The organism is Neobacillus drentensis NBRC 102427, assembly GCF_001591445.1.
GTDB classification, from domain to species: domain Bacteria; phylum Bacillota; class Bacilli; order Bacillales; family Cytobacillaceae; genus Neobacillus; species Neobacillus drentensis.
Window position 1 is genome coordinate 1 of the sequence record NZ_BCUX01000037.1, and the last position, 47959, is coordinate 47959.

Here is a 47959-nt window from a genome sequence, read left to right on the forward strand (position 1 = left end):
GTCCATACGCCGCTGAGCAGGGCACTTGCGCTTTTCTTACTTTTCCCGCGTCATTTTAACTAGGGTATTGATATCGCTTGAAAGCTTGCTATAAGAAGGAGTTTTAGACTTAATATTTGCCTTTATTCCATCAATGAGCGGTAATGCTTTTGGGTTTGTAACAGTTAAGATTTGTACATGTCCATTAAAGGCTTTATCCATCAACTCTTTGGCTTTATCTAAATTATCGTCATTATTCAGCTTCTCTGGATCAACTCCGTCCAGATTTCCCTTTCCTGAGGAACCAGCAGTGTTTTTTAACACCTTATTTTGAAGCTCATCGTAACGAGTGGAGGTCACCTCTGGTTTTGCACGAGCCAAAATAATGGTGTCATCTAGTACAAATACCTTGATACCTGGAATCCCCTCACCTGATAACCTTGATTCTAAATGGGAGGAAATCCCGCCATCATGGAGGCTGGAACTGCCAATCAAGCTATAGACATTCGTTCCCACCCCGCTTGTTGTTTGACCATTTTTGTTTGTTGTTTCTTTCTTCGCTCGGTCCACACTAGGGATGACATTTACACTTTTCTCATGTCCATGGACATTTCCAGTTCCTTTTTTATTAACAGACGAATCATGATAGTCGAGATTTTCTGCAGCTCCAACCTCATTTCCTTTGATGCTCTGTTGGCCAGAACATGCTGACAGCACTAATAAGGCAGCCATCGGGAACCCCCAGATTTTCCACTTCCGTTTAAACATAAAGTAGCCTCCTTTTTTAAAATGTATTTTCCCCATAAATTTTATAATTATGAATGGATGATTTCGGAAAAAATGAGAAAAATAAATATTATGGGAAATAATGTCGAAAAACTGGAGGTACAAACATGGCTGAAGAAAACAAGGGAAATCCAGAATCATTATCTAGAAGGAAGTTTTTACGGAATACGGGTTTCACTGTTGGCGGACTGGCTGTTGGCGGGGTATTGGGCAGTCTCCTCCCACGTAAAAAGGAAGAAAAGGTAGCACCAGCTGTAAAGGCAGAAAACTTTAATCAGGCATTGATGTATTTTACACCTGAACAGTTTCAGCTGACCGAAGCAGCAACCGAACGAATTTTTCCAGAGGAAGAGTCTGGGCCAGGTGCAAAGGCCCTCGGGGTCGCTTTTTTTATTGACCATCAACTTGCTGGTGATTGGGGCTTTAATGCAAGGGAGTATATGCAGGCGCCATTTTTCAAAGGAGAAAAGGTTCAAGGCTACCAGGGCAGGCTAAGGCGCAGAGATATTTTTGATATTGGCCTGAGGGAGCTTCAAAATCACAGTATGACAGTCCATAAGAAAAAATTCACTGAGCTGAAAGAAGAAGAGCAGGATGCGATTCTTCGCGATTTTGAAGAAGATAAGGTGAACTTAACGACTATCTCTCCGAGTGGATTTTTTCAGATGCTTAGAAGCGCTACACTCGAAGGAGCCTATAGTGATCCACTATATGGAGGGAATAGAAATATGGACGGCTGGAAAATGCGAAACTATCCGGGTAGTCAAATGGCTTACACAGACATTATCGATAAAGATTTTAAGAAAATAAATCCGCAAAGTTTAAAAAATCATCTAAATCACTAGAAAAGGCAGGTGGAAACGATGGCAAGGAAATTACCGAAAGTGGATGTAGTGATTATTGGAGTCGGTTGGGCAGGAGGAATCATCGCCTCTGAACTGACCAAAAAGGGACTTAAGGTGGTCGGTTTGGAAAGAGGCAAGGAAAGAAAAACGGAAGATTACTTTATGGTTCATGATGAATTGCGGTATGCATTGCGCTATGGAATGATGCAAGATCTGTCAAAAGAAACGATTACTTTCCGCAGCACTGAAAAGTTCCGGGCTCTTCCAATGCGGCAATATGGTTCATTTTTAATTGGTGATGGATTAGGCGGGTCTGGCGTCCACTGGAATGGACAAACGTTCCGCTTCCTCCCTTATGATTTCCAAATTCGCAGCCAAACCGTTGAAAAGTATGGGAAAAACAAAATTCCCCCAGGTATGACCATTCAGGATTGGGGAATAACCTATGACGAACTGGAGCCATATTATGATACCTTTGAAAAGATGGCTGGTATTTCCGGGGAGGAAAACCCATTGGCAGGGAAACGTTCAAGCAAATACCCTACTCCGCCGTTGAAGAAGACAAAAGCGATGGAACTATTTACGGATGCTGCAAAAAGATTAAAGCTCCATCCCTATGTCCAACCGGCCGCAAATTTATCTGAATCCTATACAAACCCAGATGGGATTTCAAGGGCTGCCTGTCAATATTGTGGCTTTTGTGAGCGGTTTGGCTGTGAATATGGCGCCAAAGGAGACCCTGTGGTTACCGTCCTACCAGTTGCCCTGAAAACAGGCAACTTCGAAATAAGAACCCACTCCAATGTAAGAAGAATCTTAAAAACGGGGAATAAGGCAACAGGTGTGTTATACACTGATGTGACAACGGGCGAGGAGATTGAACAGCCTGCTGATATTGTCGTTCTAACTGGGTTTGTGTTTAATAATGTTCGACTTTTGTTATTATCAGGTCTTGGTACTCCCTATAATGCAAGTACAGGAACTGGTTCAGTTGGGAAAAACTATGCCTATCAGGTCCGAAAAGGAAATGCAGTCGGATTTTTTGACAAGAAAAAATTTAACTCCTTTGCTGGCGCAGGTGCCTTAGGGATGATTTTAGATGATTATAATGGCGATAACTTTGATCACTCAAATCTAAATTTCATCCACGGTGGAATGATTATCTTAGGACAAACAGGGCAAAGGCCCATCCAAAACAATGTCGCTCCAAAAGGAACACCTACATGGGGCAAGGAATTTAAGCAGGCATCGCTAAAATATGCCAATAGCTCCTTCACGGTTGGCGGAGAAGGTTCTTCGATGGCATTTCAGCATCATTATTTGGACTTAGACCCAACCTATAAAGATGCCTACGGCGACCCGCTAATTAGAATTACGTTTGACTTTGAGGATCAAGACCGTAATATGGCAAAGTTTTTAGCAAAACAATGTTCAGTTATTATGAAGGAAATGGGCGCAGACCATGTCGATTATATGCAGGAATTGGGACCATATGATGTTTCTACCTATCAATCCACGCACAATACAGGCGGTGTTATTATGGGCGATGATCCTAAGACTTCTGCTGTTAACAACTACTTACAAATGTGGGATGTAGATAACCTATTTGTTGTGGGAGCATCTGCCTTTCCCCAAAATGCTGGGTACAATCCAACCGGGACTGTTGGAGCATTGTCCTATCGGGCGGCAGAAGGTATCTTAAAGTACCATGATAAGGGCGGCCAGGTCGTATAAACAAACTGACAGGCTAGTTACGTTAACTTGAAGGAGTACTTATCATTGTACATTAGTATTTACTGCGATCTTATTAGTAGTTAATCTCACCTTTTATAAAAGGTGAGATTTGAATTCCTAGTGAAAAAGACCTAATCTGGTCTTTTTTTTTGTGCTGTTGGAATGATCAACAACTTTCGACAATCTGCGAAATAGGAAGATATTTTGGTGTTTTTGTTATTTGACTATTCCGTAAATTCCGAATAGACTTAATTGTGTGCGTTAATGAGACAAGGGGGGTATTTATTATTTGCTTTATTCTAGTAGAGTAATAAATTACTAGAAGGATAAAAAAAGGGGGAAATGTGGTTGAAAATCAGAAGAATATTACCGTTATTTTTGGTCTTTTTAATGGTATTTGCCAGCTTTGCACAAGCGGCTGCTCCTTCAGGGGCAAAAATTAGCAAAGCTAAAAAGGTAACTGTCACGAATACCTTGAATAAAGTCTCGAAATCAATAAAAGTCAAAAAAACAGAGAAGAATTATAAAAAGTCTGATAAAGTTCGTGTCATTGTTGAGGTGGATGGTGAACCAGCCATTACATATGCAACAAAGCAAGGAAAAAAATATAGTGAACTATCAAAATCAGTAAAATCACAACTGCAAAATAAAATCCAAAATGAACAGCAGGCTGTAAAGAGCCAGATTGCAAAAAAAGCAATTAAAATGCAATACAAACAAAATTTTACTACTACAGTTAATGGATTTAGTGGAATTGTCGAATATGGACAAATTGCTGCAATTAAAACTGTAGACGGGGTTGCGAATGTATCGATTGCAACAGAATATCAACGTCCTGAAATTGAGCCAAACATGAAATATAGTAAAGAAATTGTTGAAGCTCAAAAAGCATGGGAAGCTTATGGCAAAAAAGGTGAAGGAATGATTGTTGGTATTATTGATACCGGAATTGACCCTAGCCACAAAGATTTTGTATTAACCGATGGCACGAAAGCTGAATTAACAAAAGCGGAAGTAGATGCTGCAGTATCAGATAAAGGATTACCTGGTAAGTTCTACACTGAAAAGGTTCCTTACGGCTATAACTATTACGATGAAAATGCGCAAATTCTTGATTTAGGTCCTGATGCTTCGATGCACGGTATGCACGTAGCTGGTACTGTTGCAGCCAATGGGGACGAATCAAATGGTGGGATTAAAGGGGTTGCACCAGAAGCACAATTGCTTGCCCTGAAAATATTTGGTAATGACCCAGAAATGCCATCTACATGGGGCGACATCGAGATCAAAGCAATTGACGATGCAATCAAATTAGGCGCAGATGTTGTCAACATGAGCTTAGGATCAACAGCTGGTTTTGTTCTGCCAGATGCTCCAGAGCAACAAGCAGTTCAAAGAGCGGTTGATAATGGTGTGTTAATGTCTATCTCAGCTGGTAACTCTAACCATTTGGGTGACGGCTATGCAAATCCATTAGCTCAAAACCCTGATTACGGTGTTGTAGGTACACCTGGTAGCGCAAACAGTTCATTACAGGTAGCTTCTCTTGAAAACAACTTTTTGGATCTAGATGCAATTAACTATTCATTTAATGGAACGGAAGCTGGAAAGGCTGTTTTCTTATCAGCAAGCAGAGTAGATCCTTCAACACAATCGACAAAATCATTTGATATTCTTGATGCTGGAATTGGACAAGTATCTGATTTTGAAGGCAAAGATTTCAAAGGAAAATATGCGTTGATCAGACGTGGCACACTCGACTTTGTTGTAAAAACAAAAAATGCACAGGCTGCAGGTGCTGCTGGTGTAATTGTTTATAACAACGTAGATGGCTTTGTAAGTATGGCGACGTCCCCAGAAATTACCATTCCACAATTGTTCATGCTAAAGGCTGATGGGGACCTTCTAAAAGCAGAGCTAGTGAAAGGTACAGCAATAAAGATTGAATTTAAAGGTGACAAAAAGACAGCAACAAACCCTACAGCTGGCCAAATGTCTGGCTTCACTTCATGGGGTGCAACTTCGGGCTTAGATTTCAAACCAGAAATCACAGCTCCAGGTGGAAATATCTATTCTACGTTTAATAACAATCAATATGGTGTTATGAGTGGAACTTCTATGGCAGCACCACATGTTTCTGGTGGATCTGCACTGGTTCTTGAACGCGTGAAAGAAGATTTTGCTAATCTTTCAGGTGCAGAAAAAGTTGGTATGGCAAAAAATATCTTAATGAACACAAGTAAGGTTATTGACGATAAAGGCACATATAATGCGGCTTATACTCACAACCCTTACTCACCTCGTCGCCAAGGTGCGGGTGTAATGCAATTACATGCAGCACTAAGTACCCCAATCGTTGTGACGAATCCTGTAACAAATGAAGCAAAGGTTGCTTTAAAAGAAATTACAGGTAATAAAGCTACGTTTAAGCTAATAGCAGAAAACTTATCCGACCAAGCGGTTACTTATCAAGTAAATGGTAATGTTCAAACGGATTTAGTAATCAATGGAGTCGATACCCTAGAAGCACAAGGCATTTACAAAGCAGAAGGCAGCTTCGACCCTGATACAGGAGTTGGAGAGTTCCCAATTTCATTTAGTTCAAACGGACTTAGTGGAGACCAACTAACGATTCCTGCTAAAGGAAGTGCAACTGTTGATGTAACAGTTGACTTAGAAAACACCATTGATTGGTGGTACTATGAGCCATTAGATACCATTTTCGAAAATGGTTACTTCGTTGAAGGTTTCGTAACTTTAACAGATGTAAGCGATGTTAATCCAACGGTTTCCGTACCTTATGTTGGTTTTAAGGGTGACTGGAATAAAGCACCTATTATCGATTCAATGATTTATGACGGCAAAGATCTTGATTCCTACTATGCTTGGACAGGTATGGTTACAGCTGCAGGCACAGACGAAAAAGGTAATCAGAACTTTAACTACTTAGGTTTTAATCCAGCTGTTTCAGTTGTTGATCTGAAGGATTCAGCGTCCCAAGCACCTAAGTCTGCAAACATTGCGATTTCGCCAAATGGTGACGGTCAAAACGATAATGCGATTCCAATTCTTTCATTCTTACGAAACGCTAAAACAGTAGATTACAAGATTGTTGATAAAGACGGAAAGGTACTTCGTAAAATTAAATCAGATTTACTTGTTTCTAAAAACTTCAATGATGGTGGAAGAGGAGATCAATACCACTTAAATACTGCCAATGCTTGGGACGGAAAAGTGAAGAACAAGGTAGTAGCAGATGGCCAATACTATTATGAAGTTGATGCAACAATTGATTATGCTGGTGCAGAAGCACAGAAGATGACATTCCCTGTTCTAGTTGACACGGCTGCACCAACTCTAAAAGCGAATGTAAGTGGCGATAAATTAACCGTTGAATCAACCGATGTAAATGGTTCAGGTGTTGCTTATTACGATATTACTGTAAATGGAAAATCTGTATATGGTAAAGATGATCTTCCATTAGCAGGTGAAAAAACAGAATATACTTTCAAAGAAGCTCCAGCAGTGAATTCAACTGTAGAAGTCGTGGCCTATGACTTTGCTGGTAATGCTAGTAAAGTAGTATTAGAAGGTGCGAATGACAAAACGATTCCTTATATCCATGTTACTTCCATCGGAGCGACAGGAATCTACAAAACTCACGAACTTCCAGTTGAAGGGTATTTAACGGACGATTCAAACATTCGTGATTTTACAGTGGATGGAAAGCCAGTAGAATTAACATTTAACAAAGAAAAAGCACGTTACGAATTCAGTACAAAAGTAACTGTAGCAGCAGATGGCGTCCACAAAATTGAAATTAAAGGGACAGATGTTGCTGGAAATGAAATTTCCTACCTAGTTCGTGATCTCATCGTTGATACTACTGCACCACAAATCAATGTTGATGTTCCGACTAAAGTTAAAAAGGATGTAAGCTCAGTTGACCTAAAAGCAACGATTTCGGATAACTTTGATAAAATTCGCTACTTTGTTGATGGCAGCGAAGAATTCTTTAAAGATACCAATACAGATCATTTTGAGATGATTGGTGTTAGCAAAGATGTCACTACTAAACTTGATATTGAGCCTGGTAACAATACCTTTATGCTTGAACTTGTTGATATCGCAGGCAACAAGACAACCAAAGAAGTAAATATCTTCCGCGGCGAATCCAAATACAAAGTGAAGTTCTACAACGGCAACACGGTTGTGAACACCACTGACGTTGTCGAGGATTCGAAGGTTGCAGTTCCAACTTCTCCAACTAAGTCTGGTTATACTTTCTTTGGCTGGTATAAAGATGCTAGCTTCAAAACAAAATTTGACTTTAATGCGCGGATTGTGGCCGATACAAATGTCTATGCACGTTTTGTTAAGAACCCTTCAGCTCCAACATCAGTAAAAGCAGCTTCTGCGGGCTATAATAAAGTAACAGTGAGCTGGGACAAAGTAACTGGGGCAACTGGTTATGACATTTATCGTTCTGCTTCAAAAACTGGTATCTACAGTAAAGCAGTAACAGTCAGTGGCAGCAGTTATTCCAATAGCAGCTTAACTACTGGTCAAACCTATTACTATAAAGTCGTTGCTTATAGCACGGTTGAAGGTAAAAAACTATCAAGTCCTTATTCCAGTATTGTAAGTGCCAAGCCAGCACTTTCTACACCAACAGGCGTGAAGGCTGAAAAGGCAAGCAAGACTTCGATTAGGGTAACTTGGAGTAAGGTAAGCGGAGCGAGCGGTTATGAGTTGTATCGTGCCACTTCAAAAACTGGCGGCTACACGAAGGTAAAAACTACTTCTTCGACAAGCTATACCAATAGCAAATTAACAAAGGGTAAAACATATTACTATAAAGTAAGAACCTACCGTACAGTAAACGGTAAAAAGGTTTACAGTTCATATTCAAGTATTGTATCGAAAGGGTTAAGTAAGTAATCAGCGGCAAAATGAAACGCTCGGAAGTGTTTTAGTCCGAGCGTTTTTTCTTCGCTTGTTTTATTTATTTTTATTAAAGTTAATAATAGTGTTAATATTGATAAATGATTATGAAGGAGGAATTAGTGATGATCAAAAATGAAAATAACAATGCCTTACCGGAAAAAACTTGTTCGGTTGAACGCTTAATAACAATGGAATCTGATGTAAAGAAAGTCCTTGCCGGTGAAAAAACAGCAACACGCCGCAATGGCCGATATGCCGACCCAGGTGAAATCATGACTCTGGAAGGCCGTGAATTTGTTGTTGAGAATGTCTACTCCCAAGCTTTAGGTGAATTAACGGATGATGATGCACGCCGTGAGGGCTTCGAGTCAGTTGAGGAATACAAGCAATCCATTCTTGCCTATCATCCGGGCATGCCGTGGCTGCCACAAATGCGTGTCTGGGTTCATGAGTTTAGCCCGGTTCAAAAATAGGATAGAATTGACCGTGGTCCATTTTCAGAAATGGACCATTTTTTTATTGGCAATTGTCAACTAAACCTAAGGAAAAGACTCATCCAATTGCAGTTTAATTATTTGGTTAATCAAAGTAAAAAAATTTATAATGTTCTTAGAGAAAGATTTCCGACTGGCTGGGAGTGGTAGGATGACATTTTTATCAAAATACATAAAGAAATATTGGAAGTCTTTTTGCATCGCTGTTTTTTTCCTTACCATAGAGGCCGTTAGTGACCTGATGCAGCCAACGATTATGGCAAAAATTATCGACGAAGGGGTTGCAAACAAGGATATCCATTATGTGTTAAAAATGGGCGGTTTGATGCTGCTTATTACAGCATGCGGGGCGATAGCTGCTTCTACGAGAAGTGTGGTCGCCAGTATTGTTTCCCAAAGCTTTGGGACGGAGTTACGGTCTGACTTATTTAAAAAGATCCAAACGCTCTCCTTTAAAAATATCGATAAATTTGACCGTGCTTCGCTTGTGACCAGGCTGACGAATGATGTCACCCAAGTTCAAGTGTTTGTGAATGGCTTAATGCGGATATTCGTCAAAGCCCCGCTGTTGGCACTAGGCGGTTTAATTATGGCGATGCGCTTAAACCTGCAGCTCTCGGTTGTTCTGGCGGTTGTGGTCCCGATTGTTGCCCTGTTAATTATCTTTAACTTGCGACTGGGCTTTCCCCGTTTTTCTCGTGTCCAAAAAGCATTGGACCGCGTGAACAGTGTGATGCGGGAGTATTTATCAGGTGTCCGGGTGGTAAAGGCGTTTAATCGCTTTGATGCAGAGGTTGGCAAGTTTTCAATCGTGAATAATGATTATAAAAATCAATCCATTTCCGCCAACCGCTTAATGGCGACATTTAGCCCTTTAATTATGCTGACCGTCAACCTTGGGATTGTCGTTGTCCTATGGATCGGCGGCTATGGAGTGAATAGCGGTTCTATTCAGGTGGGTCATATCATTGCTTTTATCAACTATATGACACAAATTTTATTTTCACTGATGATGATCTCGATGGTCTTTAATATGTTTGTCAGGGCAAGGTCCTCGGCTGGGAGAATTGATGAAGTATTTTTACAAGAGGATTCCTTTTCTTCGGATGATAATCAGAATGTAAATTTCATCGAAAGAGGCAGAATTGACTTTGAAAAGGTCTCCTTTACTTATGAACAAGCAACAGGCGAGCCCATCTTAAAAAATATTAATCTCACAATTCTGCCAGGTGAAACCGTTGGAATTATTGGATCGACGGGATCGGGAAAAAGCACGCTAGTTGGACTAATCCCCCGCTTCTATGAAACGGTGAGCGGTACGATTAAAGTAGATGGAATCGATAGTAAACGGGTTAGTCCGAAAACATTACGAGAGAAAATTGCGATGGTACCGCAGAAGAATATTTTATTCACAGGAACGATCGAGGAAAATATCCGCTGGGGTAAGGAAGATGCCTCCGATGCGGAAGTGGTTTCTGCAGCGACAATTGCGGGGGCGCATGATTTTATCATGGCGTCACCGGAAGGTTATCAAACAAGAATTGGTCAGGGCGGCGTTAATTTTTCCGGCGGGCAAAAGCAACGGATTTCCATTGCCAGAGCCTTGGTGAAAAAACCAGAGATATTGATTTTAGATGATAGTACAAGTGCCGTTGACGTCGCCACCGAGGCGAGAATCAAAGAAGATTTGAAGACCTATGCCAAGGGTCTGACTTGTTTATTGATTGCACAGCGGATCACGTCGATTATCGATGCCGATAAAATCGTTGTCCTCGACCGCGGTGAACTGGTTGGAGTCGGAACCCATCAGGAGCTGTTGAAGGATTGCAGCATTTATCAGGAAATCTATCAATCACAAGTTGGCAAGGAGGTGGAGCAATAATGTCAAAGGGAAATGTACAGACGGAAAGTACTCCCCCTACTCCTCCCCCCATGAGACCAGGCGGCTTTGGCGGTGCGCATCGCCGCGGACCCGGGCCGGTGGTAAAGCCAAAGAATTTTAAAGGAACCTTAAAAAGGCTTTGGCAATACTTCGGTAAGGAACGAAAAATGCTCAGCTTCATTTTTATCTTTATTGTGTTGGACTCAAGTTTGATGCTCCTTGCCCCCTTCCTGATTGGGAAAGCAATTGATGCAATGCGCATGGATGGTGGAAAGGTCGACTTTGGCTTTCTAGAGATCATGATTGTCATTTTGGTGGCTGCTTATGTGATGGATAGTCTGCTTACTTTTTTACAAGGCTGGCTGATGGCGGGTGTATCCCAGCGAATCGTCAAAGGCTTACGGGATGCCCTTTTTAAAAAATTGCAAAAGCTCCCGGTCTCCTTTTTCGATTCACGGTCGCACGGTGAATTAATGAGCCGGTTATCTAACGATGTTGATAACGTTAGTAATACAATCTCGCAGTCGACGACACAATTAATGTCAGGGGTGGTCATCCTTTCCGGATCGTTAATCATGATGCTATGGTTAAGCCCTTTGTTGACACTTGCCAGCTTAATCACCGTACCGCTCGTCTTTATATTAACAAAGACCATCGCAAAGCGGACGAGTGCTCTTTTTAAAAATCAGCAAGTAGAGCTTGGAAAATTAAATGGACATATTGAGGAAACCATTTCTGGAATTGAAATTGTTAAGGCCTTTAATCATGAGGAAAAGGTCATCGAAGAGTTTGATGTGGTCAACACGAGACTGCGTGAGGTCGGCCTTAAGGCGCAAATCTGGTCTGGTTTTTTGATGCCAATCATGAACGTAATCAATAACTTAGGCTTTGCGGTCGTCGCGGTTGTGGGCGGAATCCTTGCAGTGAAAAGCATCATCACCGTAGGGGCCATCGCCAGTTTCATTACCTACTCCAGGCAATTTGTCAGACCGCTTAATGATCTGGCCAATATCTTCAACATTCTTCAGTCCGGTGTTGCCGGGGCAGAGCGTGTCTTTGAAATCATCGATGAAGAAGAGGAACCGCTTGACTCACCTCAGGCCATTTCCTTGGAAAGACCAAGCGGACATGTCGTTTTTGAAAATGTCAGTTTTGGTTATCGGCCCGATGTACCAATTTTAAAAAATGTCAGCTTTGAGGCAGATATCGGCAGCAGTACCGCTCTAGTTGGTCCCACCGGCGCGGGGAAAACAACGATTGTGAACTTGTTGACAAGATTCTACGACGTGACAGGCGGAAGAATTCTCTTGGACGGTCATGATATCCGAGAATATACAAGAGACAGTTTGCGAAGATGTTTTGGATTTGTTCTCCAGGATACGTATTTATTCTCCGGGACGATTAAGGAGAATATCAAGTATGGAAATGCGGAGGCGTCAGATGATGAGGTGGACCGTGCGGCGAGAATGGCCAATGCCGATACCTTTATCAAGCGGCTGCCAAACCAGTATGAGACGGTTCTGTCTGAAAATGGCGGCAATATAAGCCAAGGTCAGCGGCAGCTCCTGGCAATTGCGAGGGTCATCTTAGCTAAGCCCTCTCTCCTCATCTTGGATGAAGCGACAAGCAGCATTGACACGAGGACAGAGCTTCATATTCAAGGAGCCTTGCTCACGTTAATGGAGAATCGGACCAGCTTTATTATTGCCCACCGCCTCAATACCATCCGCGATGCGGACACCATCATGGTGATTGATCAAGGGGAAATTATCGAAAGTGGCAACCACGAGACATTAATGAGCCTGCAGGGCAAGTATTACAGTATGTTTTTTAACCAGTTCAAAAACGTCGAAACGGGTTTGGATTAGGGATAAAAAGAGAGACTGGAGATCCAGTCTCTCTTTTTATGAGCTTTTTTTCTAAAATATTAATGACAACTGTAAAGACAGTTGTTAGAATACTTATGGGTTAAAAGATTATTCTCGTACCTAAACGAAAGAAAATTAGGGAATAATGTAAGAAATTAGCGACAACATAGGGGGATTTACATGAAAAGCAAAAAGGAAATTTCAAGCCGGAAACTGCTTGGTATTGCCGGGATGGGCTGGATGTTTGATGCCTTGGATGTCGGCATGCTCTCCTTCATCATCGCCGCCTTAAAGGTAGAATGGGACCTGACTCCTGGGCAGATGGGCTGGATTGGGAGTATCAATTCGATTGGGATGGCAGTTGGTGCACTTATCTTTGGCTTAATGGCAGATAAAATAGGCCGTAAACATGTATTTATTATCACATTACTCTTATTTTCGATTGGGAGTGGTCTTTCCGCGATGACGACCACATTAACCGCCTTTTTAGTGCTGCGATTCTTCATTGGAGCAGGCCTTGGAGGGGAACTTCCTGTAGCCTCGACACTCGTATCAGAAAGTGTCCCTGCTGAAAAGCGCGGCAGGATTGTTGTTCTGCTGGAAAGCTTTTGGGCGGGCGGCTGGCTAGTGGCAGCTATTATTTCGTATTTCATTATTCCAAAATTCGGATGGCAAATAGCATTAATTATCAGTGCGGTTCCAGCTTTGTATGCCCTATACTTACGCTTGGGGCTTCCGGATTCACCTCGTTTTACGGCAGTTAAGGAAAAGGAGAAAATTTCCGCTTTCCAAAGCATAAAGAATCTATTTGCTAAGAACTATCGGCGTCAAACGACAATGCTTTGGATTTTATGGTTTTGTGTCGTTTTCTCTTATTATGGAATGTTTCTATGGCTGCCAAGTGTGATGATTATGAAAGGGTTCAGCTTAATTAAAAGCTTTGAATATGTACTCATCATGACGCTGGCACAGCTGCCGGGCTATTTTACAGCTGCCTGGTTTATTGAAAAATTCGGCCGTAAGTTCGTTTTAGTGGTCTATTTAACTGGTACGGCAATAAGCGCTTATTTCTTTGGTGCAGCAGAATCAACGGCTTTGTTGATGGTCTCGGGAATATTATTATCATTTTTTAATCTAGGTGCATGGGGCGGCCTTTACGCATATACCCCCGAACAATATCCAACGATTATTCGTGGGACAGGCTCTGGTATGGCAGCAGCGGTTGGAAGGGTTGGCGGCGTGTTAGGACCACTATTAGTTGGTAATCTTGTCGCCCGGCAAGTATCAATTTCAACCATCTTTATGATCTTCTGTATCGCTGTCTTAATTGGGGCAATGACCGTTTTTGTATTGGGAAAAGAAACGAAGAATACAGAATTAGTATAGTAATAACTCAAAGGAGATTCCCAATTTTGGAGTCTCTTTTTTTATATATTCAACATTGAATCATATTTAACCAAAATATTAGAAAAAAGGAATTTATTTTCCTAATGAAAATTAAATCCTTTTCAACTTTACTGGAATAAAGCCTTTTGGTGATTAAAATTCATATATTTGCTATATTGCAAATTATCTTAAAATAATTTACAATATCACTAGACGAGCCCCCTAAATATTTTGTATAATGTTTTCAGAATATTATCTTTTTTTAAAACAGTTAGACAAAGGTGTTTGGGAAAATTTTTTTAAAAAACAGGGGGTAAATCATGAGGAAAAAGAAATTAGCTGGTGTCTTTATGTCGTTTATGGTTGCAGCAGGGGTGTTGGCAGGATGTAATTCAAGTGCTAGTGGTGATGGGGAAAAAGGCGGCAAGATTAAAATTGGTGCAAACCTCGAACTATCTGGCGGAGTAGCTTCTTATGGTCAATCAGCAAAAGAGGGTATTGAATTAGCCATCGAAGAAATCAACAAAAAAGGGATTAATGGCAAAAAGTTAGAATTAGTGACGGTTGATAATAAGTCTGATGCAGCAGAGGCCACAAATGGTGCTCTAAAACTTGCCACTCAGGATAAAGTTGTTGCAATGATTGGTGCGGCAACAAGTACAAACACACTCGCACAAGTGCAGATTGCTCAAGATAATAAAATTCCATTAATCACACCAACGGCAACAAACGCGACGATTACAAATAAAGACGGAAAGGTAAATGACTTCGTCTTCCGGACATGCTTCATTGACCCGTTCCAAGGTACAGTTGCAGCAAATTTCGCTTCCAATGATTTAAAGGTTAAGAGTGCGGCTGTTCTAATTGATAGTTCAAGTGACTACTCTAAAGGCCTTGCAGCTTCGTTTAAAAAGAATTTCGTGGCCAATGGCGGCAAAATTGTTAAAGAAGAAGCATATGTGGCAAAGGATACAGATTTCCGTGCAACCTTAACTAATATAAAAGCAGCAAATCCGGAATATATATTCGTTCCTGGTTTCTATGAAGAAGTTGGTTTAATTGTCAAACAAGCTCGGGAGATTGGCTTAAATGTACCAATCATGGGTGGTGACGGTTGGGACTCTCCTAATCTAGTAAAAATTGCAGGTAAAGATACTCTAAATAACACATTTATTACCAACCACTATTCATCGGGTGACAGTGATAAGAAGGTTCAAGACTTTGTTGCAGCATTCAAGGCAAAATACAATGGTAAATCTCCAGATGCCTTTACAGCTCTAGGTTATGACACAGTGTACTTCCTGGCAGATGCGATTAAACGTGCTGGAAGCGGTGATTCTGAAAAAATCCGCAAGGCGCTTGAAGAAACAGATGGATTACAGCTTGTTTCCGGAAATGTGAAGCTTGATAAAAACCATGATCCAATCAAAGCCGCTGTTATCCTTGAGTACAAAAACGGTGAACAACAATTTAAGACAAAAATCAATCCTTAATGAAAAGCTTGTCATGGTGCTAGACAAATTTTTATAGTTTGCCAGAGGGATAGGGAGCGAGACGTCTCCCTATTCTACTTTATTAAAGAAATGCAAGTTTCCCAACATGCAAACATTGTTTAACTGTATTTAAAAAAAGATACGTGAAGTCGGTCCAAAGGAGTGTATGACAGATGGAAGTAATTCAGCAGCTTGTCAATGGAATATCCTTGGGTAGTATTTATGCACTAATCGCCCTAGGGTACACAATGGTATACGGTATAGTAAAATTGATTAACTTTGCTCATGGAGATATCTTCATGGTCGGTGCCTTTATAGGTTTTTATTCAATTACGATTCTTGATTTAGGGTTTTTCCCAGCTTTACTTATTTCAATGGTTGCTTGTGCCATCTTTGGTGTATTAATCGAGAGGATTGCCTACAAACCTCTTAGAAATGCGACTAGAATTGCCGCTCTAATTACGGCAATCGGAGTTTCACTATTTATCGAATATGGAACCATTTATGCGCGTGGTGCCCAACCGGAAGCTTATCCGGATGGAGTTGTTTCACTGAAGAGCTTAGAGCTTTTTGGAGTGAAAATTAGCGGTCAGTCCATTCTTATTTTAGGAACATCTTTATTCTTAATGATCTTATTACAATTTATCGTTCATAAAACAAAGATTGGTAAAGCGATGCGGGCTGTATCACACGATATGGATGCTGCTAAATTAATGGGGATCAATGTGAATAATACAATCTCAGCAACCTTTGCAATTGGCTCTGCCCTTGCAGGAGCAGCTGGTGTGATCTTTGGTGTCTACTACACAAAAATTGAGCCACTAATGGGAATTATTCCAGGGCTTAAAGCGTTTGTTGCCGCTGTTTTAGGCGGTATCGGAATTATCCCTGGTGCGATGGCCGGCGGTTTAGTATTAGGCGTAATCGAGTCACTTGTCAGTGCAGCAGGCTATTCTCTCTGGCGTGACGGTGTAGCATTTGTCGTCCTAATCTTAATCTTAATCTTCCGTCCAGCAGGTTTATTTGGTAAAAATATCAGGGAAAAGGTTTAAGGGGGGTCTTTTAGCGATGAATATATTGAAACAAGCAAAGTTTTTCTGGACCTCGATTGTTTTAGCCATTGTTTTTTCGGTTATTATGCAATTTTTAATCACTGGTGGCACATTGAACCAGTTTTATGTAAACACACTATTTTTTATCGGTATTAATATTATCTTAGCTACAAGTCTCCATTTGATTATCGGGATTACAGGACAATTTTCAATTGGACATGCAGGGTTCCTTGCAGTTGGCGCTTATGCCTCAGCGATTATGACCATGAAACTGGGCTTGCCATTTCCAGTTGCAATCCTAGTTGGCGGTTTGGCAGCAGCAGTGGCCGGGTTGATTATTGGGATTCCAACCCTAAGACTAAAAGGAGATTATCTTGCCATCGCTACACTTGGTTTTGGAGAGATTGTCAGAATTGTCTTTTTAAATATTGATTATGTCGGCGGTGCAAGCGGGATGACAGTCTCCCATTTAACAACGTGGCCATGGCTGGTTGCTTGTGTTGTGTTGACCGTTGTAGTCATTGCGAACTTTACTAACTCAACACATGGACGAGCTTGTATTTCAATCAGAGAGAATGAAATTGCCGCAGATGCGATGGGAATTAATACAACCTTTTATAAGGTTACAGCCTTCGCGATTGGTGCCTTTTTTGCAGGAATTGCCGGTGCCTTGTACGCGCATAACTTTTATATCATCCAACCTACAAACTTTGGCTTTTTAAAGTCATTTGATATTTTAATCTTTGTTGTACTAGGCGGGTTAGGGAGTATGTCAGGAGCCGTTATTGCTGCCATCCTGTTAACGATTATTTCAACTTACCTTTCCAGCTATCCGGAAGTACGGATGGTTATTTACAGCCTTGTCCTTATCACGATGATGCTTTTCCGTCCACAAGGGCTGCTCGGTACAAGAGAAATCACCTCATTCTTTAAAGCTGGTAAAACTGCTAAAGGAGGAGTACAGCATGACGACAAAAAAACAGTTGCTTAAAGTAGAAAATGCCGGGATCCGTTTTGGCGGACTAAAGGCTGTTTCAGATGTAAACCTGGAATTAAAACAAGGTGAACTTGTCGGTTTAATAGGACCGAATGGTGCAGGTAAAACGACATTCTTTAACTTATTAACAGGTGTTTATGTTCCGACCGAAGGAAGCATTTCGCTAGATGGCGAAAAACTAAACGGACAAGCACCTTATAAAATTACGAAAAAGGGTATTAGCCGGACGTTTCAAAATATTCGTTTGTTTAGTGAACTTTCTGTTCTCGATAATGTAAAGGTAGCCTACCATTCGCTAGCCAAGCATTCCATGTTGAGCTCCATCTTCCGCCTCCCCTCCCACTTTTCTGGTGAGAAGGAAATGGAGGAAAAGGCGATAGAATTCTTAAAGATCTTCAACTTGGAAAAGTCTATGCACGAAAAGGCAAAGAACTTACCATATGGTCAGCAGCGTCGTCTTGAAATTGCCAGGGCCTTGGCCGCTAATCCGAAATTATTGCTACTCGATGAACCGGCTGCCGGGATGAACCCGCAGGAAACAGAAGAACTAATGAATTTGATTGCGTTAATCCGCGAGCGATTCTCGTTAACGATCCTTTTAATTGAACATGACATGCTGCTGGTTATGGGTGTGTGTGAGCGAATTTATGTGCTTGACCATGGGCAATTAATTGCAGACGGCACTCCAGAACAAATCAGAAATAATCCAAAAGTCATCGAGGCTTATCTTGGAGAGGAGGTCTCCTAATGCTAAAGGTTAATGATATAAATGTATATTACGGAAATATCCAAGCATTAAAGGGAGTTTCCCTTGAGATCCATCAAGGGGAAATTGTCACACTGATTGGCGCTAATGGCGCGGGGAAAAGTACGCTCTTACAAACGATTTCTGGATTACTAAAGCCGAAAAATGGTGAAGTTGTCTTTGATAATGAACATGTGGCTGGCAAGGTTCCTCAATTAATTGTTAAAAGAGGTATTTCGCAAGTACCGGAAGGACGCCGTGTCTTTTCAAATATGTCCGTTGAGGAAAATCTTGAATTAGGAGCCTACCTTCGTAAAGATAAAAAAGGCATTCAAGAAGATTTTGAAAAGGTCTACCAGCTCTTCCCACGTCTCTTGGAGCGCCGTAAGCAGCTATCTGGTACTCTTTCAGGCGGAGAGCAGCAAATGCTTGCCATGGGCCGGGCATTAATGGCTAGGCCGCGTCTATTACTGTTAGACGAGCCATCCATGGGTCTTGCTCCACTGTTAGTAAAAACAATCTTCAAGATTATTGAAGAAATCAATAAAACAGGCACAACGATTCTATTAGTTGAGCAAAATGCGAATATGGCGCTTTCAATTGCCGACCGTGCCTATGTTATTGAAACGGGCAAAATTGTTGCCTCAGGTACAGCTGAAGAACTAAATCAAAGCGACCAAATAAGAAATGCCTATCTTGGCGGGCACTAATCCGCCTGAAAAAGGAGTTGAGGGGAATCCCCTCAACTCCTTTTATGATTAGATTTTCATTTTTCTCTGTTCAGGATCAAGCTGGAATTGCTGACGGCGCTGCGGTTGTAATAGATGTCTAATCTTGTTCGCATAATCTTCATAGAGCTGTTCGAGGCCGACTAATGTAAGTGAAAAGAAGTTAGCGTAATTTTTAGGTGCTTCCCACTTCAACTCGTTCTTTCCACAAATGCTATATTTATTTAACTCCTCAATCTCCTCACGAATTTTTGCTAATTCATCAGGCTGCTGCTCTTCAGGCAGGGAGAGAACATAATCAATTTTTTCAATATAATCAATTGATTTCTCGATTTTCCACTTAATTTCTAGATAGCCATCCTCATCAATCAGACCGTATTTTAATTTGAAATCATTTAGTAGTTGAGCTGATTCATAGGTTGAGTTAACAATGTCATCACGGGTCATATCTTTTGTTTCATAGCTAAGCATATGCTTCCATGAAGGCTGGCAAATTGCCTTGCGATGATCTTCGAGAGTAAGGCAGAACTTTTTATAGCCGTGCAGTTCGGGATTTTCAAACGCAGGGCTTGCAGGATCAAGGAATGGTGCAAGCGGTGCAACAAAATAGAAAATCCGTTTGTCTTTATTGCAGGCAAGATGAATCTTTTCACAGAAATTGATGTTTTCTAAGGCACTGTTATAGGTCTGTCCGGGAATCCCAACCATAAAGAATAAATCAATTTTTTTACAGCCATGCTTTAGGGCAAAATTAAGTGTATCGATGACTTTTGGGTTGGTACAATTAAATTTCCCGTTATAGCGTCTGATTTTTTCATCATGTGTTTCAAGCGTGAGTTCAATACTGTAATTTGGAACACTATCATTCATTTGTTTAAAGAACTCTTCGTCTGCATACTGGAATAATTCAAAAACAATCTCATTTTTAAGATGAAGTTCCTTCAGCCGGCTAAAAAATTCCTTCACGTAATCGCGTCCACCCTGGCGCAGGTCATGTAGAATAAAAATCGGTGCCCGGCTAAAGCGTGAAATGAATTTAATGTCCTCAATGAGTTTTTCAGGTGACCTTAATGCAAGCGAGCTCCGGTTGCAGTTTTGATCATAGGCATCCTTGGAACCGCCGCAGATGAGACAATTTTGTGAGCAGCCTCGCGCTGTCAGTAAGGCCGTATTCGGATATTGAAGCCAGCCGTTGTACGGCAGCGGATCAAGAAAATTCCGATATTTAAAAACAGAGCGGATCGCATAGCGATAGCCAGGTACGTCAAGATCATCTAAATCCTTTGGAACATAGGTAAGCGGATTATAGCCAATGTCGCTCCCCTTCTTCCAAGTTAAATTGGGAATGTCAGCATAGTGGGTATTCCCTTGTTCAATTTTATTCATCAAAAGAAGCATTAGCTTTTCGGTTGAATCGCCGCGCATGACAAAGTCAATGCATGGATATTCAATGAGCTCTTTATGATAATAGGTGGATGATAGTCCGCCGAAAATAACGGGTGTATCGGGATGTAGTTTTTTGACGATTTTTGCTAATTCAATACTGCCGTGTGCATGTGGGAGCCAATGAAGATCGATCCCGAACGCCTTGGTGTTAATTTTCCTTAACTTCGCTTCGACATCAAATTTGTCACTCATCAGCATCCGATTGGCGATATTAATAATTTTAACCCGAAGGCCGTACCTTTCTAGATATTCAGCAATACTGGTGATTCCAATCGGGTACATTTCAAACACAGGTGATGATGGAACCACATCACTAATGGGGCCGGCTAGCAGGGAGCTTTTTCTAAAATCATAAACACTTGGTGCATGTAACAGGACTAAATCGTATTTCATAGACTCCACCTCAAGTAGATTAGTTTGGGGGTATTAGCTTTTTTTCTTTTGTATAGTTAAATGTGATTGTTTGTGAGGAATTTCACATAAGCAATTTAGTAATAGTGAAAATGAAAATAATTCTCTATTTTGGGAATGTAAGTAAATTATTATTGTTAGGTTAAGTGTACTATAATAATGGTTTAATAGAGTGACAAACGGGTGACAGATTTTGGGTGATTTTGTGTAATTTCTGCTGTTCCAGTATGCTGATACTGGAACGTAACTTTCAATGTCAGGGAGGGAATTTGGAAAGTGGCACAGGTTAAAACGAACGCAATGCGGATTTTGGATGCAAAAAAAATTCACTATGAAATGCTTACATACGAGAATAAAGATGGGAAAATTGATGGAGTTTCTGTGGCGGAGAAAATCGGCAAGGACCCAAAGGAAGTCTATAAAACGCTGGTTGCACAGGGCGCAAGTAAGAATGTATTGGTCTTTGTGATTCCTGTTACTGAGGAATTGGATTTGAAAAAGGCAGCCAAAGCAGCAGGTGAAAAGAATATTGAAATGCTTCCGGTAAAGGATATTCAGAAATGGACGGGTTATATCCGCGGCGGCTGTTCGCCAATTGGCATGAAAAAGGATTATAAGACGTTTATTGATGAAAGCAGTAAGTTACTCGAATCCATTATTGTAAGCGGCGGAAAAATTGGAGTGCAAATGGTATTAGACCCTGTTCAATTAACGGAGGTCACAAAAGCTGACATTGTCCCGATTATTAAGTAAGTTTTTTTCCCTAGGCACTCACCTATGGGCGGCAATCGCATAAGATAGGGTGAAATTAATATTGCGATTTGTCACTTTAAAAGCGGAAGCGCCTGTTTAGCGAAGTCCACTAGACGCATGGCGCTGGAGCTGGATAGAAAAAGGGAGTGTTGATAGGTGGCAGGGAAAATTAAAAATTACTTTGCAGGCGGTAATACAGCGAGAGGCTTTCATAATTTATATGATACTAATCTGCAAGGACTTGACCGATTATTTATTTTAAAAGGCGGCCCGGGAACAGGGAAGTCTTCATTAATGAAAAAAATTGGTAATGAATGGCTGGAAAAAGGATATGATATAGAATTTTTACATTGTTCTTCCGATAACAATTCTATTGATGGTGTGTTGATTCCAGCGTTAAGGGTGGGCATCGTTGATGGAACCGCTCCGCATGTGATTGAACCTATTGCACCCGGGGCAATCGACGAATATATTAACCTTGGGGAAGCCTGGGATGCCCGTGCACTGGCGATTCATAAAAACACGATCCTCAAGTTATCCAACCAAATTATTAAAACCTTTCATAAAGCCTATGATACTTATAAAGAAGCGCTGGATATTCACGATGATTGGGAAAAGATTTATATTAACAGCATGGACTTTAAGAAAGCCGATCAATTAACCAACAAATTAATTGACAGCTTTTTTGGAAAAATGAAGCTCAGTAAAAAATCAGATATCCGCCACCGCTTTTTAGGGGCAGCCACACCAAAAGGAGCGGTCGATTTTGTCCCGAATCTAACGGAAGAGATTTCAAAACGCTACTTCATTAAAGGGCGCCCGGGCTCCGGGAAATCCACGATGCTGAAGAAGCTTGCGGCAGCGGCCGAAGTTAGAGGGGTCGATGCAGAAGTGTATCATTGCGGCTTTGACCCGAATAGTCTTGATATGGTTATTTTCAGGGAGCTGGGGATTGCTATCTTTGACAGTACCGCTCCGCATGAATATTTCCCGAGCAGAGATGGCGATGAAATCATTGATATGTACGAATTACTGATTGCTCCAGGAACCGATGAAATTTTTGAAGATATCATTAATAAAATCTCAACGAATTATAAAAATAAGATGGTTGAGGCCACCTCATATTTGGCGAAGGCAAAGGAACTGCATGATGAATTAGAGGAAATCTATATCGCCGCCATGGACTTTTCAGTCGTTGAACGGATCCAAAGTAAGATTGCTGAGGAGATTAGGGAACTTGCAGCGAGTAAAGTAGAATAACAAAACAAAACTTTTGCATATCATCAATCGCTGGGTATCGCTGGCGTGGATACCACTGGGAATATTACGGAATGGATTTAAACCGAATCCGTTCATTTAGTTGTCAATAATAAGAAAGAGCTGTCCTAAATGGGGCAGTTTTTTCATTTTAATGAAAAAAGTAGCTAATAAAGAATGCATTGGGGCAACATAAGATTATACTTTGAAAAAAAGGAGCGCGAATAATGGGAAAAGATACGAATTCAGCCAATGAAACGGTCGAAGCAAACATTAAGATTAACACTCAGCTTGAAGATGGGAAGGTCCATGCATCTACAGAGAGAAGTTCTGAAGCAGAAAGTGCAAACCTCCAAATGCAGGATCAATTTAGAGGTGAGAATGAACAGCCTTCTGAAAATGTTTCGGGTGCATTTATTTATAACCCAGCAATAAAATTTAATCCTGAAAATAAAGACTAAAAAATCGACTTTCAAATGAGAAAGTCGATTTTTTTATTAAGGGTTTGGATTAGTTTTACTACTCTGCCCCTTGTTGCGTTTATTGCCTTTACTGTTATCACCGCTGACAAACTCGGCGGCGAATTCAGACTCGGCATTCCCGGCCTGCGGGGAGTTTTGATTCTTGCTGCCTTTATTGTATTTCTTCGTCAATAGGGATCCCTCCTTGTCTACTAGTGGTTAGTTTGACACAGGAAAACTTGTTTATTCGGAAAAAATGAAGGATATATTGAAAAATAAGTGAATTACATTTGTATGAGTGGAGCAGAGCGTTTTTGAAAGGGTTGAATGGAATGTCATCTAATATTGATCTGTTAACACATTTGTTTGAAGAAAACCGTAATGAAGCAAATGCCGGACCGATGAAGAAATATATGAAAGACCACTTTCCTTTCTTGGGGATTAAGAAACCACAGCGAAGTGAACTGGAAAAGCAATTTTTTCAAGAAACAGCCTTTTTAAAAGAGTCATTTAACCATGAATTCATTCGAGAGCTTTGGGCGAAGAAAGAACGGGAATATCAATACACGGCCTTGGTTTATATGGAAAAATCACTGAAAAAGCTTGAGAAAGCGGATTTACCCTTTATGGAAGAGCTGATCACAACGAAGTCATGGTGGGATACGGTCGATGCGATTGCACCCAAGCCGGTTGGGACAATTGCTGAGAAGTTCCCTGATGTGGTGTCAGGCACCATCGATGGCTGGGCCATTAATGAAAATCTCTGGCTGCGCAGAGCGGCACTGCTTTTTCAATTAAAATATAAAGGGAAAACGAATGAAGAGCTGCTCTATCACTACATAAGGCAAAATGCGGACAGCAAGGAATTTTTTATCCAAAAAGCGATTGGCTGGGTGCTGCGCGAATATTCAAAGACTAATCCCACTTCCGTGAAGTCGTTTATCGAAGGAACACGGTTGGCACCATTAAGTGTTCGAGAGGGAAGTAAGTATTTAGCTTGAGCATCAGGGAGATAATGTTTTGGTAATCATGTTAGAATGGCAATAATGAAAATGGATTGAGGGTGGACAACATGATTAAATGTATCGCATCAGATATGGATGGAACATTATTGAATTCCAATCAATTAATCAGCGAGGAAAATAAGAAAGCAATCGTAAAGGCACAAGCGCAAGGAATTGAATTCGTTGTGGCAACCGGCAGGTCGTATCAGGAGGCAACTTATGTCTTAGCTCAGGCTGGCTTAACCTGCCCGGTTATTTGTGCGAATGGCGCGGAGGTTCGCTCTAAGGAAGGAGCAGTTCTTTCAGCAACACCCATCAGTAAACAAATGGCAAGAGAGGTAGCAGCGAGACTTGCGGAAAAGGATGTTTATTTCGAAGTTTACACCAATCAGGGGGCTTTCACGATCGATCCGGACAAGGCCGTGTCGATTCTCGTTGATATTGTTATGAGTGCTAACCCTGAAGTGAATCGTGAGGAGATTACTGAGGCAGCAGGGGCACGAATTCGTGAGGGGTTAATCCACTCGATTGAAGATTATGAACTGCTTTTTGCCGATGAAGACTATCAGATTTATAAATTACTGGCCTTCTCTTTTGATGCAGACAGGCTAGCGTCTGCAAACCGGTCACTATCTGAACTAGAAGGACTTGTCGTGTCAACGTCAGGCCATGATAACTTGGAAATTACCAATGAGCAGGCTCAAAAGGGGATTGCACTGGAATCCTTTGTGACGTTGAGAGGGATTGATTTAGCGGAAACAATGGCGATTGGTGATAATTATAATGATGTTTCGATGCTTGAAAAAGCCGGAAGAGCGGTTGCCATGGGGAACGCTGATCATTATATTAAATCTCTTTGCGATGTCATTACCGACACTAATGAAGAAAGCGGCGTAGCGAAGGCTATTCATGAGGTTCTTTAAGGAACTGTAGCAAGTATCGCGTGCTATGACAAGATTTGTGATTGAAAACTGTGATTCGCCAATAGAATCTTGAAATTCGCCAATAGAATTCAAAAATTCGCCAATAGAACCTCGAAATTCGCTGATAGAATCCAAAAATTCGCTGATAGATCCTCCTAATTCGCTCGTTGAAGGAAGATCATTACAATTAGTAAAAAATTTAAAGAGATTGGAGCTTCCAATCTCTTTTTGGTGTGCAAATCATAATATTAATTACAATAAGACTAAGATTTTGCCGGTGATTTTATGTTTTTGTCCTGTTTTCTTACAATATCTCAATCTTCAAGGAATTAACCTGGGAGACAAGGAGTTCTTCGTATTCTTTTTGGGCTTGGAAGTAGATTTCTTGTTCACCCGCTTTAGGGTTTTCTTTTTTAACTTTGTTGATTAAGTCCATTTGAACCTTCTGGGACATGACAATCATTTGATACTGCTGTTTTTCCGTGGCCCAGAACTTTTCTTCTCCGTATTCGTTAATCAGCTTTTTAGCGGGTTCATATTGGTTATATTGTTCACGTGCTTTGAGAAGGGCTGCATCCACTTCCGTCTCCGTTGCTTTATGGCCTTTTTCACTCGACAGTAACGCTATCGCACGGAGACGAATGATTTGCGTTAATAATTGATTTTTATCCTCGATGGTCTTTTCCTGTGACTCTAAATAGGCTAGTTCTTCCTCTAACTGCTTACCTGTGTATTTTTTCTTAGCGCCCTCACGGTTGATCTCAAGCTGTAACTTGTTAATCAGTTTATAGAAGCTGACATCCTCATTGGTAATCCAGTCACCATTAATCTTGGCGACACCTTCTGGCTTGGTAACATTCATCTCGATGATTTTCTCAGTCTTTTTCCCGTATTTTTCTAACGTAAACGCTGCCTCATATTTGCCGCCCATCGGCAGATTTACTTGTCCGGAGTAAGTGCCATTCTTTCCTTCCTCAAGATTCACATCGTAGCTGCCATGATCCATTTTGGTCATCGACAATTGGGCCGACACATCGAGTCCTTTAACAGCCTTTTTATTTTCCGTTACTTTTATTTCAAAAGGCATGGCTGTGTCCTTGACGAAATAAAGGTCTTTCGTCACAGTTACTTTATAGTCAGGGGCGGAAGCGCACCCCGTAAGTAAAGCGATCAGCAATAGTATGCCAAGCGTTATCCGTATCTTCATGAACTGATTCCTCCTAAATCATGAGTTTGTAAAAAGTCCTCTACAGTATACTTTTCCATTCTTCCATTGTCCAAATAGGCGACATGCGTACATATCTGTTTAATTTCATCGAGATGATGGGAGGATAGCAGAATGGTTTTATCATGCAGCGAACCAAGCACCTCCAAAATTTCTTTTCTGCCGAGCGGGTCGATACCGCTTGTTGGTTCATCCAAGATGAGCAGGCTTGAATCTTGATATAGGGTGATTGCTAAACCGAGACGCTGCAGCATCCCTTTCGAATATTGCTTGACTTGGACGGTGCGGTCATCCCACAAACTGACCGAGCGAAGAACCTGCTCGATCCGTTCCAAATTAGCAGCCTTGGATACCGCTTCTGCAAAAAATGTCATATTTTCAAGACCAGTCAGCATCGGATAAAGCATGAATTTTTCCGGCAGGTAGGCGATACTTCTTTTCCACTCCTCATTTTTCTTGTTTACAGCAATCCCGTTAATCAAGATTTCCCCTTGCTTTACAGGAAGTAATCCAAGAAGACTATTGATAAACGTTGATTTTCCGGCCCCATTACGGCCGACAAGGGCACATATCTCATTTGAGTTAATGTCTAGATTGATTGAATCTAAGACGTTTTTTTTCCCAAACGACTGGTTTAAGTTTGTCACTTTAATCATTCGTAGCCCTCCTTACGGTTGAAAACAATTGCTGTGAAAAATGAAATGACAAGCCAGAACAAGAGATTCCCAATTAAAAAGAATACTGGTTTCGTCCACATAAATGCTTGTAAGAGTCTCGACATATGGCCGAAGGAATATACCCCTGTGCCCGTTTCTAGGAACATGCGAACCGCCTGAAGCGGATTTAAAAAGTAGACTGAAGAGAATAGTTTCACATTTTCATGTGTGACATCAGGCAAGAACGACAGCAAGATAAAATCATGTAAGAAGAAAAAGTAGAACCAGACAAAAATCGTAAACCCTAAAATTTGCATCCTTGAGCGGCTAATACTGCCGATTGCCGCCCCCATTTGCAGAAAGACGAGACTCATGCAAACGATCGCTGCTATAAAGATGAAGTAGCCTTTGATATCGAGTTGGAAATTAAATTTTAGCAGTAATAAATAGATGAAAAACCAAGTAATCAGCGGGACAAGGACGACTGCATAAAGCCCAAGGCTTTTTTTTATCAAAAAGCTGCCAAAATGGTCTGTCTTCGTCAGCAGCATGATCAAGGTCTTCTGTTCCTTTTCCTGAAAAATTGAGAACGCTCCGATAAATAAACATAGAATCGGAATAAAATAGATAATCGTATCAAATAAATTGATTAAGAGCACATAAAAGCCTTTATCAAATGAAAGGACTGAGGAACGAAATAAAATCGCAATTGAAATCAGAACAATAATGCTTAAACTTAGCCAAAGTCCTTTTCCTCTTATATTTTCCTTCCATTCCTTCCAAATGTAATGCATAGTAGGTGTCTCCCTTTTATTAAAATACCCACAATTATTAAGCTGACAATAAGGAAAATTGCGTCCGTATGCGTTCCTTTTGATGAGGTTAGTGGGTGTGGGTCATGAAACATGACGGCTTCCTTTGTTAGTGCGGCGTTCATTTTTTCATAAATCTTCAGTGCTGGACTTTTTAGAAATAAATAGGATAATTCTTGATCTTCAATTAATTGATATAAAGAAGAATGATAGGTTATTGGAAAATCCCCAATCTGGTCTTGGTTTAAATCGGTGATCGGGAACGCGCTGCCCCAGTCATTCCCTTTGCCATTCTTGCTCCAGGAATTATTCTCACTATTGCCGCCAAGAGTTACAGCAGGAATCGTATTTTCATAAATTTGGTTTAAGGTGAAAGTCTGCTCATTGGAACTCGCCCACAGTTCTATCCCGATTTGGTTTTGAGCGATTATGTTGTGGCGAAATTCGTTTCTTGTCGCTTGATCAATATACATACCACGTTGGTTCATGTAAAAGGTATTATTGGCAATTAGATTGTCATTCGCTTGCAGCAGTAACAAGCCAAAGGATTGGTTGCCGTAGTTGACGATAAATTGATTATCCTCGAGCTTCAAATGGTTCGAGTTCATAATCGCGGCGCCGCCGGTATTCATCGTAAAGGTATTTTTCTTAAAAATATTTTCATCGGAATACATGTAATGCAGTCCATATCTTGTCTGGCTGATATTGTTTTCATAGCTGTGATTGTTGTTGGCATATTCGAAGAACATTCCGTCCCGGGTGCCTTCGATCGTGTTTTTTTCAAGCAGATTATTATTGGCATAATAAACGTGAATTCCATTTCCCTGCTCAGCAATTTTGCCTTTACCCATTCCCTTAATATCGTTGAAACGAATCTTATTTTTGTGAGCCTGGCTTAAATATATGCCGTGAAAGGAGTCACGGATGTAAATGTGTTCGACGATATTGTTGTTGGTATAAATTTTGATGGCTGCATATTCCTCAGCAGAGTTCCGGTTCATACTTCCGTGCGTTACCGTTAGATGACTCAACTTCACATGCGGGGCCTTGATAGAAATGACATTCCCGGTACCGTCACCTTTGATCACGGTCTTTTTTGAGCCAATAATCGTCAGCGGTTTGTTGATGACAATGTTGCCCTGATAGGTTTTATTTTCAAGCTGAAGGACCGCCCCCTCTTTCAGGCTGTCGATGGTTGTTTGTAAGTTTTCGGCTGCCAGCTTTTTCTCAGGACTCATCAGCAGAAATAGAGAAAAAATGAAAGATAAGAGCGTAAGTTTTTTCATTTACTTTCGATCCTTCCATAAAGGAATTAAGAGCAGGATAAACGCAGCGATGACCAAATAGGTTCCCAAGCCAAGCAGGCTGTCAGTTTGAAAGTTTGCCACTGTATTATGCCCTAGTATAGGCGGAACAAATGGATCCATCTTAATCGGTGCATGAGGATCTAAATTAGTGCCGAATTTTTTCAGTGCATGCATCAGGTCGAAGACACCAAGTCCGCCGCCAATTACAAATAGACCGATTAAACCGTATAGAACTGACTTTTTCCGTAAAAGGGCTGTTAATAAAGTTATTGAAGCTAATCCACCCACTAAATAAGGTAAATATGATAATTCAGGGAAGTTTTTTTCGCTAAAATTCGCCATCCCGATATAGTGATTTAAACCATTAACAATATCAATTTCACCTGCAAGCTTATTAGGATAAACAATGATATTTAAGCCTTCTGGATATTGCGGAGCCACAAAGACCATTTTCCACCATGGGAAAAAGAGTGAGATAACTATTAAAATACTTGCAGCAACTAGTATTAATGAAGAAACTATCGATAATTTTTTTGTTTGACTCTTCATGTTAAACATCGCCTTTATCATGATATCTTCTTAAAACGGAGAAGGGTATCAATTACTAGAATTGATACCCATCAACGTTTATTGCTTTGGTTTGACTAGGAAGTAGCCGTTCATTTCTTGGTGTAGTGCTGAACAGAAGTTTGTACAATAAAGTGGATAGGTTCCTGCTTTATTCGCAACAAATTCCATTGTGTTGGTTTGACCAGGCTGAACTTCCATGTTTAAGTTATAGCTGTTGATGGCAAATCCATGGGTAATATCCTCATCGAAATCAATATTCGTCAGATGAATGGTGACGTGATCACCTTCATTCACTTCAATCACGTCTGGACGTTTTGCTTTAGCATCAAAGATGAATTTCGAACGCATCGCGATTCCGTATACATCAACCTTGTTACCATTGCGGACGATTTTCGTATCGCTCTGCTTGTATACTGCTTCCTTGTTCTTTGGATCCTTCGGATAGACATTAATGGTTTTGATCTTATCCGCTTTAATCATTTGTGCATAGTGCGGTTCAGGATCTACTGGTGACGATTGAATTACCTTCATCTTCCCGCTGATATCAATTAATTGCATCGATTCAGGATGGGATGGGCCAACAGATAAGTAGCTGTCTTTAGCAATCTTGTTTAAAGCAATAATCCATTTTCCATCTGGTGCAACTGTATCGCCTTCGGCGGCAACAGAGTGTCCCGGAGAATATTGAACAGGTACACGGTCTAAGGTTTCACCTGTTTTTGGATTCCATTTCACGATTTCAGAAGAAATGAACATTGTTGTATAGGCCATGCCTTTGTCATCAAATTGAGTGTGAAGCGGTCCTAAAGCATTTTCAGGGTTAACTTCTCGTTCCATGACTGATTTGTAATTAAGGATTGGAATCCCGTTACGTTCTCCAGCGAAGTCTTTGTTTTTAACAGCTTCAAAGGCTTTTTCAAACGAGAACACAGTCATTGTTGGAGCAAGTTTGCCGGAAGCAATAAATTGCTTACCATCTGGTGTTACGTCGACACCATGTGGAGATTTAGCAACCGGAATTAAATAAATGCCACCCTTTTGTTTTTCAGGGTAAATCATTTTTTGACCGCCAACATTTTCGTACTTGCCTTCCTTAACCATCTTCGCAAGCTCTTTCCAGTTGAAAAGAACGATGTAGTCACGGTCAGCTTGTGATGCATTGATTTCCAAGTTTGTTGTAGCTTCCTCAGTATTGTAGGTTGTCATAACAGCCCAATCAGCTGAACTCTTTTTACCAGCATCAGAAAGGTCATAGGACCATGGTGGAAGAGCCACTTGATAGGCAATACCTAGCTTTTGATTCTTTTCATTGAAGGTTACAGCCGACATAACGCCGCGGTACTGATCGCTAAAGTTGTCGAGTGATTCATATTTTTGGCCAACCGGTACTGCAAACCGAGTCGGTAAGAACATGTACTCTGTGTTTTCTGTTACGAATGCTGCACAGTGTGGGCCGGCAGTGTTTGGAACCTGAATGATATCTTTTGTTGTAAATGTTTTTAGGTCGACAACAGCTGCACGGCTGTTCCCTACATCCGTAGCAAACATGTATTTACCATCATAGTCGCCCTTCGTTTCAGAGAAGGCGGGATGGTGAAGGTCTCCCCATGTATAGTCGCCCATCATTTTTTTGGAATGCTCATCGAAACCGTATCCTGTTGCAGAATCTTGAGAGAATACAGGAATCGTTCTAATTTTCCGCATCGACGGAACCCCGTAAATAAACATTTGACCAGAGTGACCGCCTGAGGCAAACAGGTAATAATCATCTTTTTGACCGAATGGAACATATACCTTTTCTGCATCACTCTTTGTGGTGGAAGCAGCTTCGGTATTCGTCTTTGCTGAGAAATCAGCAAATGAGATGGTTGCTGCAACAAACCCGGCTAAGAGACCCGATGCAATCGGAATCCATTTTTTCATTTAATTACACCACCTTTTTTATTTTTCAGAAGCTTGTTTAAGTAGGTCTAACACTTGTGTGCGTTCTTCATCAGTTAATGGATTTTTGCCGATAACGCCTGACATCACGGCGGAAGTAGGCGCTTTCAGGAATTCCTCGATCGGCTTGCCATGCTTTCCTTCTACGTTAACAAACGCTTGTGAAAGGTCTGGTCCAACGGCTCCACCCTTAATATTTAAGGCTTCAACACTGTGACAGCCAAGGCAGCCCTTCTTGTTTAGGATGTTGTCCTCACTAGCTGAAACGGTTGTAGCATCCTTTGCATCCGTACCTTCTTCATTGGCAGCAGCTGTTTCTGTCTTTTCTGTTGTTGCTGTTTGTGCTACTTGAGGCTGCTTACCAGAATCCCCCATGATTACATCAAACACTAAGTAGCCAAGTCCAAAGCCAAGTATTGCACAGACCACAAAACTAATAATGGCTTTATTCATGTTTTCCCCTCCCTTTTATATATAATGAACACCTTCATCCTAAACGCTGTAAAGGGAGAAAAGTGTGATATACTTCACTCCTTTTTGTGGAATTTTGAACGTTGTGTGAATATAATTGTTGCAATTGGCTTTATAAAATTGAACATTTTGTGAATTACGTCACTACTTTGTTAGCGGGAGTTGTTTACAATAGATGGTAAGTAGTCAGCAAAAGGAAACTTGTTAAAAGGGTGGTGAAAAGGTTGAATCAAGTCGATTGTTTAAAAGAACCGAATCTAGAAGTCTATCATGGCGCAAACGCAGTCCAAACAGATTTACTACGGAAAATTGTTATTTTTAAGGATTTATCGTCCAAGTCGTTATCTATTATTGAAAAAAGGATTCAAACATTGGACGTAAAGAAGGGCGAACGGATTATTAACGAGGCAGAGGCGGCCAAAGGGGTTTATTTCATTTATTCAGGAGCGGTCAAGCTGACGAAGCAGGATGAAAATGGCAATGAAATCATTGTTTGTGTGAAGCAAAAAGGGGATGTGTTCGCAGAGGCCTGTTTGTTTTCAAAGAAGACAGAATACTACCCAGCAACCGCAACCATGCTCCAGGACGGAAGGGTCCTCTTTTTAGATAAGTTGGAACTAGAGCGGGATTTATACAACTATCCGGAGTTGTCGATGCAAATGATTAGTTATATGAGTGACGCCTTACGGGAGATGACTTCACAATTACGGGACGTGGCCTTGCTTGATGTTTATGCAAAGACCGTGAAAACGTTAGAACGGCTCGGAAATAAATTTAATACGGGACTTAACCGATGGGATATTGAGATTCCTTTGACCATTCAAGAATTTGCAACCGTCGTCGGAGCGACAAGAGAAAGCGTAAGCCGTGTCTTTTCTAAATTAAAAAAGGATGGCATCATCGACATGAAATCACGGAAGATCATCATCCTTGATTGGTGCACGCTATGTACGCTGCTGCACCGGGAATATTAAAGATAAGAATGAAAAAATGGCGGAACGGGCATTATAGGCCCTCTATGGTTACCGTTCGGCTAGAAAAAATGGTGGAAAGGGCATCATAGGCCCTCTATGGTTACCGTTAAGCCAGAAAAAAGGGAGAAAAGGGCATCATAGGCCCTCTATGGCTACCGTTAAGCCAGAAAAAAGGGAGAAAAGGGCATCATACGGGGCTAAGGGTACGATAACAGAATTAGAACACTGAAAAAAGCCCTTCAATACGAAGGGCTTTTGAGTTTACTTATTAAATGTATATGTCCAAAACCGTTCGTTGTTAATCCACTTCATCACTTGCGGATCTTGCTCTTTCAACTTCTCCTCCATGCCAATAAACATCTGCTCTGTTTGCGACCGGTGAGCTTGGATGGCAGCAAGCTTTATTTCTGTAACGGGGCTAATATCATTGAGGATGTCCGGTTCCCCAATCTCGTCTACACAATTATTCGAGAAGGCAACGCAGTGTAAGGTTGGCCGCACGTCCGCAGGCATTTTCTCAACCGCCCGCACGACCGCCGCACCGGTGGCATCGTGGTCAGGGTGGACAGAATAGCCCGGATAAAACGTGATAATAAGCGAAGGGTTAACTTCCTCAATCACTTCTAACATTTTGTTGGCTAGCTTCTCTTCATCTTCAAATTCAATCGTTTTATCACGGTATCCCAGCATGCGCAGATCTTGAATGCCCAACACCCGAGCTGCTTCCTTCAATTCTTCTTTTCTAATTTTCGGGAGGTTCTCGCGATTAGTAAACGGGGGATTCCCCATGTTGCGTCCCATTTCACCTAAGGTTAAACAGGCATAGGTAACCGGGGTGCCGTTTTTCACATGGGTCGCAATCGTCCCAGACACACCAAATGCCTCATCATCAGGGTGAGGAAAAACGACCAAAACGCTTCGTTCTTTTTCCATAAATCATTCTCCTTCCGGCCTTGCCGTATTATTCAAAAGGGGTGCTGGAAATTTCCAAGGCAACCGCTAGTTTTCCGGCATTATCGTGACCGGCTAAGAGCAGGTGATTGTCTTCATCCATTTCGTAATGGGTAATTCCTTCTGCATAAATCCAGCCAAGGTTGATCTTCAAACCAACACGAAACGGGCCATTCCCTGTTATTTTTCCTAATTCATAACGGACGAGTGCATTGCGGATGAATGCTCCAGCGGAAAAAAATGATTGATCATTATGTGATGCATAGGCACCGTTCGTCGTTTCAAGGTGGATGTAAACATCCTTATTGGCAAAGCTGTTAATCGCAGCCTGTGCGGCTTTCATATCAATAGGTTCCAAAGTGCAACCTCCTTTCCCTCCATAATTAGAATGATTAGGTCTAATGTCTATTTTAATTAATAATGTAACTATCATACTAAAATTAGGTAAAAAATGCGAAATCCTTGCTTGACTGGTGCCTGACACCATGAAATGACAGCATGAAATTGACATCAAAAATAAGAAATAGCCGATCCAATGACCGGCTATTTTCTCTATTCTTTATTCCACACAATCCTCGCAGTACTCGGTTTTAGATAGGCCGCTGCGGTAGGCACCGTGCCAGGTTGGACCGACATATTCGTTTAGGCGGAAGCCTTGCTCAATGGCTGCTGTTATAAATTCTTTTGCGACATCGACTGCATCATAAACAGATTTCCCTTTTGCTAATTCAGCGGTTATCGCTGAGGAGTAGGTACAGCCTGCACCGTGCGTGTAGGTGGTCGCGAATTTTTCAGATTCGTAAAGCATAAAGTCCTTTCCATCATAGAGCAGGTCGACTGCCTTTTCTTCGGATTGAAGCTTGCCGCCGCCTTTAATCAACACGAATTTTGCCCCTTGCTCGTGGATTTTCACCGCGGCTTCCTTCATTTCCGCAACCGTGCGAGGCGTCTTCATACCTGCCAGCTGTCCTGCTTCAAACAGATTAGGTGTAACCACTAAAGCACGCGGCAACAGAAACTCACGCATGGCATCGGTTGTTTCCGGATTTAGGACTTCATCTTCCCCTTTACAAACCATAACCGGGTCAATGACGACACGCTCGAGTTTATTTTCATCGATTTTTCGTGCGGCTAACTCGATGATTTCAACCGTACCAAGCATGCCTGTTTTCATTGCATCAATACCAACCGAAAGGACGGTATCAAGTTGTGTTTCAAGGGTATCCACTGCGATTGGAAATACACTATGGTGCCAGCTGTTTTTCGGATCCATCGTAACAATGGATGTCAGTGCCGTCATCCCATAGACGCCAAGCTCCTGGAATGTTTTTAAATCTGCTTGAATTCCCGCCCCGCCGCTTGTATCAGAGCCAGCAATCGTCATTACTTTTTTAATCGTCATATGTCTTCCTCCTTCGTATCTAAAAACCTCTTACTTATTATAGAACATTTTTATAAATTTAACAGAAATCTAGGAGGACACGACTTGGAAATTGGTTTTGGAAGCAATAGTTGACAATAAAATGACAAATGCTTCTTTTCTACTATTAACATGCATTTATAGTGATAAATGTTACTTTCCAATCAAAAAGCTGGCAGTAAGATATTTACAAAAGGAAGTGTAATGAGGAAACATTGGTGCTGAAATCGCTTTCGAACGCGAGGTTAATCACATAGCAAACGTGACAAACTAACCAGTTCATAAAATTGTCGAAAGAACGACACAAACATGAAATAGAATCGACAAAGTCCTGTCATCTATATGCAGAGATTTGTAATCGATTTAAAAAGAATCAGAAATTCTTTTTTAAAAGGATAAACGCCTTTCGCAAAGTGACAAATGTCGCTGAGTTCACTAGGTTAAAATTCTTACAATGATTAAATGTTGAAGTTTCCTAAAGAGGAGGGAAAACAATGCACAGTAAAGGTTGTCCCGATGAATATCCTATTTCCTTACTTATTAACGGCTACGAAATTGCCGTTTTTCAACTGACAAAGTACAACTTAGACGATTGGACCTATGGATATTTATTTTCTGAAGGATTTATTCAGTCCTCAAATGATATTGAGTCGATTGTAATCAATGAAGAACTAAGCACCATCAACGTTTCGCTCCGCTCAGAATTTGACGAGGAGCAATTTTTTTCAAAAAAGAAGCATTACACCGCAGGCTGTGGCCGTGGCGTAACTTTTTTTTCGATGACAGATGTGAAGGAGTTTGAAAGAGTAACATCTGAAAAAAACTATCAATTAAGTTATCTATTAAAAAAGAGAAGCGAGTTCGCCCAGAATTCAGAACTTTATCTTGAAACTGGCGGTATGCATGGTGCCTGTATTGTTGATGAGTACGGCGCAATGACCATCCGTGAAGATATTGGCAGACACAATGCTGTAGATAAAATAATTGGTTACGCTATCAAAAATCACCTGCAGCCCGATCGGTTAATTTTACTAACAACCGGCAGGGTTTCATATGAAATGCTCTCTAAAGCAGCGAAATTTGGATTTCCTGTGATAGGTTCACGTACAGCGGCTACCAAGCAGGCAGTACAGCTGGCGAAATACTTAAATATTGAAGTGATTGGCTATTTGAGAGGGAAAATGGCAACGATTTATACTTCAGCTGGCAGAGTCGAAAACGATGTAAACGGGGAGTCCAGTTTCCAGAGAATCATTGAAGGGGGGAATTAGCAACACCATTCAATGGCCAGTAAGAAAGATGCAATAGAAAGAGGAATATAGGGATATTCTAAATTAGTTTATGGGAAGGAGAATGAGATGATGGTTGAATTGAACCTGAATCGTCGGCAATTTTTAAAGCTGTCAGGTGCTACCGCTGCTACCTTAGCAGTTGTTGAGCTTGGTTTTAATGAGAAAAAGGCCTATGCGAACGCAAAGAATTTTAAAATTGCCAAAGCTACTGTAACACCAACCGTTTGCTGCTTTTGCGGTGTAGGATGTGGGATCCTCGTACATACCAAAAACAACACTGTGGTTTATACGGAAGGGGATCCCGATAACCCGATTAACGAAGGTAAGCTATGCAGTAAAGGAACGACATTAAGACAGCTTTACACATCAGAAAAACGTATGACCAAACCGCTTTACCGTGCCCCAGGCAGCACTGAATGGGAGGAAAAAGAGTGGGAATGGATGCTTGACACGATTGCCAAGCGTACAAAAGAAACAAGAGATGCTTCATTTGTTGTAAAAGAAAACGGACTAACCGTAAACAAGACTGAAAAAATTGCCAGCCTTGGCGGCGCGGCACTTGATAACGAAGAAACCTATTTAGTGTCAAAATTAATGAGAGGGCTTGGTGTCACCTACTTAGAGCACCAGGCACGAATATGACATAGTTCGACGGTTGCCGGTCTGGCACCTTCATTTGGTCGTGGCGCAATGACAAACCATTGGAACGACTTACAACATACGGATTGTGCACTTATTATGGGCGCAAATCCTGCGGAAAACCATCCAATCAGCTTTAGATGGTTGACAAAAGCGAAAGAAAACGGCGGAAAAATTATCAGTGTTGACCCAAGGTATACACGTACCTCTGCGGTATCTGATATTTATGCTCCACTGCGTTCTGGAACAGATATTGCCTTCATGGGCGGTATGATTAAATATGCAATCGACAACAATCTTTTCCATAAAGATTATGTTGTTAACTATACAAATGCTTCCTTTATTGTGGCAGACGGCTTTGATTTTAATGATGGTCTGTTCTCAGGATATGATGAAGCAACACGTACGTATGATAATACCAAATGGACAATTGCAACAAATGAAGATGGAACCCCGAAAAAAGATCCATCGTTACAAAATCCAAAATCTGTCTTCCAATTAATGAAGAAGCACTATTCTCGTTATGATGTGGATACAGTATCAGGAGTGACTGGGACACCTAAAAAGGATTTATTAAAGGTGTATGAAGCTTTCTGTGCAACAAGTAAAGTGGGCAAAGCAGGAACGATTCTTTACGCAATGGGTACAACCCAGCATACAGTTGGTTCCCAAAATGTTCGTGCGTTCGCAATCATTCAGATGCTGTTAGGTAACATTGGTTTACCAGGCGGCGGGATCAATGCGATGCGCGGTGAATCAAACGTTCAAGGTTCGACAGACTTCGGCTTATTATGGGATAACCTCACAGGATACCTTGGGGCTCCTAAAGCAACCGTACCTGAGCATGCAACACTAGCAACCTATTTGGCAAAAGAAACACCTCCAACAGGTTTCTGGAGCAACAAACCAAAATTCGTTGTCAGCTTATTGAAGGCTTGGTACGGCAAAAATGCAACAAAGGATAACGAGTTCGGTTATCACTTCTTACCAAAAGGCAACAAAAACTACTCGCATATTAACTTATTTAAAGCAATGTATAACAATGAACTAGACGGTGCTTTCCTTTGGGGAACAAACCCAGTGGTCGGTGGACCAAATGCTGGTAAGGAGAAAGAGGCACTTGGAAATCTGAAATGGATGGTCGCTGTTGACCTTTGGGAAACAGAAACAGCCGCCTTCTGGAAAAAAGAAGCGGGCAGTGACCCATCGAAGATTAATACAGAGGTATTCCTGCTTCCGGCATCGGCTTCTTTTGAAAAAGAAGGAAGTATTTCCAACAGCTCGCGCTGGATGCAATATCGTTGGAAAGCGATTGACTCACGGGGAGAGGCACGACCAGACCTTGATATTATCCATGAATTGGCGCTAAAACTGAAAAAGCTATACGCTAATAGTCCAAAATCTGCGGATCAACCTTTCTTAGCACTTGATTGGAACTATGGCACCGGTGAAGTACCAGATATTGATGCAATTGCAAAAGAAATTAACGGATATGACTTAAAAACTGGGAAACTCTTACCAGGCATCGCTGCCCTATTAGATGATGGAACCACTTCCAGCGGAAACTGGATTTATTCCGGCTTCTATCCTGAAGAAGGAAAAAATCTATCGAAGCGCCGTGATAATAAAGATACAGGTAATGCCAACTTCCTTAACTGGTCGTTTGCTTGGCCGGCAAACCGTCGTATCCTTTACAACCGTGCTTCTGCTGATCCAAGCGGTAAGCCATGGAGCAAGGAAAAGGCCGTTATTTGGTGGGACGGGGCGGCGAAGTCATGGGTAGGTAATGATGTTCCAGACTTTAAAGCAATTCTTTCACCAAGTGAACCAGGCGGTACGGGTGCCTTCATGATGAATAAAGATGGCGTAGGATTATTGTTTGCCCCTACGATGAAGGATGGTCCATTCCCTGAACACTATGAACCGTTTGAAAGCCCAGCGAAAAATACGCTCTCATCGGTCGAATTGAATCCGGCAGTTGTCATTAATGATGGCGACTTTAATAAAAAAGGCTACAAGGTCGATTATCCGATTGTCGCAACCACTTACCGAGTTAGTGAGCACTGGCAATCCGGTTCGATGACCCGTAACCAAGAGTGGCTTTCTGAGATTGCCAGATATATGTTTGTAGAATTAAGTGAAGAACTAGCAAAAGAAAAAGGCATTAACAATAAAGACAAAATCATTGTTGAATCGGCACGTGGCAAAATCAAAGCCTATGCCATGGTAACAAAACGCTATAAACCATTTACAGTTAATGGTAAAAAGGTGCATCAAGTAGGGATGCCTTGGAACTTTGGATTTAAAGGATATGCAACAGGAGATATTGCCAACCGCCTGACTCCACATATTGGGGATGCCAACACAATGATTCCGGAATATAAAGCATTCCTTTGCGATATAAGGAGGGCTGACTAATGGCTGAATTTGTAAAATATGTTGACGTGACCAAGTGTGACGGCTGTAAGGCATGTATGGTTGCATGTAAAAACTGGAATGACCTGCCTGCTGAAGTAACAGAATTCCAAGGAAGTGTTCAGTCACACCCTAAGACTAGTGCTGATACCTGGAATGTGCTTCAGTATATTGAACATGAAAATGGCAAAGGCGATTTAGAATATCTTTTCCGCCACACTTCTTGTATGCATTGTAAAGAAGCTGCCTGTGAAAAGGTTTGCCCGGAAAATGCAATCAGTTATTCTAAATTCGGCACCGTTGTCATTGATCATGATAAGTGCGTAGGCTGCGGCTATTGCGTGGAAAACTGTCCATTCGAAGTCATTTCCCTAAAGACGTACAAAGATAAAAATGGCAAAGAATACAAAAAGTCACAAAAGTGCACGATGTGTACAGATCGTCTCGAAGAAGGCTTACAGCCTGCCTGCGTAACTACCTGTCACACCGATGCGATGCAGTTTGGTAAAAAAGATGAAATGCTGTCAAAAGCACAAGCACGTCTAGCTCAAATCAAAGACCGTTTCCCGAATGCCAATATTTATAATCCACAAGGCGTCGGCGGTACGCACACGATTTATGTGCTTGCAGAAAAACCGAGCGTTTATGGACTTCCAGAATCACCTAAGGTTCCAACATCTGCGGTTGTTTGGAAAGACTATGCACAGCCAATCGGAAAAGCGATGATCGGGGCAACTACGATGGCGGTTGTCGGTGCGTTTATCACTAACAGTATTATTAGTAAGAGAAGTAAAGATAATCATGACGAAGATGGAGGTGGCAGCCATGAGTAATTACCAGAAGCATCCTAAGGCAAATGAGCAAATTAGACGTTTTCCTAAGGCGTTTGTTTGGGCACATGCGATCAATGGTTTGGCATTCTTTGCCCTCTATATCACGGCTCTGCCAATGTATACCGAATTCTTTGACTGGCTTTATCCCGTCTTGGGCGGACCGGCAAATGCACGTCTTTTACACAGAATTTTTGCAGTAGTGTTTATTGCACCTACTTTCATCTTGCTGATTTTTAGTCCAAAGTTCTTTTTCCAGTGGATGAAAGAATTGGTCACATGGAAAAAGCGGGACCTGCAATTCTTCACTGAATTTGTTAAAGAATTATTTGGTTTTAACTTCAAGCATATTCGCCAAACCTTCTTTAATGCAGGGGAAAAAATTAACTCAGTGATCCAGATTTTCTGTGCGATTTTGGTTATTGCATCAGGATTCACGATGTGGTTTCCTGACTTCTTCCCAAGAGCACTTGTCCAATGGGGATATGTTCTGCATAACATCGGTTTCGGACTAGGAATTGCCGTTATCGTTGGGCACGTCTATCTATCTGTTGTTCATAAGCATTCCAGACCAGGATACTCTGGTGTGGTTACAGGAAAAGTACCTGCCTGGTGGGCTAAAGGGCACTATCCTGACTGGTATGATGAAGAAGTCAAAAAAGGTAACTTCCCTAATCTGGATGATCCTAAGCATAAGAAAAACAAAGGCGCTTAGAACACTGGTTCAAGCGAAGTAACGACCGTGGAAAATGTAATTTTATAAAAAAGGAATGGCTGTCGCTCTAAAGGCAGCCATTTCTTTACTACATGAAAGAGGTGCAGCAACATATGATAAAGTCAGTTGTTTCAAAAGAATATCAGGAACTTCAAAAAGAAATAGTTTTACTTCAAGATAAATGGAAGCAACAGATCAATCCCGAAACGATTAGACCAAACCTTGACAAAGCTGCTATGGAAGCTGGTGTGCCTGCTGCTGCATTATCGGCTATTGACTTTGAAATTTCCCTATATTTACAGTGGATAGAGGAAATAAATGCTATGCTAGTCATAAATAAACCTGAGCTGGAACCAAAGCTTGCAAGCATCATCAGCCTGCTAACCGAAGAGGTAGCCATCCGATGGATCGAAGAGGCTTTTTCATCCAACCATGTTTACTTTGTTAAGTTTGCAGAAGAAAACGGACTAGAAGAATGGATTCCACAATTCTTGGCTGAAACCGCACTCCGTCCTTATTTACAATTAACTGCAGAAAAAGTCCAAGACGAGATCACTCAAGCGATCCCGGGCGCAGGCTGCCCCGTTTGTGGAGAACCTGTTCGCTTAGCTTCATTGAATGAAGATGGAAGAAAGGTAATCCATTGCCCGCGCTGCCTTGCACATTGGAATGCTAAGCGCCTGGAATGTGCACACTGTGGCAATGAGGACCATAAAACCATCAACTTTATTACCATTGAAGGCGATGCTGTTTCGCAAATTCAAGTTTGCGAAGAGTGTAACGGCTATATTAAAATTATTGATACCAGACAATATATTGAAAAACCGTCTGCAGCCTTACTGGATTTAAACTCGATTCATTTGGATTTTGTTGCACAGGAAAATGGCTATAACGCGGTAGGTGTGAAAAAAGATACACATTAAGAAGGTGCTGAAAACATGAAGGCTGCGGCTATTATTTTATCAGGCGGGAAATCAAGCAGGATGGGCACCAATAAAGCCCTTTTAAAAATAAATGAGAAAACCAACATCGAGAGAATTGTCGATACGCTAAAGTTGTCCTTTAATGATATAATTCTTGTAACCAATCATCCTGAACAGTATACATTTTTAGGAGTGAAGATGGTCTCGGATGTTTATCCCGGTCAAGGACCGCTTGCAGGGGTCCATGCCGGCCTGAATTCTTCAAATCATGATAAAAATTTTATTGTCGCATGTGATATGCCATTTGTTTCAGTCGAACTTGCCGAGGTGCTTGTCCAAAAATGCGATGATTACGATGCCGTCATTCCCGTCATTCATGGAGTTCAGCACCCTTTATTTGCCGTCTTTGATAAGAAAGCGACGGATAAGGTCGTAAATAGTATTGAAGCGGGACGTCTTCGTATGAAACATCTGCTCGATCATTTAAATGTCCGTTATATAACGGAAAAGGACCTGCAGGGATACAGTAGTTTGGACTTAGAACGAGTCTTTTTTAATATGAATCGCCCAAACGAGTATGAAGACGCCAAAAGGTGGGCTGAAGCGGATGATTTACTAAGGGGGAAGTAAGGAATCATGCAATTTTTCAAAGTGAAAACAGTTGAAGAAACATTTGCCTTAATCGAGGAAAATATCCCGGCCATCAAGCAATCCGAAGTACGGGTGCTCGAAGAAGCGCTTCATTATATCTTAGCTGAACCAGTGATTGCAAAGGAAAATGTGCCGAGCTTTGATCGTTCAACTGTCGATGGTTATGCGGTTCGTGCCAAGGATACGTATGGTTCTTCTGAATCGATGCCAGGCTTCCTGACGGTTACAGGGGAAGTGAAAATGGGGGAGGTTCCAACGGCAAAAGCGGGCCCAGGTAAAGCGGTCTATGTGCCGACTGGCGGGATGCTTCCATCTGGAAGTGACAGCGTTATCATGATTGAGCACTGTGAAGAAGTCGATACACTGTTAAATACGTACAAGCAGATAGCCCCCGGGGAAAATGTGATTCGCGCCGGCGAAGATATTAGAGAAGGCGAAACGCTGCTTACAGCTGGCACAAAACTTCGTCCACAGGAGTTAGGGGCACTCGCTTCTTTAGGAGTGGCAACAGTAACGGTATTCCGCAAATTAAAAGTCGGTTACCTCTCATCAGGGGACGAAATCGTCCCATATCAAACTGAAACCTTAGCAGAAGGGCAAATTCGTGACATCAACTATTTAACCATTTCAGGATTAGCGAGCGAATGGAATGTCGATGTGCTTTATGGCGGCATTGTCCGCGATGATTTTGAAGAGTTTAAACAAAAGGCCCGTGAACTCTATCAACAGGTAGATTGTTTAATCCTTTCCGGCGGAAGCTCGGTCGGCGCAAAGGATTATACCACGGATGTCATCCAGTCTTTAGGTGACCCGGGTGTTTTTGTCCATGGTATTTCAATTAAGCCCGGGAAACCTACGATTCTAGCAATGGCGGGTGGGAAGCCCGTGATTGGACTGCCAGGTCATCCGGCCAGTGCGATGATTATCTTTAAACTGTTTGGCGAGCAAATTTTACGCAAGCTAAAGGGTGAGCGGATGGAACGGAAACTGGAGCGGGTGTTTGCAAGAATTACAAAAAATATCCCTTCCTCGCCTGGACGCTCTGATTATATCCGTGTCCGCTTGTTCGAAAAGGCGGGCGAATGGTGGGCGGAACCGATTATTGGCAAATCCGGCTTGATTACAACCTTAGTCAAGAGCGATGGAATTGTCGAGATCAGTTCAGAAAAAGAGGGAATTTCACAGGGAGATTACGTACCTGTGATTTCATCACGATAAAGGGGACCTAGCAATGAATTATAAAAACTTTAAGCGAAAAATTTATTTAGAAGATAAACCCCGAGCACAAGCTAGAGAAGAAATTCTCGCGGCTCATTCGCTGACCCCTGAAAAGGAAGAAATCGCAACAAGTACCTCCTTGGGCCGTGTAACAGCTGAACCTATCTTTGCACGGGTGTCCATGCCGCATTACCACGCGAGCGCGATGGATGGAATTGCCGTCGTTGCTGAAAGTACCTATCAAGCCCATGAGCAAAATCCACTTCGTTTGAAAAGAGGCGAAGAATTTAGTTATGTGGATACCGGGAATGCGATTCCTTCTCCTTTTAACGCCGTTATTATGATTGAGCATGTCGATGTTATTGATGAGGATACAATTGAAATTATCGAACCCGCAACCCCTTGGCAGCATATTCGTCCCATCGGCGAAGACGTTGTTCAAGAGGAAATGCTGTTTCCGCAAGGACATATCTTACGGCCGGCTGATCTCGGAGTGCTGTTAGCCGGACAGCAAACGGTTATTCCTGTTACCAAAAAGCCTGTGGTGACGATTATTCCCACAGGCAATGAGCTTGTGGATGCAGATGCAGCAGAACTTGCACCCGGAAAAATTATTGAATTTAATGGCTCCGTGTTTGCCGGCTTTATACAGGATTGGGGCGGAGAACCGGTGCTTCACCCGATTGTAAAAGATGAACCTGAAAAAATTAAAGAAGTCCTTTTAGAAGCAGCTGAGACCTCTGATATCATTGTTATCAATGCCGGCTCATCCGCAGGCTCGAAGGATTACACGGTCCACATTATCGGCGAAATCGGCGAGGTCTTTACCCATGGGGTCGCCGCACGGCCTGGAAAACCAGTTATTTTAGGAAAAATAAATGGCAAAATTGTGGTCGGTGTTCCAGGTTATCCGGTTTCGGCTTATTTGGCACTTGAATGGTTTGTCAGACCGCTGATCTGTAAGTATCTGCAAATCCCTGAACCAAAAAGGCAGACCGTAACCGTTAAGCTCGGGCGACGGATTGTCTCGTCGATGGGAGCTGAGGACTTTGTCCGTATGAACATCGGCTATGTCAATGGACAATTCGTTGCGAACCCGCTGACAAGAGCGGCAGGCGTGACAATGTCGTATGTCAGAGCAGACGGGATGCTAATCGTCCCAACCAACATTATTGGCTATGAACAAGGCGATCTCGCCGAAGTTGAATTGCTGCGCCCGCTTGAGGAAATTAAAAACGCGATCGTGTTTTGCGGGAGCCACGATTTGACGATTGATCTGTTGTCGTCCCGATTAAAGCGGGTACGAACAGACATGAAAATTGTCTCCTCCCATGTCGGCAGTATGGCCGGTATCATGGCAATTCGAAAAGGAGAGGCCCATGTAGCCGGGATTCATTTGCTTGATCCAAGTACAAAGGAATACAATCTTTCTTATATAAATAAATTTTTAGCGGGTCAAGACGTTATTCTTTATCCATTTTTAAAAAGAAAGCAAGGCTGGATCCTGCCAAAAGGCAATCCGCTTGGCATTGAAACAGCGGCTGATATAGCACGAGTCCACGCGAATTATGTCAACCGTCAAAAAGGCGCAGGAACCCGGATACTGTTTGATCTTTTATTGGAAGAAGGGTGCCTGACACCAGATGATATTACCGGTTATGACCGGGAAATGTTTTCACATTTAGCGGTAGCTGCGGAGGTAAACGGGGATGCGCACGGAGCGGGACTGGGGATATATCCTGCGGCGAAAGCAATGGACTTAGACTTTGTCCCTGTCGCGGATGAGGAATATGATTTGCTGATGACGAGAAGCTTTTATGAAAGTGAAAGCGGCAGACTGCTCATTAGCTTGATTCAATCGGCTGATTTCATAGCGCAGGTTGAAAAAATTGGCGGTTATCAAGTGATCGAAAATGCAAAGCCAAAGTGCTTGCTTAAAGAGGTGTAATCAAAATGATGTATCAAATCTCAAAAGAACCCATCGATATTCAAGCAGTCATTGATAAGGTTGTCCAGCGTGAAGCGGGTGCAATTACAACGTTTATTGGAACCGTCCGTGAATTAACGAAGGGGAAGAAAACGTTATTCTTAATCTATGAAGCGTATGAAGCGATGGCTGTGAAAAAGTTGGAGCAGATTGGCCAGGAAATTGAACAGCGCTGGGAAGGCTCATGCGTCGCCATCACCCATCGGGTTGGCCGCTTAGACATTACCGATGTAGCGGTAGTCATTGCCGTCTCAACGCCGCACCGTGCCGATGCCTACGATGCCAACCGTTATGCGATTGAACGGATTAAGGAAATCGTCCCAATCTGGAAGAAGGAACATTGGGAGGAGGGCGAAGCGTGGATGGGCAATCAGCTTGAAACGGTTGCCTATCCAAGCGGCAAGCCGGAGGAGAGTGACTTAAATGAATAAGATCCTATTTTTTGCTCATTTACGTGATGCGGTCGGAGAAGAATTTCTTTCGGTTGATGCCAGTGGAAAAACAGTGGCGGAATTAAAGGCGGAGTTATCTGCTAAATATAATCTGCCGAAAATGGATACGGTGATGACAGCAGTCAATGAAGAATTTGCCGCGAACGATGAAGTCATTCGTGATGGGGATGAAATTGCTTTTATTCCGCCAGTAAGCGGAGGATGATCTCATGAATGAGCGGTATTCACGGCAGGTCCTTTTTCCGGGGATCGGCAAAGAAGGACAAGTGAAAATTAGCAGCAAGCATGTGCTGATTATCGGTGCGGGGGCTTTAGGGTCAGGAAGTGCGGAAGTATTGACCCGGGCTGGCGTTGGCAGAATTACAATCATTGACCGCGATTATGTCGAGGCCAGCAACCTGCAGCGCCAGCAGCTCTATACAGAGGAAGATGTAGCAGAAAAGCTTCCGAAAGCGGCTGCGGCCGAAAAACGCTTGCTCGCGATCAATTCCGATGTTGAAGTGGTTTCGATCATCGGTGATGCTACTCCTCAGTTGCTGGAAGAACTGGTGGTGGGCGTCGATGTGATGATCGACGCAACAGATAACTTCGAAACGCGGATGGCGATGAATGATGTCTCCCAAAAATACAATGTTCCTTGGATTTATGGGGCCTGTGTTGGCAGCTTTGGGATGACGTTTTCGATCATTCCGGGGAAGACTCCATGTTTAAATTGTCTGCTGCGTTCCATTCCTCTTCAGGGGATGACCTGTGATACGGGTGGAATTATTTCCCCGGCTGTCCAAATGGTAATTGCCCATCAGACGGCGGAAGCATTAAAGATGCTAGTCGAGGATTGGGCCGCAGTGCGGACTTCCTTTGTCAGCTTTGATTTATGGAGAAACCAGTACACAAGCTTAAAGATGTCGAAGGCCAAGTTTGCCGGCTGTTTGTCATGCGGCAAGGAACGGACCTATCCCTATCTCGATCATGAAAATATGACAAAGACGACTGTGCTGTGCGGCCGCGATACGGTCCAAATCCGTCCCTCGTCAGTTGGTGAGATCTCATTGGAACGCCTCGCCGGTCAGCTTAGTTCGCTTGGTTATGTGGTCAAGGGCAATCCATATTTGCTGTCGGTCGAGATGGGCGAGGAACGGATGGTTATCTTTCAAGACGGGCGCGCCCTTATTCACGGAACCAAGGATTTGACCCATGCGAAGTCGATTTACCAGCGGATCTTAGGATAAATGCGGGTCGCTAGAAGCTGTATTTAGACAAAAAAGTAACCCGTACCTATTTTGGTACGGGTTTATTTTGGGATTACAAGGATTTTTGGA

Annotated in this window: 42 protein-coding genes and 1 pseudogene; 30 read left to right on the forward strand and 13 right to left on the reverse strand. The window is 42.0% G+C overall.

Going from position 1 to position 47959, the window contains the following annotated elements; translation table 11 throughout:
- Positions 1–36: 36 nt before the first annotated feature.
- Positions 37–747: a hypothetical protein gene (locus tag BDR01S_RS17145; protein WP_066248922.1), complete on the reverse strand. Its 711-nt coding sequence runs from the start codon at positions 745–747 to the stop codon at positions 37–39.
- 125 nt (positions 748–872) lie between these two features.
- Between BDR01S_RS17145 and BDR01S_RS17150 the strand changes: the two genes are divergently transcribed.
- The 12 genes from BDR01S_RS17150 to BDR01S_RS17205 all read left to right on the forward strand — a co-directional run bounded on the left by BDR01S_RS17150 (position 873) and on the right by BDR01S_RS17205 (position 18918).
- A complete protein-coding gene (locus tag BDR01S_RS17150; protein WP_066248919.1) occupies positions 873–1610 on the forward strand; it encodes a gluconate 2-dehydrogenase subunit 3 family protein in 738 nt (245 codons plus the stop codon).
- Positions 1611–1628: 18 nt separating this feature from the next.
- On the forward strand, positions 1629–3344 hold the full coding sequence (locus tag BDR01S_RS17155) for a GMC family oxidoreductase (protein WP_066248917.1): 1716 nt from the start codon (positions 1629–1631) through the stop codon (positions 3342–3344).
- Positions 3345–3692: 348 nt separating this feature from the next.
- On the forward strand, positions 3693–8285 hold the full coding sequence (locus BDR01S_RS17160) for a S8 family serine peptidase (protein ID WP_066248914.1): 4593 nt from the start codon (positions 3693–3695) through the stop codon (positions 8283–8285).
- Between the two features lie 128 nt (positions 8286–8413).
- The gene (locus tag BDR01S_RS17165) at positions 8414–8764 is read left to right on the forward strand and encodes an ASCH domain-containing protein (RefSeq protein WP_066248911.1); all 351 of its coding nucleotides are present in this window, start codon (positions 8414–8416) and stop codon (positions 8762–8764) included.
- A gap of 172 nt (positions 8765–8936) precedes the next feature.
- Positions 8937–10667 (forward strand): ABC transporter ATP-binding protein, encoded by a 1731-nt coding sequence (locus tag BDR01S_RS17170; protein WP_066248909.1) that lies wholly within the window; start codon positions 8937–8939, stop codon positions 10665–10667.
- On the forward strand, positions 10667–12535 hold the full coding sequence (locus BDR01S_RS17175) for an ABC transporter ATP-binding protein (RefSeq protein WP_066248905.1): 1869 nt from the start codon (positions 10667–10669) through the stop codon (positions 12533–12535). The genes BDR01S_RS17170 and BDR01S_RS17175 overlap by 1 nt, the downstream gene beginning before the upstream one ends.
- Positions 12536–12715: 180 nt before the next feature.
- Complete coding sequence (locus BDR01S_RS17180; protein ID WP_066248902.1) at positions 12716–13921, forward strand: MFS transporter; 1206 nt, start codon at positions 12716–12718, stop codon at positions 13919–13921.
- 320 nt (positions 13922–14241) lie between these two features.
- Complete coding sequence (locus tag BDR01S_RS17185; protein WP_066248900.1) at positions 14242–15414, forward strand: ABC transporter substrate-binding protein; 1173 nt, start codon at positions 14242–14244, stop codon at positions 15412–15414.
- 173 nt (positions 15415–15587) lie between these two features.
- Positions 15588–16466: a branched-chain amino acid ABC transporter permease gene (locus BDR01S_RS17190; RefSeq protein WP_066248898.1), complete on the forward strand. Its 879-nt coding sequence runs from the start codon at positions 15588–15590 to the stop codon at positions 16464–16466.
- A gap of 16 nt (positions 16467–16482) precedes the next feature.
- Positions 16483–17457 (forward strand): branched-chain amino acid ABC transporter permease, encoded by a 975-nt coding sequence (locus BDR01S_RS17195; RefSeq protein ID WP_066248895.1) that lies wholly within the window; start codon positions 16483–16485, stop codon positions 17455–17457.
- A complete protein-coding gene (locus BDR01S_RS17200; protein ID WP_066248893.1) occupies positions 17432–18211 on the forward strand; it encodes an ABC transporter ATP-binding protein in 780 nt (259 codons plus the stop codon). The genes BDR01S_RS17195 and BDR01S_RS17200 overlap by 26 nt, the downstream gene beginning before the upstream one ends.
- Positions 18211–18918, forward strand: a complete 708-nt coding sequence (locus tag BDR01S_RS17205) for an ABC transporter ATP-binding protein (protein WP_066248890.1) — start codon at positions 18211–18213, stop codon at positions 18916–18918. Before BDR01S_RS17200 ends, BDR01S_RS17205 begins: the two co-directional genes overlap by 1 nt.
- Positions 18919–18966: 48 nt before the next feature.
- On the opposite strand, the gene BDR01S_RS17210 is transcribed toward BDR01S_RS17205, so the two are convergent.
- Complete coding sequence (locus BDR01S_RS17210) at positions 18967–20775, reverse strand: TIGR04190 family B12-binding domain/radical SAM domain protein (protein WP_066248886.1); 1809 nt, start codon at positions 20773–20775, stop codon at positions 18967–18969.
- 294 nt (positions 20776–21069) lie between these two features.
- Between BDR01S_RS17210 and ybaK the strand changes: the two genes are divergently transcribed.
- The 3 genes from ybaK to BDR01S_RS17225 all read left to right on the forward strand — a co-directional run bounded on the left by ybaK (position 21070) and on the right by BDR01S_RS17225 (position 23264).
- A complete protein-coding gene (gene ybaK / locus BDR01S_RS17215; protein ID WP_066248882.1) occupies positions 21070–21546 on the forward strand; it encodes a Cys-tRNA(Pro) deacylase in 477 nt (158 codons plus the stop codon).
- Between the two features lie 156 nt (positions 21547–21702).
- The gene (locus BDR01S_RS17220; RefSeq protein WP_066248880.1) at positions 21703–22806 is read left to right on the forward strand and encodes a PRK06851 family protein; all 1104 of its coding nucleotides are present in this window, start codon (positions 21703–21705) and stop codon (positions 22804–22806) included.
- 224 nt (positions 22807–23030) lie between these two features.
- Positions 23031–23264 carry a hypothetical protein gene (locus BDR01S_RS17225; RefSeq protein WP_066248877.1) on the forward strand — a complete coding sequence of 78 codons (234 nt, stop codon included), beginning with the start codon at positions 23031–23033 and terminating at the stop codon, positions 23262–23264.
- Between the two features lie 36 nt (positions 23265–23300).
- Here BDR01S_RS17225 and BDR01S_RS25850 read toward each other — a convergent pair whose 3' ends face one another.
- Positions 23301–23456, reverse strand: coding sequence for a hypothetical protein (locus BDR01S_RS25850; RefSeq protein ID WP_169801457.1), 156 nt, complete (start codon positions 23454–23456; stop codon positions 23301–23303).
- A gap of 140 nt (positions 23457–23596) precedes the next feature.
- On the opposite strand from BDR01S_RS25850, the gene BDR01S_RS17230 reads away from it, so the two are divergent.
- Positions 23597–24265 (forward strand): DNA alkylation repair protein, encoded by a 669-nt coding sequence (locus tag BDR01S_RS17230; RefSeq protein ID WP_066259526.1) that lies wholly within the window; start codon positions 23597–23599, stop codon positions 24263–24265.
- 71 nt (positions 24266–24336) lie between these two features.
- On the forward strand, positions 24337–25191 hold the full coding sequence (locus BDR01S_RS17235) for a Cof-type HAD-IIB family hydrolase (protein WP_066248875.1): 855 nt from the start codon (positions 24337–24339) through the stop codon (positions 25189–25191).
- Positions 25192–25495: 304 nt separating this feature from the next.
- Here BDR01S_RS17235 and BDR01S_RS17240 read toward each other — a convergent pair whose 3' ends face one another.
- From BDR01S_RS17240 to BDR01S_RS17270, 7 genes are all read right to left on the reverse strand, one after another.
- Entirely contained in the window at positions 25496–26398 is a 903-nt protein-coding gene (locus BDR01S_RS17240; RefSeq protein ID WP_066248872.1) for a FixH family protein, read from the reverse strand.
- The gene (locus BDR01S_RS17245) at positions 26395–27072 is read right to left on the reverse strand and encodes an ABC transporter ATP-binding protein (RefSeq protein WP_066248869.1); all 678 of its coding nucleotides are present in this window, start codon (positions 27070–27072) and stop codon (positions 26395–26397) included. Before BDR01S_RS17245 ends, BDR01S_RS17240 begins: the two co-directional genes overlap by 4 nt.
- Positions 27069–27866: an ABC transporter permease gene (locus BDR01S_RS17250; protein ID WP_066248867.1), complete on the reverse strand. Its 798-nt coding sequence runs from the start codon at positions 27864–27866 to the stop codon at positions 27069–27071. Before BDR01S_RS17250 ends, BDR01S_RS17245 begins: the two co-directional genes overlap by 4 nt.
- On the reverse strand, positions 27830–29170 hold the full coding sequence (gene nosD, locus BDR01S_RS17255; protein WP_066248863.1) for a nitrous oxide reductase family maturation protein NosD: 1341 nt from the start codon (positions 29168–29170) through the stop codon (positions 27830–27832). The genes BDR01S_RS17250 and nosD overlap by 37 nt, the downstream gene beginning before the upstream one ends.
- Positions 29171–29740, reverse strand: a complete 570-nt coding sequence (locus BDR01S_RS25445; RefSeq protein ID WP_066248860.1) for a hypothetical protein — start codon at positions 29738–29740, stop codon at positions 29171–29173.
- 78 nt (positions 29741–29818) lie between these two features.
- Positions 29819–31684: a Sec-dependent nitrous-oxide reductase gene (nosZ, locus tag BDR01S_RS17265; protein ID WP_066248858.1), complete on the reverse strand. Its 1866-nt coding sequence runs from the start codon at positions 31682–31684 to the stop codon at positions 29819–29821.
- A gap of 18 nt (positions 31685–31702) precedes the next feature.
- A complete protein-coding gene (locus BDR01S_RS17270) occupies positions 31703–32155 on the reverse strand; it encodes a cytochrome C (protein WP_066248855.1) in 453 nt (150 codons plus the stop codon).
- Between the two features lie 242 nt (positions 32156–32397).
- On the opposite strand from BDR01S_RS17270, the gene BDR01S_RS17275 reads away from it, so the two are divergent.
- Entirely contained in the window at positions 32398–33147 is a 750-nt protein-coding gene (locus BDR01S_RS17275; RefSeq protein WP_235846597.1) for a Crp/Fnr family transcriptional regulator, read from the forward strand.
- A 261-nt stretch (positions 33148–33408) separates the two neighbouring features.
- Here the strand turns inward: BDR01S_RS17275 and bshB2 are convergent, their stop codons facing one another.
- The 3 genes from bshB2 to pdxK all read right to left on the reverse strand — a co-directional run bounded on the left by bshB2 (position 33409) and on the right by pdxK (position 35500).
- Positions 33409–34080, reverse strand: a complete 672-nt coding sequence (gene bshB2, locus BDR01S_RS17280) for a bacillithiol biosynthesis deacetylase BshB2 (protein ID WP_066248853.1) — start codon at positions 34078–34080, stop codon at positions 33409–33411.
- A gap of 28 nt (positions 34081–34108) precedes the next feature.
- Positions 34109–34456, reverse strand: a complete 348-nt coding sequence (locus BDR01S_RS17285; protein WP_066248850.1) for a YojF family protein — start codon at positions 34454–34456, stop codon at positions 34109–34111.
- 201 nt (positions 34457–34657) lie between these two features.
- Positions 34658–35500, reverse strand: coding sequence for a pyridoxine/pyridoxal/pyridoxamine kinase (pdxK, locus tag BDR01S_RS17290; RefSeq protein WP_066248848.1), 843 nt, complete (start codon positions 35498–35500; stop codon positions 34658–34660).
- Positions 35501–36012: 512 nt separating this feature from the next.
- On the opposite strand from pdxK, the gene fdhD reads away from it, so the two are divergent.
- The 12 genes and pseudogenes from fdhD (at position 36013) to BDR01S_RS17350 (ending at position 47869) form a co-directional block, all read left to right on the forward strand.
- On the forward strand, positions 36013–36789 hold the full coding sequence (gene fdhD, locus BDR01S_RS17295) for a formate dehydrogenase accessory sulfurtransferase FdhD (protein ID WP_066248846.1): 777 nt from the start codon (positions 36013–36015) through the stop codon (positions 36787–36789).
- A gap of 90 nt (positions 36790–36879) precedes the next feature.
- Positions 36880–37452: a twin-arginine translocation signal domain-containing protein gene (locus BDR01S_RS26810; protein WP_066248841.1), complete on the forward strand. Its 573-nt coding sequence runs from the start codon at positions 36880–36882 to the stop codon at positions 37450–37452.
- A gap of 12 nt (positions 37453–37464) precedes the next feature.
- A pseudogene (fdnG, locus tag BDR01S_RS17305) lies at positions 37465–39867 on the forward strand (formate dehydrogenase-N subunit alpha); the annotation flags it as partial.
- Positions 39867–40697, forward strand: a complete 831-nt coding sequence (locus BDR01S_RS17310; RefSeq protein WP_066248829.1) for a 4Fe-4S dicluster domain-containing protein — start codon at positions 39867–39869, stop codon at positions 40695–40697. The pseudogene fdnG and the gene BDR01S_RS17310, both read left to right, overlap by 1 nt.
- Complete coding sequence (locus BDR01S_RS17315) at positions 40690–41409, forward strand: formate dehydrogenase subunit gamma (RefSeq protein ID WP_066248827.1); 720 nt, start codon at positions 40690–40692, stop codon at positions 41407–41409. Before BDR01S_RS17310 ends, BDR01S_RS17315 begins: the two co-directional genes overlap by 8 nt.
- A 92-nt stretch (positions 41410–41501) precedes the next feature.
- Positions 41502–42332 (forward strand): formate dehydrogenase accessory protein FdhE, encoded by an 831-nt coding sequence (locus BDR01S_RS17320; RefSeq protein WP_235846598.1) that lies wholly within the window; start codon positions 41502–41504, stop codon positions 42330–42332.
- Positions 42333–42347: 15 nt separating this feature from the next.
- The gene (gene mobA, locus BDR01S_RS17325; protein WP_066248821.1) at positions 42348–42962 is read left to right on the forward strand and encodes a molybdenum cofactor guanylyltransferase; all 615 of its coding nucleotides are present in this window, start codon (positions 42348–42350) and stop codon (positions 42960–42962) included.
- 6 nt (positions 42963–42968) lie between these two features.
- Positions 42969–44201, forward strand: a complete 1233-nt coding sequence (locus tag BDR01S_RS17330) for a molybdopterin molybdotransferase MoeA (RefSeq protein ID WP_066248817.1) — start codon at positions 42969–42971, stop codon at positions 44199–44201.
- 13 nt (positions 44202–44214) lie between these two features.
- Complete coding sequence (locus BDR01S_RS17335; RefSeq protein ID WP_066248815.1) at positions 44215–46149, forward strand: molybdopterin biosynthesis protein; 1935 nt, start codon at positions 44215–44217, stop codon at positions 46147–46149.
- A gap of 5 nt (positions 46150–46154) precedes the next feature.
- Complete coding sequence (locus BDR01S_RS17340; protein ID WP_066248812.1) at positions 46155–46619, forward strand: molybdenum cofactor biosynthesis protein MoaE; 465 nt, start codon at positions 46155–46157, stop codon at positions 46617–46619.
- Positions 46612–46845 (forward strand): molybdopterin converting factor subunit 1, encoded by a 234-nt coding sequence (moaD, locus tag BDR01S_RS17345; protein WP_066248809.1) that lies wholly within the window; start codon positions 46612–46614, stop codon positions 46843–46845. Before BDR01S_RS17340 ends, moaD begins: the two co-directional genes overlap by 8 nt.
- Before the next feature lie 4 nt (positions 46846–46849).
- Positions 46850–47869, forward strand: a complete 1020-nt coding sequence (locus BDR01S_RS17350) for a thiazole biosynthesis adenylyltransferase ThiF (RefSeq protein WP_066248806.1) — start codon at positions 46850–46852, stop codon at positions 47867–47869.
- Positions 47870–47959: the final 90 nt, after the last annotated feature.

Excerpts from the sequence above, each read along its gene's own strand:
- BDR01S_RS17145 (WP_066248922.1), bottom strand. The coding sequence starts at position 747 with ATGTTTAAACGGAAGTGGAAAATCTGGGGGTTCCCGATGGCTGCCTTA.
- BDR01S_RS17150 (WP_066248919.1), top strand. The coding sequence starts at position 873 with ATGGCTGAAGAAAACAAGGGAAATCCAGAATCATTATCTAGAAGGAAG.
- BDR01S_RS17155 (WP_066248917.1), top strand. The coding sequence starts at position 1,629 with ATGGCAAGGAAATTACCGAAAGTGGATGTAGTGATTATTGGAGTCGGT.
- BDR01S_RS17165 (WP_066248911.1), top strand. The coding sequence starts at position 8,414 with ATGATCAAAAATGAAAATAACAATGCCTTACCGGAAAAAACTTGTTCG.
- BDR01S_RS17170 (WP_066248909.1), top strand. The coding sequence starts at position 8,937 with ATGACATTTTTATCAAAATACATAAAGAAATATTGGAAGTCTTTTTGC.
- BDR01S_RS17175 (WP_066248905.1), top strand. The coding sequence starts at position 10,667 with ATGTCAAAGGGAAATGTACAGACGGAAAGTACTCCCCCTACTCCTCCC.
- BDR01S_RS17180 (WP_066248902.1), top strand. The coding sequence starts at position 12,716 with ATGAAAAGCAAAAAGGAAATTTCAAGCCGGAAACTGCTTGGTATTGCC.
- BDR01S_RS17185 (WP_066248900.1), top strand. The coding sequence starts at position 14,242 with ATGAGGAAAAAGAAATTAGCTGGTGTCTTTATGTCGTTTATGGTTGCA.
- BDR01S_RS17190 (WP_066248898.1), top strand. The coding sequence starts at position 15,588 with ATGGAAGTAATTCAGCAGCTTGTCAATGGAATATCCTTGGGTAGTATT.
- BDR01S_RS17195 (WP_066248895.1), top strand. The coding sequence starts at position 16,483 with ATGAATATATTGAAACAAGCAAAGTTTTTCTGGACCTCGATTGTTTTA.
- BDR01S_RS17200 (WP_066248893.1), top strand. The coding sequence starts at position 17,432 with ATGACGACAAAAAAACAGTTGCTTAAAGTAGAAAATGCCGGGATCCGT.
- BDR01S_RS17205 (WP_066248890.1), top strand. The coding sequence starts at position 18,211 with ATGCTAAAGGTTAATGATATAAATGTATATTACGGAAATATCCAAGCA.
- BDR01S_RS17210 (WP_066248886.1), bottom strand. The coding sequence starts at position 20,775 with ATGAAATACGATTTAGTCCTGTTACATGCACCAAGTGTTTATGATTTT.
- BDR01S_RS17225 (WP_066248877.1), top strand. The coding sequence starts at position 23,031 with ATGGGAAAAGATACGAATTCAGCCAATGAAACGGTCGAAGCAAACATT.
- BDR01S_RS17230 (WP_066259526.1), top strand. The coding sequence starts at position 23,597 with ATGTCATCTAATATTGATCTGTTAACACATTTGTTTGAAGAAAACCGT.
- BDR01S_RS17235 (WP_066248875.1), top strand. The coding sequence starts at position 24,337 with ATGATTAAATGTATCGCATCAGATATGGATGGAACATTATTGAATTCC.
- BDR01S_RS17240 (WP_066248872.1), bottom strand. The coding sequence starts at position 26,398 with ATGAAGATACGGATAACGCTTGGCATACTATTGCTGATCGCTTTACTT.
- BDR01S_RS17245 (WP_066248869.1), bottom strand. The coding sequence starts at position 27,072 with ATGATTAAAGTGACAAACTTAAACCAGTCGTTTGGGAAAAAAAACGTC.
- BDR01S_RS17250 (WP_066248867.1), bottom strand. The coding sequence starts at position 27,866 with ATGCATTACATTTGGAAGGAATGGAAGGAAAATATAAGAGGAAAAGGA.
- nosD (WP_066248863.1), bottom strand. The coding sequence starts at position 29,170 with ATGAAAAAACTTACGCTCTTATCTTTCATTTTTTCTCTATTTCTGCTG.
- BDR01S_RS25445 (WP_066248860.1), bottom strand. The coding sequence starts at position 29,740 with ATGAAGAGTCAAACAAAAAAATTATCGATAGTTTCTTCATTAATACTA.
- nosZ (WP_066248858.1), bottom strand. The coding sequence starts at position 31,684 with ATGAAAAAATGGATTCCGATTGCATCGGGTCTCTTAGCCGGGTTTGTT.
- BDR01S_RS17270 (WP_066248855.1), bottom strand. The coding sequence starts at position 32,155 with ATGAATAAAGCCATTATTAGTTTTGTGGTCTGTGCAATACTTGGCTTT.
- bshB2 (WP_066248853.1), bottom strand. The coding sequence starts at position 34,080 with ATGGAAAAAGAACGAAGCGTTTTGGTCGTTTTTCCTCACCCTGATGAT.
- pdxK (WP_066248848.1), bottom strand. The coding sequence starts at position 35,500 with ATGACGATTAAAAAAGTAATGACGATTGCTGGCTCTGATACAAGCGGC.
- fdhD (WP_066248846.1), top strand. The coding sequence starts at position 36,013 with ATGCACAGTAAAGGTTGTCCCGATGAATATCCTATTTCCTTACTTATT.
- BDR01S_RS26810 (WP_066248841.1), top strand. The coding sequence starts at position 36,880 with ATGGTTGAATTGAACCTGAATCGTCGGCAATTTTTAAAGCTGTCAGGT.
- BDR01S_RS17310 (WP_066248829.1), top strand. The coding sequence starts at position 39,867 with ATGGCTGAATTTGTAAAATATGTTGACGTGACCAAGTGTGACGGCTGT.
- BDR01S_RS17315 (WP_066248827.1), top strand. The coding sequence starts at position 40,690 with ATGAGTAATTACCAGAAGCATCCTAAGGCAAATGAGCAAATTAGACGT.
- BDR01S_RS17320 (WP_235846598.1), top strand. The coding sequence starts at position 41,502 with ATGAAAGAGGTGCAGCAACATATGATAAAGTCAGTTGTTTCAAAAGAA.
- mobA (WP_066248821.1), top strand. The coding sequence starts at position 42,348 with ATGAAGGCTGCGGCTATTATTTTATCAGGCGGGAAATCAAGCAGGATG.
- BDR01S_RS17330 (WP_066248817.1), top strand. The coding sequence starts at position 42,969 with ATGCAATTTTTCAAAGTGAAAACAGTTGAAGAAACATTTGCCTTAATC.
- BDR01S_RS17335 (WP_066248815.1), top strand. The coding sequence starts at position 44,215 with ATGAATTATAAAAACTTTAAGCGAAAAATTTATTTAGAAGATAAACCC.
- BDR01S_RS17340 (WP_066248812.1), top strand. The coding sequence starts at position 46,155 with ATGATGTATCAAATCTCAAAAGAACCCATCGATATTCAAGCAGTCATT.
- moaD (WP_066248809.1), top strand. The coding sequence starts at position 46,612 with ATGAATAAGATCCTATTTTTTGCTCATTTACGTGATGCGGTCGGAGAA.
- BDR01S_RS17350 (WP_066248806.1), top strand. The coding sequence starts at position 46,850 with ATGAATGAGCGGTATTCACGGCAGGTCCTTTTTCCGGGGATCGGCAAA.